This window comes from Nocardia sp. NPDC050799 (assembly GCF_040654015.1).
In the GTDB taxonomy this organism is placed as follows: domain Bacteria; phylum Actinomycetota; class Actinomycetes; order Mycobacteriales; family Mycobacteriaceae; genus Nocardia.
Map to the genome: position 1 here is coordinate 55,450 of NZ_JBFAHF010000027.1, position 54,689 is coordinate 110,138.

47 protein-coding genes and 4 tRNA genes (1 of these 51 running past the window's edge) are annotated in these 54,689 nt (G+C 68.4%); 23 read left to right on the plus strand and 28 right to left on the minus strand.

Features of this window, described 5'->3' with window-relative positions; genetic code table 11:
* Positions 1 to 278: the 3' portion of a transglycosylase family protein gene (locus AB0H42_RS25130; protein ID WP_357059954.1), read on the plus strand. Its footprint begins 376 nt before the window's first position; the window shows 278 of its 654 coding nt (coding positions 377-654); the start codon falls outside the window, past its left edge; it ends in the stop codon at positions 276 to 278.
* Between the two features lie 69 nt (positions 279 to 347).
* Here the strand turns inward: AB0H42_RS25130 and AB0H42_RS25135 are convergent, their stop codons facing one another.
* Positions 348 to 536: a hypothetical protein gene (locus tag AB0H42_RS25135; protein ID WP_039822140.1), complete on the minus strand. Its 189-nt coding sequence runs from the start codon at positions 534 to 536 to the stop codon at positions 348 to 350.
* A gap of 152 nt (positions 537 to 688) precedes the next feature.
* Between AB0H42_RS25135 and AB0H42_RS25140 the strand changes: the two genes are divergently transcribed.
* Positions 689 to 2,962 carry a helicase-associated domain-containing protein gene (locus AB0H42_RS25140; protein WP_357059957.1) on the plus strand — a complete coding sequence of 758 codons (2,274 nt, stop codon included), beginning with the start codon at positions 689 to 691 and terminating at the stop codon, positions 2,960 to 2,962.
* A 17-nt stretch (positions 2,963 to 2,979) separates the two neighbouring features.
* On the opposite strand, the gene AB0H42_RS25145 is transcribed toward AB0H42_RS25140, so the two are convergent.
* The 3 genes from AB0H42_RS25145 to AB0H42_RS25155 form a co-directional block, all read right to left on the minus strand.
* Positions 2,980 to 4,383, minus strand: a complete 1,404-nt coding sequence (locus AB0H42_RS25145) for a M1 family metallopeptidase (RefSeq protein WP_357059959.1) — start codon at positions 4,381 to 4,383, stop codon at positions 2,980 to 2,982.
* Between the two features lie 156 nt (positions 4,384 to 4,539).
* Complete coding sequence (locus AB0H42_RS25150) at positions 4,540 to 5,208, minus strand: DUF3239 domain-containing protein (RefSeq protein ID WP_357059962.1); 669 nt, start codon at positions 5,206 to 5,208, stop codon at positions 4,540 to 4,542.
* A 40-nt stretch (positions 5,209 to 5,248) separates the two neighbouring features.
* On the minus strand, positions 5,249 to 6,919 hold the full coding sequence (locus AB0H42_RS25155; RefSeq protein ID WP_357060075.1) for a DNA repair helicase XPB: 1,671 nt from the start codon (positions 6,917 to 6,919) through the stop codon (positions 5,249 to 5,251).
* Positions 6,920 to 7,286: 367 nt separating this feature from the next.
* Between AB0H42_RS25155 and AB0H42_RS25160 the strand changes: the two genes are divergently transcribed.
* Positions 7,287 to 7,931, plus strand: coding sequence for a LysE family translocator (locus AB0H42_RS25160; RefSeq protein ID WP_357059965.1), 645 nt, complete (start codon positions 7,287 to 7,289; stop codon positions 7,929 to 7,931).
* Between the two features lie 9 nt (positions 7,932 to 7,940).
* On the opposite strand, the gene sigJ is transcribed toward AB0H42_RS25160, so the two are convergent.
* A complete protein-coding gene (gene sigJ, locus AB0H42_RS25165) occupies positions 7,941 to 8,870 on the minus strand; it encodes an RNA polymerase sigma factor SigJ (RefSeq protein WP_357059968.1) in 930 nt (309 codons plus the stop codon).
* Positions 8,871 to 8,974: 104 nt separating this feature from the next.
* On the opposite strand from sigJ, the gene AB0H42_RS25170 reads away from it, so the two are divergent.
* Positions 8,975 to 9,550 carry a GNAT family N-acetyltransferase gene (locus AB0H42_RS25170; protein WP_357059971.1) on the plus strand — a complete coding sequence of 192 codons (576 nt, stop codon included), beginning with the start codon at positions 8,975 to 8,977 and terminating at the stop codon, positions 9,548 to 9,550.
* Positions 9,551 to 9,656: 106 nt separating this feature from the next.
* On the opposite strand, the gene AB0H42_RS25175 is transcribed toward AB0H42_RS25170, so the two are convergent.
* The 3 genes from AB0H42_RS25175 to AB0H42_RS25185 form a co-directional block, all read right to left on the minus strand.
* Complete coding sequence (locus tag AB0H42_RS25175; RefSeq protein WP_357059974.1) at positions 9,657 to 10,748, minus strand: 3-deoxy-7-phosphoheptulonate synthase; 1,092 nt, start codon at positions 10,746 to 10,748, stop codon at positions 9,657 to 9,659.
* 256 nt (positions 10,749 to 11,004) lie between these two features.
* Complete coding sequence (locus AB0H42_RS25180) at positions 11,005 to 11,472, minus strand: carboxymuconolactone decarboxylase family protein (RefSeq protein ID WP_357059977.1); 468 nt, start codon at positions 11,470 to 11,472, stop codon at positions 11,005 to 11,007.
* 97 nt (positions 11,473 to 11,569) lie between these two features.
* Positions 11,570 to 12,448, minus strand: a complete 879-nt coding sequence (locus tag AB0H42_RS25185) for an oxidoreductase (protein ID WP_357059980.1) — start codon at positions 12,446 to 12,448, stop codon at positions 11,570 to 11,572.
* Between the two features lie 204 nt (positions 12,449 to 12,652).
* Here AB0H42_RS25185 and AB0H42_RS25190 point away from each other — a divergent pair, with 204 nt between their 5' ends.
* Complete coding sequence (locus AB0H42_RS25190; RefSeq protein ID WP_357059983.1) at positions 12,653 to 14,263, plus strand: AMP-binding protein; 1,611 nt, start codon at positions 12,653 to 12,655, stop codon at positions 14,261 to 14,263.
* Between the two features lie 60 nt (positions 14,264 to 14,323).
* On the opposite strand, the gene AB0H42_RS25195 is transcribed toward AB0H42_RS25190, so the two are convergent.
* On the minus strand, positions 14,324 to 15,637 hold the full coding sequence (locus AB0H42_RS25195) for a salicylate synthase (RefSeq protein ID WP_357059985.1): 1,314 nt from the start codon (positions 15,635 to 15,637) through the stop codon (positions 14,324 to 14,326).
* A gap of 239 nt (positions 15,638 to 15,876) precedes the next feature.
* Between AB0H42_RS25195 and AB0H42_RS25200 the strand changes: the two genes are divergently transcribed.
* Together AB0H42_RS25200 and AB0H42_RS25205 are read left to right on the plus strand one after the other, a co-directional pair.
* Positions 15,877 to 18,366, plus strand: a complete 2,490-nt coding sequence (locus tag AB0H42_RS25200) for a glycerol-3-phosphate 1-O-acyltransferase (RefSeq protein WP_357059987.1) — start codon at positions 15,877 to 15,879, stop codon at positions 18,364 to 18,366.
* A complete protein-coding gene (locus AB0H42_RS25205; RefSeq protein WP_357059990.1) occupies positions 18,363 to 19,817 on the plus strand; it encodes a 1-acylglycerol-3-phosphate O-acyltransferase in 1,455 nt (484 codons plus the stop codon). The genes AB0H42_RS25200 and AB0H42_RS25205 overlap by 4 nt, the downstream gene beginning before the upstream one ends.
* Before the next feature lie 6 nt (positions 19,818 to 19,823).
* Here the strand turns inward: AB0H42_RS25205 and AB0H42_RS25210 are convergent, their stop codons facing one another.
* From AB0H42_RS25210 to AB0H42_RS25235, 6 genes are all read right to left on the minus strand, one after another.
* On the minus strand, positions 19,824 to 20,543 hold the full coding sequence (locus AB0H42_RS25210) for a polyprenol monophosphomannose synthase (RefSeq protein WP_357059993.1): 720 nt from the start codon (positions 20,541 to 20,543) through the stop codon (positions 19,824 to 19,826).
* Between the two features lie 161 nt (positions 20,544 to 20,704).
* The gene (locus tag AB0H42_RS25215; RefSeq protein WP_357059996.1) at positions 20,705 to 20,887 is read right to left on the minus strand and encodes a hypothetical protein; all 183 of its coding nucleotides are present in this window, start codon (positions 20,885 to 20,887) and stop codon (positions 20,705 to 20,707) included.
* Positions 20,888 to 20,961: 74 nt separating this feature from the next.
* Positions 20,962 to 21,035, minus strand: a tRNA-Phe gene (locus AB0H42_RS25220).
* A 55-nt stretch (positions 21,036 to 21,090) separates the two neighbouring features.
* Positions 21,091 to 21,167, minus strand: a tRNA-Asp gene (locus tag AB0H42_RS25225).
* Between the two features lie 27 nt (positions 21,168 to 21,194).
* Positions 21,195 to 21,270, minus strand: a tRNA-Glu gene (locus AB0H42_RS25230).
* Positions 21,271 to 21,365: 95 nt separating this feature from the next.
* Positions 21,366 to 22,028 (minus strand): TetR/AcrR family transcriptional regulator, encoded by a 663-nt coding sequence (locus tag AB0H42_RS25235; RefSeq protein WP_357059998.1) that lies wholly within the window; start codon positions 22,026 to 22,028, stop codon positions 21,366 to 21,368.
* Between the two features lie 874 nt (positions 22,029 to 22,902).
* Between AB0H42_RS25235 and AB0H42_RS25240 the strand changes: the two genes are divergently transcribed.
* Positions 22,903 to 22,975, plus strand: a tRNA-Lys gene (locus AB0H42_RS25240).
* Positions 22,976 to 23,430: 455 nt separating this feature from the next.
* On the plus strand, positions 23,431 to 24,399 hold the full coding sequence (locus tag AB0H42_RS25245) for an acyl-ACP desaturase (RefSeq protein ID WP_357060001.1): 969 nt from the start codon (positions 23,431 to 23,433) through the stop codon (positions 24,397 to 24,399).
* An 87-nt stretch (positions 24,400 to 24,486) separates the two neighbouring features.
* Here the strand turns inward: AB0H42_RS25245 and AB0H42_RS25250 are convergent, their stop codons facing one another.
* The gene (locus tag AB0H42_RS25250) at positions 24,487 to 25,116 is read right to left on the minus strand and encodes a hypothetical protein (protein ID WP_357060004.1); all 630 of its coding nucleotides are present in this window, start codon (positions 25,114 to 25,116) and stop codon (positions 24,487 to 24,489) included.
* A gap of 249 nt (positions 25,117 to 25,365) precedes the next feature.
* Between AB0H42_RS25250 and dusB the strand changes: the two genes are divergently transcribed.
* From dusB to phoU, 3 genes are all read left to right on the plus strand, one after another.
* Positions 25,366 to 26,514, plus strand: a complete 1,149-nt coding sequence (gene dusB / locus AB0H42_RS25255; protein WP_357060007.1) for a tRNA dihydrouridine synthase DusB — start codon at positions 25,366 to 25,368, stop codon at positions 26,512 to 26,514.
* A gap of 1,119 nt (positions 26,515 to 27,633) precedes the next feature.
* On the plus strand, positions 27,634 to 29,265 hold the full coding sequence (locus AB0H42_RS25260) for an LCP family protein (RefSeq protein ID WP_357060010.1): 1,632 nt from the start codon (positions 27,634 to 27,636) through the stop codon (positions 29,263 to 29,265).
* An 82-nt stretch (positions 29,266 to 29,347) separates the two neighbouring features.
* Positions 29,348 to 30,010, plus strand: coding sequence for a phosphate signaling complex protein PhoU (gene phoU, locus AB0H42_RS25265; RefSeq protein WP_357060013.1), 663 nt, complete (start codon positions 29,348 to 29,350; stop codon positions 30,008 to 30,010).
* A gap of 709 nt (positions 30,011 to 30,719) precedes the next feature.
* On the opposite strand, the gene pstB is transcribed toward phoU, so the two are convergent.
* The 6 genes from pstB to AB0H42_RS25295 form a co-directional block, all read right to left on the minus strand.
* Positions 30,720 to 31,496 carry a phosphate ABC transporter ATP-binding protein PstB gene (pstB, locus tag AB0H42_RS25270; protein WP_030522834.1) on the minus strand — a complete coding sequence of 259 codons (777 nt, stop codon included), beginning with the start codon at positions 31,494 to 31,496 and terminating at the stop codon, positions 30,720 to 30,722.
* A gap of 19 nt (positions 31,497 to 31,515) precedes the next feature.
* Positions 31,516 to 32,424 carry a phosphate ABC transporter permease PstA gene (pstA, locus tag AB0H42_RS25275; protein ID WP_357060016.1) on the minus strand — a complete coding sequence of 303 codons (909 nt, stop codon included), beginning with the start codon at positions 32,422 to 32,424 and terminating at the stop codon, positions 31,516 to 31,518.
* Positions 32,424 to 33,395, minus strand: a complete 972-nt coding sequence (pstC, locus tag AB0H42_RS25280) for a phosphate ABC transporter permease subunit PstC (protein WP_357060019.1) — start codon at positions 33,393 to 33,395, stop codon at positions 32,424 to 32,426. The genes pstA and pstC overlap by 1 nt, the downstream gene beginning before the upstream one ends.
* Positions 33,396 to 33,483: 88 nt before the next feature.
* Positions 33,484 to 34,593, minus strand: coding sequence for a phosphate ABC transporter substrate-binding protein PstS (gene pstS, locus AB0H42_RS25285; protein ID WP_357060021.1), 1,110 nt, complete (start codon positions 34,591 to 34,593; stop codon positions 33,484 to 33,486).
* Between the two features lie 299 nt (positions 34,594 to 34,892).
* Entirely contained in the window at positions 34,893 to 35,801 is a 909-nt protein-coding gene (gene mshD, locus AB0H42_RS25290) for a mycothiol synthase (protein ID WP_357060024.1), read from the minus strand.
* Positions 35,802 to 35,812: 11 nt separating this feature from the next.
* Entirely contained in the window at positions 35,813 to 36,580 is a 768-nt protein-coding gene (locus tag AB0H42_RS25295; RefSeq protein ID WP_357060027.1) for a response regulator transcription factor, read from the minus strand.
* A 192-nt stretch (positions 36,581 to 36,772) separates the two neighbouring features.
* Between AB0H42_RS25295 and AB0H42_RS25300 the strand changes: the two genes are divergently transcribed.
* The 6 genes from AB0H42_RS25300 to AB0H42_RS25325 all read left to right on the plus strand — a co-directional run bounded on the left by AB0H42_RS25300 (position 36,773) and on the right by AB0H42_RS25325 (position 41,162).
* Entirely contained in the window at positions 36,773 to 37,582 is an 810-nt protein-coding gene (locus tag AB0H42_RS25300; RefSeq protein ID WP_357060030.1) for an LmeA family phospholipid-binding protein, read from the plus strand.
* Complete coding sequence (locus tag AB0H42_RS25305) at positions 37,579 to 38,034, plus strand: thioredoxin family protein (RefSeq protein ID WP_357060033.1); 456 nt, start codon at positions 37,579 to 37,581, stop codon at positions 38,032 to 38,034. Before AB0H42_RS25300 ends, AB0H42_RS25305 begins: the two co-directional genes overlap by 4 nt.
* Before the next feature lie 316 nt (positions 38,035 to 38,350).
* Positions 38,351 to 38,830, plus strand: a complete 480-nt coding sequence (locus tag AB0H42_RS25310) for a DUF4395 domain-containing protein (protein ID WP_357060036.1) — start codon at positions 38,351 to 38,353, stop codon at positions 38,828 to 38,830.
* A gap of 34 nt (positions 38,831 to 38,864) precedes the next feature.
* Positions 38,865 to 39,698: a sulfurtransferase gene (locus AB0H42_RS25315; protein WP_357060039.1), complete on the plus strand. Its 834-nt coding sequence runs from the start codon at positions 38,865 to 38,867 to the stop codon at positions 39,696 to 39,698.
* Positions 39,699 to 39,703: 5 nt separating this feature from the next.
* Complete coding sequence (locus AB0H42_RS25320) at positions 39,704 to 40,009, plus strand: DUF1416 domain-containing protein (protein WP_030522845.1); 306 nt, start codon at positions 39,704 to 39,706, stop codon at positions 40,007 to 40,009.
* 409 nt (positions 40,010 to 40,418) lie between these two features.
* Complete coding sequence (locus AB0H42_RS25325) at positions 40,419 to 41,162, plus strand: FABP family protein (protein WP_357060042.1); 744 nt, start codon at positions 40,419 to 40,421, stop codon at positions 41,160 to 41,162.
* Positions 41,163 to 41,431: 269 nt separating this feature from the next.
* Here the strand turns inward: AB0H42_RS25325 and cydC are convergent, their stop codons facing one another.
* From cydC to AB0H42_RS25350, 5 genes are all read right to left on the minus strand, one after another.
* Complete coding sequence (cydC, locus tag AB0H42_RS25330) at positions 41,432 to 43,282, minus strand: thiol reductant ABC exporter subunit CydC (RefSeq protein ID WP_357060078.1); 1,851 nt, start codon at positions 43,280 to 43,282, stop codon at positions 41,432 to 41,434.
* Positions 43,283 to 43,347: 65 nt separating this feature from the next.
* On the minus strand, positions 43,348 to 45,369 hold the full coding sequence (locus tag AB0H42_RS25335) for an ATP-binding cassette domain-containing protein (protein WP_357060045.1): 2,022 nt from the start codon (positions 45,367 to 45,369) through the stop codon (positions 43,348 to 43,350).
* A gap of 4 nt (positions 45,370 to 45,373) precedes the next feature.
* Positions 45,374 to 46,408, minus strand: coding sequence for a cytochrome d ubiquinol oxidase subunit II (cydB, locus tag AB0H42_RS25340; protein WP_357060048.1), 1,035 nt, complete (start codon positions 46,406 to 46,408; stop codon positions 45,374 to 45,376).
* Between the two features lie 9 nt (positions 46,409 to 46,417).
* Positions 46,418 to 47,881, minus strand: coding sequence for a cytochrome ubiquinol oxidase subunit I (locus AB0H42_RS25345; RefSeq protein WP_357060051.1), 1,464 nt, complete (start codon positions 47,879 to 47,881; stop codon positions 46,418 to 46,420).
* Between the two features lie 161 nt (positions 47,882 to 48,042).
* On the minus strand, positions 48,043 to 48,966 hold the full coding sequence (locus AB0H42_RS25350; RefSeq protein ID WP_357060054.1) for an aminodeoxychorismate lyase: 924 nt from the start codon (positions 48,964 to 48,966) through the stop codon (positions 48,043 to 48,045).
* A gap of 151 nt (positions 48,967 to 49,117) precedes the next feature.
* Between AB0H42_RS25350 and AB0H42_RS25355 the strand changes: the two genes are divergently transcribed.
* The 5 genes from AB0H42_RS25355 (at position 49,118) to AB0H42_RS25375 (ending at position 52,754) form a co-directional block, all read left to right on the plus strand.
* On the plus strand, positions 49,118 to 49,516 hold the full coding sequence (locus AB0H42_RS25355; protein ID WP_357060057.1) for a sterol carrier family protein: 399 nt from the start codon (positions 49,118 to 49,120) through the stop codon (positions 49,514 to 49,516).
* A 70-nt stretch (positions 49,517 to 49,586) separates the two neighbouring features.
* Complete coding sequence (locus AB0H42_RS25360) at positions 49,587 to 50,702, plus strand: folate-binding protein (protein WP_357060060.1); 1,116 nt, start codon at positions 49,587 to 49,589, stop codon at positions 50,700 to 50,702.
* A gap of 34 nt (positions 50,703 to 50,736) precedes the next feature.
* On the plus strand, positions 50,737 to 51,420 hold the full coding sequence (locus AB0H42_RS25365; protein WP_357060063.1) for an MOSC domain-containing protein: 684 nt from the start codon (positions 50,737 to 50,739) through the stop codon (positions 51,418 to 51,420).
* Complete coding sequence (locus AB0H42_RS25370) at positions 51,417 to 52,382, plus strand: asparaginase (RefSeq protein WP_357060066.1); 966 nt, start codon at positions 51,417 to 51,419, stop codon at positions 52,380 to 52,382. Before AB0H42_RS25365 ends, AB0H42_RS25370 begins: the two co-directional genes overlap by 4 nt.
* 162 nt (positions 52,383 to 52,544) lie before the next feature.
* On the plus strand, positions 52,545 to 52,754 hold the full coding sequence (locus tag AB0H42_RS25375) for a DUF3073 domain-containing protein (protein ID WP_357060068.1): 210 nt from the start codon (positions 52,545 to 52,547) through the stop codon (positions 52,752 to 52,754).
* A gap of 383 nt (positions 52,755 to 53,137) precedes the next feature.
* Here AB0H42_RS25375 and purM read toward each other — a convergent pair whose 3' ends face one another.
* On the minus strand, positions 53,138 to 54,217 hold the full coding sequence (purM, locus tag AB0H42_RS25380) for a phosphoribosylformylglycinamidine cyclo-ligase (protein WP_357060070.1): 1,080 nt from the start codon (positions 54,215 to 54,217) through the stop codon (positions 53,138 to 53,140).
* Positions 54,218 to 54,689 lie beyond the last annotated feature (472 nt).

Genomic DNA, 54,689 nt, shown 5'->3' on the forward strand with positions numbered 1-54,689 from the left:
CGCGCGAAACCCCGGCCGACACTCCGGCCGTGCAGACCGAAACCCCGGGCACCCAGGCCGCGCCCGGCACCCAGACCCAGGCTCCGGCCCAGGCACCCACCCAGACCCAAGAGGTCTACACCGCCGTGGATCGCGCGCTCGCCGCCGTCCAGGCGCAGGGTGTGCAGGTCCCGCAGCCCGCACTGGATCTGTTCGAAGCCGTCAAGGCCGGCAACCCGCAGCTGGATCCGGGCCTGCTCAATGTCTTCGAGGCCAACAAAGGCCTGCTGCCCTCCTGAACGGGCAGCCCGACTACGAAAGAACCCCGCTCCACCATCAGGTGACGCGGGGTTTTTTCGTTCGTCCGCTCAGCGGTTGATCACTGTGTGCGGGTGCAGATACGGCAGCTGGTCGGCAGCCACCGGGAACTCGGTGTCCTCGCCGAAGGGCGAGAGATTACCGGAGCGGGACGACGACAGCTCGGTGACCGCATGCTCACCGTCGGCCACCTCGGGCCAGCCGTTGTCGATATAGGGTTTCTTCGATTTGTTCACCACATCCTCATTCTGGCATGTCCCTGCCGCGGGGCCGCATGTCAACCGCCTCGGTGACATACGCCGCACGCTCGGGACCGGCGGGCCGGACCGAGCCGCGGGGGTCACCGGGCCGCGCCCCACCGAACCCGCGGCGCCCGGCTAGTCTGGACCGGATGACCGGCCAAGACTCGTTCACCGCCTGGCTCGGCGCCCGATCCGACGCACAGCTGGTGGCATTGCTGGAACGTCGGCCCGATCTCGCGGTACCGCTGCCGTCCTCCATGGCAGTGCTCGCCGCCCGGGCCGAACAGCGCGCTTCGGTACTACGCGCGGCCGACGACCTCGGCACCGTGCCCTTCGCGATCGTGGAAGCGCTGGCCGTGCACAGCGCGGGCGGCGGCGAACCGATGACCCGTACCGAACTCAAACGCGCGCTGCGTGCCCGGGCCAAGGCCGCGACGGTGGACGCGGCCGTCACCGAACTGGCCGACCGGGCCCTGCTCTGGTTCGAAGGCGACCGCATCCGCCTCGTACCCGCCGTCGCCGAGGCGCTGCCGTGGCCGTTGGGCAGCGGAGCGGAGACTACTCCGGCGCTGTCCGAATCGGCGATAGCCGCCGCGCTCACCGACCTCCCGGAAGCCGAACGCACGCTCCTGGACAAACTCGCCGAGACCGGACCGCGCGGACGCACCCGCGATGCCGCCCCGGACGCGCCCGCCGACCGGCCCGTGCCCCGGCTGCTGGCGGCCCGACTGCTTCGCCGGATCGACGACGAGACAGTGGAGCTGCCGACCGCCGTGGGCCAGGTGCTGCGCGGCGAACCGGTCACCGACCCGTACCGGCTCGCCGAACCCGAGCCCCGGGCGATCCCGCACCCGCCTGGTGAAGTCGACGGCGTCGGGGCAGGTGAGGTCGGTGAACTGCTCCGGCACTGCACCGCGATCCTGGAAGTACTGGGTCAGCTGCCCGCTCCGGCACTGCGCGCGGGCGGTCTCGGCGTGCGGGAACTGCGCCGAATAGCCAAGGCAGCCGGTATCGACGAGACCCGGGCGGGTCTGCTGGTGGAACTGCTGGCGGCGGCGAAACTGATCGAGAAGGGTTTCCCCGACCCGCCGCCGGAGGCCGACGCCGACGATTTCTGGGCGCCGACCCCGGCCGCGGACTCCTGGTTGGAGGCGCCGTCGGCCCGCCGCTGGGTACCGCTGGCGCATGCCTGGCTGGAGCTGGACCGGTATCCGTGGATGATCGGACTGCGTGATGCCGCGGACAAGCCGCTGGCCGCGCTCGCCCACGAACTCCGGGTGCCGTACGCCGTGCGGGACCGGCGGATCGTGCTCGAGGCACTCGCCGAGCAACCATCCGGCATCGAACTCGAACCCGCCGCACTCGCCCAGCTGCTGGCCTGGCGCACCCCGCGGCGCCGGCGGCATTTCCGCCGGCAAGTGGTCGACAACACCCTGTACGAGGCCGCCGCGCTCGGTGTGGTGGGCCGGGGCGCGCTCACCGGCGCGGGCCGGACGCTACTCACCGGTACCCTCGCGGCCGCCGAAACCGCGCTGCAGGCCGCCCTCCCCGAGCCGGTGGACCATGTGCTGGTCCAGGCCGACCTGACGGTGGTGGCGCCCGGACCGCTGACCGCCGATCTGCAACGCCGGATCGAATTGGTCGCCGATGTGGAGTCGGCCGGTGCGGCCACCGTCTACCGGATCGGGGAGTCCACCCTGCGCCGCGCGCTCGACGCCGGCCTCACCGCCGCCGAGCTGCACACCCTCTTCGGCCGGCACTCCCGGACTCCGGTCCCGCAGACCCTCACCTACCTGATCGACGATGTGGCGCGACGGCACGGCCGGTTGCGGGCCGGAATGGCGCAGTCGTTCGTGCGCAGCGAAGACCCGGCACTACTGGCACAGGTCCTGGCCTCCCCGGTGGCCGAGACCCTGGCCCTGCGCGGTATCGCACCGACGGTGGCGATATCGCAGGCGCCGCTGGGCGAACTGTTCGAAGAACTACGCCGGGCGGGTTTCGCACCTGCGGGCGAGGACGCCTCCGGCGCGATCGTGGATCTGCGTCAACGCGGTGCGCGGATCGGTGTGCGGCCGTTGGCCCGGCAGCCGTATCGGCCGACCCCACCGACGACCGATCAACTGGAACTTCTGGTCACCGAGCTACGTGCCGGGGAGCGCGCCGCGACCGCCACCTCCGGGCAGATGGTACGCAGCGACGGCACCCGCACCAGCACGGCCGCCGCCCTGGCACTGCTGCAGCTGGCCGCGCGGGTGCGGCGGCAGGTGCACATCGGGTATGTCGACGCCAAGGGCACCGCGATCCAGCGGGTCGTCGAACCGGTGCGGGTCGGCAACGGTCAGCTGGACGCACTGGACCCGGTGACCGGCACGGTCCGGCAGTTCACCCTGCATCGGATCTCGTCGGTCGCGCTGCTCGAATAACCGTGCCGCCGCGGCGCTCAGCCGCGCAGTGATCCCGGGTAGAGGTACTGCTCGGGTGGCGGGGTGGTACCGCGCAGCCAGGCGTCGAAGAACCCGGTGAGATCGGTCGGCGATTTGGACTGGACGAAGGCGCGGAAGTCCCGCATCGAGGCATTGCCGTAGGCGTGGACGGTCACGAATTCGCGCAGGGCCGCGAAGAAGACCTCGTCCCCCAGCTGTTTGCGCAGAGCGTGCATGAACAGCGGCCCCCGGTAATACACCGAGGTGAACATCCTCTCCGGGCCGGGGTCCTCCAGTGGAACGGCCCAGAATTTCGGCTTCGCCAGCATCTCCCGGACCGTCCTGCGGTATTCGGCGTCCACATCGGCGCCTTCGGTCCGCTCGGGCCACAGATAGTCGGCGGTATAGCTGGCGATGCATTCGTTGAGGCAGATATCGGACCAGCTCTCCACCGAAACGGAATCGCCCCACCACTGGTGGGCGGTCTCGTGCACCACGGTGTTCAGATCCGCCCAGGCCGCATAGGTGGGCCGGGTCTGGGTTTCCAGCGAGAAGGGGATGTCGACGGACAGGAAGATACCGCCGCCGGCGTCGAACGGGTACGGACCATAGAGGCTCTCGGTGAAATCAAGCACCTGCGGTAGCTGCTCCTCGTATTGCCGCAAACCTTCGGCGCCCGGCGCGAACGCGCTGAGCAGCGGCGTGCCGTTCGCGCGGCGCTGCTCCAGATATTCGAATCGGTCGATGGCGACAGTGGTGAGATAGCCGATCACCGGATGCCGCTGCTCCCAGCTCACGGTGCGGAATCCGTCGCGCACCTCGTCGCGCACCCGCACACCGCCCGACACCACCTCCCATTCCTCGGGAACGGTCGTGTGCAACGTGAAGGTCGCCTTGTCCCGCGGGGAATCGTTGAGCGGATACCAGGTGGAGGCCGAATGCGGTTGTCCGGCGGCGAAAACACCACCGGTGGGTGCGTAGGTCCAGCCCGCGCCGCGGGTATCCGGGGCGGTACCCGCGTAGTCGACGGTGACGGTGAAGGGCAGGCCGGGCAGCAGCGGCAGGGCCGGGTGCACGACCAGCTCATGCGGTTTCTGCCATTCGAAGCCGGCCGGCGCGTTGTTCACCCGCACGGCGCGCACCGGAGGTCCGCTGTAATCGAGGTTGAACGCGGTCAGCGGCTGGATGGCGGCGGCGTCGATCCGGGTGGATCCGGTGAGCTGATGATCGGCCGGATCGTAGCCGAGGGTCACGTCGTAGTGGGCGACGTCGTAACCGCCGTTACCGTCCCGCGGAAAGTAGGGGTCGCCCAGGCCCTCCGAACCCGCCAGCGACGCGGGCGGCGCCTGTGCCGCGGCCGGAACCAGCGCCGGGCTCGCCAGCACCACCACCCCGGCGATCAGCCAGCGGCCGAGCCTCATGCGTCTCCACCTTCCGTGATCGAGTCGTGTTTCCGGGTCATCCCACCCGACGACGTTAGTCGCATCCGATCCCGGATTCCGGTACCACGGAAAACGTGGCGCGCGAGGGTTTCCCGGCGCGCGGGTCACCTGATGCCCGGCGGCACCGGTACCGGTTCAGGCGCCGAGCCCCTCCGGCAGCTGGCCCGGATCGAGCAGCAACCGCTTGGCCGCACTGCGCTGGACCTCGTCGGCGCGGACGAGATTATCGGTGAGCAGCCGCCATTCGTTCTCGGCGATGGCCGCGCACGCCCGCTCGATCACCGCGGTATCGGCGGTACCCCAGGCAATCGGCATCGTCTCGACCGGGAGCCAGCGCTCACCGATCGAGCGGGTGGTCCGGTCACCGCGCACCGCGACAGCCGGAACGCGCTCCCCTTCGGCGACCCGATGCCCCGGCAGACGACGCACCTTCTTGGTGACCAGCGCGTACCGCTGCTCGCCGGAATCGCGGCGCGCCAGATTGACCAGGGCGAGCAGTACCGCGCCGCGTGCCTGGACCCGCGAGACCACCGCCGGCACCAGTTCACCGTCGGCGTAGAGGCGGTCGATACCGGCCCGGCGCGGCGCCCACAACGCCACCCACAGCGCCGTCGCCGCCCCCAGTGCACAGGCCAGGGCCAGCGGGTAGGACCAGGGATGCCCCAGCCACACCAGATAGGCGGTGGCGGCGGTGGCGGCGACGGCGGCGAGCAGCGCGGACAGCCGCACCCGGCGGCGTCCGGCGACTACTTCATTGACCGCGTGGGCGTGCCTGCGGTCCACCGCGAATTCGAAGCGTCGCACGTCGCCATTCCTAACACAATCAGTGGAGTTCGGAATGCCCTTATTGTTCGCCGGGTCCGATGGCGGGGCCCAGCAGATCGTCGGCATCGGTTATGCGATAGGCATACCCCTGCTCGGCGAGGAAACGCTGCCGATGCGCAGCATAATCCGCGTCCAGAGTGTCGCGGGCCACCACCGAATAGAAATGGGCCTGACCGCCGTCCTGTTTGGGCCGCAACAGCCGGCCCAGCCGCTGGGCCTCTTCCTGGCGCGAACCGAAGGTTCCGGAAACCTGCACCGCCACCGACGCCTCCGGTAGGTCGATGGAGAAGTTCGCGACCTTGCTGACCACGAGAACCGGGATCTCGCCGCGGCGGAAGGCGTCGAACAGCGCCTCGCGCTCCTTGTTCTTCGTCGACCCCTGGATCACCGGTGCGTCCAGGGCAGCGCCCAGTTCTTCCAGCTGGTCCAGATACGCGCCGATGACGAGGGTGGGCGCACCGCGATGCCGGTCCAGGATGGATTTCACCACCGCGATCTTGGTGTGCGCGGTGGAACAGAGCTTGTAGCGCTCTTCGGGTTCGGCGGTCGCGTACGCCATCCGCTCGGCATCGGTCAGCGTGACCCGGACCTCGATACAGTCGGCCGGGGCGATCCAGCCCTGGGCCTCGATATCCTTCCACGGCGCGTCGTAGCGTTTGGGGCCGATCAGCGAGAAGACATCGCCCTCCCGGCCGTCCTCACGGACCAGGGTCGCGGTGAGACCGAGCCGGCGCCGCGATTGCAGATCGGCCGTCATCCGGAAAACGGGGGCGGGCAGCAGATGTACCTCGTCGTAGATCACCAGCCCCCAGTCCCGGCTGTCGAAGAGTTCCAGATGCTTGTACTCACCCTTCGATTTGCGGGTGATCACCTGGTAGGTGGCGATGGTGACCGGCCGGATCTCCTTGCGTTCCCCGGAGTACTCACCGATCTCCTCGTCGGTGAGCGAGGTACGCGCGAGCAGCTCCCGCCGCCACTGGCGGCCGGCGACGGTATTGGTCACCAGGATGAGAGTGGTGGCCTTGGCGCGCGCCATCGCGGCGGCACCCACCATCGTCTTGCCCGCCCCGCACGGCAGCACCACCACCCCGGACCCGCCGGCCCAGAAGGAATCGGCGGCCATTTCCTGATAGTCGCGCAACTGCCAGCTCGCGCCGTCGAAGTCCAGGTCGATCGGATGGGCCTCACCGTCGACGTAGCCGGCCAGGTCCTCGGCGGGCCAGCCGATCTTGAGCAGCTGCTGTTTGATGTGCCCGCGCTCGGACGGGTGCACCACCACAGTGTCCTCGTCGATACGTTCACCGAGCATGGGAGCGATCTTCTTGTGCCGCAGCACCTCGGCGAGTACCGCGCGGTCCAGGCTGACCAGGGTCAATCCGTGCGCCGGGTGTCTCACCAGCTGCAATCGCCCGTACCGGGCCATCGTCTCGACGATATCGACCAGCAGCGGCTGGGGCACCGGAAACCGGGAGTGCCCGACCAGCGCGTCCACCACCTGCTCCGCGTCGTGCCCCGCGGCCCGCGCGTTCCACAGGGCCAGCGGCGTCACCCGATAGGTGTGCACGTGTTCGGGCGCCCGCTCCAGCTCGGCGAACGGCGCGATCGCCTGGCGCGCCACATTCGCGAGTTCGTGATCGACTTCTAGCAACACTGTTTTATCGCTCTGCACGATCAGCGGCCCGTCTGCCACGGACACCTCCTCACCTCGGCTGCACCCATTGTCCCTGACGCAGTGTTTTTCGGCGCCGCCTGCGGCGCCGAGGCCCCCTCGGTCTCGTCGTTCAGCGCCCGAGACTCGCGCCGTCGGCGTATGCGCTTCGGGCGCTGAACGGCGAGACGGGCCGCAACCCTTCGACGTGTCTCGTAGAACTCGACTCATCGAGCTTGCGTCGGCACCGGGCATCTCGGGGACAACCACGCATAACAGCCGACGGCGAGCTTTTCTTCCGTTCCGGCGCGCAGCCACGGTAAGGCGGCCTTCACTAGGACACCGACACAACCAGTGGGTGCAAACTGGACCGAGACATCGGCTGGCCGGCAAAGCCAGTATTGGATCCATGATCGAACTCGCGGCGGCGGCCGGGGTGGCGGTGGCCGCGCTCGGCCTGGTGCTCACTCCCGGCCCGAACATGATGTACCTCGTCTCCCGCACGATATCGCAGGGCCGGCGCGCCGGAATGATCTCGCTGACCGGCGTCGCCGCCGGTTTCGGCGTTTACCTGACTGCCGCCGCCACCGGGATCACCGCGGTGTTCGCCCTGGTCCCGGCGCTGTACACAGCATTGAAGGCGGCGGGGGCCGCCTACCTGCTGTGGCTGGCCTGGCAGGCGATCAGGCCGGGCGCGGTCTCGGTTTTCACCCCCGAAACGCTTCCCCGGGACCCCGGCCGCAAGCTGTTCACCATGGGGCTGGTGACCAATCTGCTGAACCCGAAGATCGCCGTCATGTACCTGGCGCTGATTCCGCAGTTCGTCGCGCCCGGTGCGGGCCCGGTATGGGCCCAGAGCCTGTGCCTCGGGACCGTGCAGATCACCGTCGCGCTGGTGGTGAACGCGCTCATCGTGTGCACCGCCGGGACGGTCGCGGGGTTTTTGAGCGGACGGCCGCTGTGGTTGCGCGTCCAGCGGTTCCTGATGGGTTCGGTACTGGGGGCGATGGCGGCACTGCTGCTCACCGACCGGACCCGTCCGGTGCCGGCCTGAGCGGTCCGGTCAGCGCAACCGGACCCCCTGCAGTTTCGCCGGGTTGGCGTGGTCGTAGGCGCCCTGGATCACGCCGTCCACCACGGTGAATCCCATCACCCGCGACGGGAAACCGGGATGGTCACCGTCGCCGGGGCGGGCATGGAACAGCACGCCGAGCTGTCCGTTGACCCGGACGAACTCCATATCCCCGGCGCCGAAATCGACGCCCGGCCGGTCCAGGCCGTAGCGACGGATGAGGCCGAGGAACAGCCGGGCGCATTTGTCCGGTCCGTAGATGACATTGTGCGCGGTCTGCGTGGTGCCGCCGGCATCGCCGATCATCTTCGCGTCCGGATGCAGCACCGCCGCCACCGCGCGGGCATCGCCGGTCCCCAGCGCAACCAGCAGTTTCTGCACGGCCGCCTCGTGTTCGCCGTCGGCGGCGACCGGCGGCGTCTGTTCGCGTACGACCTTGCGCGCGCGGGCGGCCAACTGCCGGGCCGCTTCCGGAGTGATGGCCAGGATGCCGGCGATCTCCCCGTAGGGCACCTGCAGACCTTCATGCAGTACGAAGGCCACGCGTTGCGGTGGGGTGAGCTGATCGAGCACCACCAGGGCGGCCATCCGGAATTCCTGACGCTGCACCACGGCGGCGAGCGGGTCCGGACCGGGCATGCCGGTCAGCGGGGTCACCACCGGCTCCGGGAGCCATTGGCCGACATAGCTTTCCCGGCGCACCGCGGCACTGCGCAACCGGTCCAGGCAGAGCCGGGAGACCACGGTCGTCAACCAGGCGCGCAGGTCCTCGATCTCCGACTGCGCGGTGCCGGCCAGCCGTAACCAGCTTTCCTGCACCGCGTCCTCGGCATCGGCCACACTGCCGGTCAGCCGGTAGGCCACCGCCAGCAGATGCCCACGATGGGACTCGAAGAGATCGGCGAGAAGCGTGGCTACCACCGCCGGAATTCTACGGAGTCCCGCTGCCCGGCCGGACAGCGACCCGGCCCGGCGGCCCGGGAATTCGGATGCCGAACACCCTCTCGAACTGCCACCATCGACGGGTGGAGGAGCGCACACTGACCGACGGGACCGTCTGGCTGAGCCGGCCGGTGGAATCCGATATCGAGGCGATCGTCGAATGCTGCCAGGACCCGGCGATCGCCGAATGGGTGACGGTTCCGGTGCCCTACGGGCGCGCCGATGCCGAATATTTCGTCCGCACCAGGTCGGCCGAGGGCTGGGCTGCCGGCAGTCCGTGCTGGGCGATCCGGCTCGGCGAGCACGGCCGGCTCGTCGGCACCGTGGGGCTGGGCGTGCGGCCGCCGGACGAGGGCTCCGCCGAAATCGGTTACTGGCTCGCCGCCGAGCACCGCCGCCGGGGCCTGATGTCGCGGGCGATCGTGCTGGCGTGCGATTTCGGCTTCGACCCGGCGGGGATGGGCCTGACCCGAATCCATTGGCGGGCTTTCGTCGGTAATCACGCGTCCGCCGCCGCGATCCGCGCACAGGGTTTCCGCTACGAAGGTCTGGCCCGGCTGGGCAGCGTCTTGCGCGGAAACCGTCGCGACCATTGGATGGCCGCCCGCCTGAACACCGATCCACCGGGCCCGGCGAACGACTGGCCGGCCGGGGTCTGATCCGAGGCGTCCGTCGTATTCGGCGGTGGCGGCCGGATCCGCACGGCCGCCGGCCCGGCCGCCCGCGCCACGGACGCGTGGCCCGTACGGCGCAGTGACCGGATCGTCAGGGCCGGCGGCGCCGGGCGACAGCGTCGGCCAGCCGGTTCAGCTGGGCGGCGGTGGTGTCCCAGTCCATGCATGCGTCGGTGATGGACTGGCCGAAGGTGAGATCGGCGGACCGGCCCAGGGTGAGGTCCTGACGGCCCTCTACCAGGAAGCTCTCCAGCATCACGCCCACCACACCCGGTTCACCCGCGGCCAGCCGCTCGGCGATATCGGCGACGACGACGGGCTGCCGCCGGTGGTCCTTGTTGCTGTTGCCGTGGCTGGCGTCGACCACGATCCGCTGCGGCAGCTTCGACTTCTCCAGCCGCGCGCAGGCGTCGGCCACCGAGGCCGCGTCGTAGTTGGTGCCGCTGGATCCGCCGCGCAGGATCACGTGGCAGTCCTCGTTGCCCGCGGTCTGGATCAGCGCGGCCCGGCCGTCGAGGTCGGTACCGGGGAATACATGGCTGGCCGCGGCCGCCCGGACCCCGTCCACGGCGACCTGCACATCGCCGTCGGTCCCGTTCTTGATTCCGACCGGCATGGACAGGGCACTGCTCAGCTGCCGGTGCACCTGGCTGGCCGCGGTGCGCGCGCCGATCGCGCCGTAGGAGACCAGATCCGAGATGTACTGCGGGGTGATGGGGTCGAGGAACTCGCAGGCCACCGGCAGACCCAGCGCGGTGATGTCGAGCAGCAGCTGACGGCCGATACCCAGCCCGGTGTTGACATCGAAGCTGCCGTTGAGATGGGGATCGTTGATCAGCCCTTTCCAGCCCAGCGTGGTGCGCGGCTTCTCGAAGTAGACCCGCATGACCAGATGCAGCCGGTCGGAGAGTTCCGCCGACGCGGCGGCCAGCCGCCGTGCGTAGTCGAGCGCGGCGGCCGGATCGTGCACCGAGCACGGCCCGACGACCACCATCAGGCGGTCGTCGGCCCCGTTGAGCACCTCGACGGTGGACTTACGTCCGGCCCGCACGGTGGCGGCGTGATCGTCGGTGATGGCATGGACCCGGCGCACCTCGGCCGGGGAGCGCAACGGGCTCACGCTGAGGGTGCGCTGATCGTCCAGATCGGAATGGTGGGCGTCGATATCGACTGCGGTTGTCATCGTGGGTGGTGTCCTTCTCGTTCGGGCCGACCCACGGAAATATTCACCCGTCGAGCCGGTCGTCATCCGGCTCGGGGGAAACTGGTCAGCGCGCGTGGTAGCCGCAGACCGACCCGCCCCGGGCCGGCTTGCTAAACCAGAAATACACGCGCTGCACGATTGGTCACGGTACCAGGCGGTTGACCACGGAGGTGGAGGCGGGGCGGAATCGCATGGAGGAAAGTGATACTCGACACAATCCCGCCCCGGCGCCGTTTCAGAACTGACCGGGCTCGTAGTTCCCGGCCGGGGTGTGGGCGAGGGCGTTCAGCCGGTTCCACGCGTTGATGGTGGCGACGGCGACGAGCAGCCCACCGATCTGGTCCTCGTCGTAGTGCTTGCGCACCCGCTGCCAGGTCTCCTCGCTCACCCCGCCGCCGTCGGCCAGCCGGGTGCCCGCCTCGGTGAGTTCGAGCGCGGCGCGTTCGGCCTCGGTGAAGACGGTGGCCTCCCGCCAGGCGGCGACCAGGTTGATCCGCAGCGTGGATTCCCCGGCGTGCAGGGCGTCCTTGGTGTGCATATCCAGGCACATCGCGCAGCCGTTGATCTGGCTGGCCCGGATTTTCACCAGCTCGTAGGTGGCGGCGGGCAGACCCGAGCCCTCGGCCACCTTGCCGGCGGTGACCAACCGCTTGACGTAACTCGCGGTGACCTTGTTCTCGAAGAGATTCACACGGGGTTCCATGTCCGGATTCCTTTCGTTCCTGCCTTGTCACAGAGATGACGACGCACCGGACACAGGTGTGACATCCCGCGGTGGGCACCGCGGGCGGGCGGGGCGATCAGGCCGAGAAATCGAACTTCACGTCGGTCAGCCGCTCCGAGAGTTCCCACAGCGAACGTGCGGTGAGCTGGTCTTTCGCCCGCTTCGAGCAGCCCGAGCGTCCGGGGTGGCCGCGCATCCCGCCCAGGCCGGTCGGTCCGTAGTAGGCGCCCGGCTCGACCGGGGCGGTAGCGGCGAAGAGTTCCGGCAGCGCCCCCATCTCCGCACTCTGCGCGAACACCTTGTTACCGATGTTCATCACCGAGTCGAGCACGGTCTCGGTATGGGACTGCAGTTCGGTGGCGGCGTAGCCGGGGTGGGCCGCCACCGACAGCTTCGCCGAACCGGCCGCGGCGAGCCGGCGCTGCAGTTCGAAGGCGAAGAGCAGATTGGCCAGCTTCGACTGGCCGTAGGCCGACCAGCGCTTGTACGGGCGCCGCTCCCAGTTGAGATCCTCGAGGTCGATGGCACCGGCCGCGTGGGCACCGCTGGACAGGGTGACCACCCGCTCACCGATCTTGCCGAGCAGCAGGCCGGTGAGCGCGAAATGGCCGAGATGGTTGGTACCGATCTGCATCTCGAAACCGTCGGCGGTCCGCCGCAGCGGTACCGCCATCACGCCGGCATTGTTGATCAGGACATCCGCGCTCGCCACCCCGGCGGCGAACTCCCGGACCGAGGACAGATCGGCCAGGTCCAGCTGCCGGACCTGCGCCCGCTCACCGATCTCGTCGGCGACGGCCTGCCCCTTGCCCACATTCCGGCAGGCCAGGATCACCTGCGCCCCGGCTCCGGCCAGGGCTCGCGCGGCGACCGCGCCGAGCCCGCTGTTCGCCCCGGTGATGATGACGGTTCGACCCTGCTGATCGGGGATGTCCCCGACGCCCCAACCACTCATGGGGCGAGTCTAATGCGCGCCGGGGATGTGCACCGGGCGCGACGGACCGGGTATCCCGAATAGCATCCGGATCCCTCGCTCACCGCCAAGACCTGCACGGACGAGACACGCCCTTCTCAAACGATATAGGGTTGCCTAACCTATTAACGGACCGGAAACGCGCCGCACACGCCTTCGAGTCCCTGTTTACCTATGAGGCATATCGTGACTTCCACCGCCGCCGGCACCCACCGTGACGGTTATGTTCCCTTCCCCGAGGATCTGGCCGAGACCTACCGTGCCGCCGGCTACTGGACCGGCACCACCGTGGGGGATCTGCTCCGCGATACCGCGCGCCGCAGCCCGGAGCATCCGGCACTGCTCGGCGACCGGCCGCTGACCTACGCCGAACTGGACGCGGAAGCCGACCGGATGGCCTACGGGTTCCTGGCCCTCGGGATCGCGCCGGGCGACCGGGTGATCGTCCAACTGCTGAACACCCCCGTCTTCGCGATCGCGCTGTTCGGCTTGTTGCGTGCCGGCATCATCCCGGTACTCACGTTGCCCGCACACCGCCGGGCCGAGATCGAACACCTGGCCGGTCTCTCCGGCGCGGTCGCGTACCTGGTCGCCGACCGCCAGGGCGATTTCGACTACCGGCAACTGGCCGCCACCCTGCTGACCACCGTCGAGTCGTTGCGCCATGTCCTGGTCGCCGGTGCGGCCGGCGAATTCACCGAGCTGACGTCCATCGCCCGGGACACCGGTTCGCTGCCCACGGTCGACCCCGCCGATATCGCGCTCATGCTGGTCTCCGGCGGCACCACCGGTCTCCCCAAACTCATCGCCCGCACCCACGACGACTACGTCTACAACGCCACCGCGAGCGCGGCCGTCTGCGAACTCGGCGACCGGGACGTCTACCTGGCCACGCTGCCCGCCGCGCACAACTTCCCGCTGGCCTGTCCGGGCATCCTGGGCACGGTGGCGACCGGGGGCGCACTGGCCTTCGTCGCCGATCCGAGCCCGGAGAGCGCCTTCGCGGCGATCGAACGCCATCGCGTGACCGTCACCGCGGTGGTGCCGCCGCTGGCGCAATTGTGGTCGGCCGCGGTGGACTGGGAGGACGCCGATATCTCCTCCCTGCGGCTGCTACAGGTGGGCGGCGCGAAACTGGCCGAGGTGAACGCCCGGGAGGTGGCGCCCGCGCTACGGGTGGCACTGCAGCAGGTCTTCGGTATGGCCGAGGGGCTGCTCAATTTCACCAGGCTCGACGACGATCCGGATATCGTCTGCACCACCCAGGGCCGTCCGCTGTGCCCGGCCGACGAGATCAGAGTGGTCGACGAGGACGGCATGGATGTCGCACCGGGCGCGGAGGGCGAACTGCTCACTCGCGGCCCGTACACCCTGCGCGGTTATTACCGTGCCCCCGAACACAATGTCCGCGCCTTCACTCCCGACGGTTACTACCGCAGCGGCGATCTGGTGCGGCAGCTGCCCAGTGGCCACCTGGTGGTGTCGGGCCGGATCAAGGACGTGATCAACCGGGGCGGGGAGAACGTCTCCTGTGACGAACTCGAGGAGCATCTGCTCGCCCACCCCGCCGTCCGGCACGCGGCCGCTGTCGGCCTGCCCGATCCCGGACTCGGCGAAAAGGTCTGCGCGGTACTCGTCGTCACCGGCGATACGCCCACCCTTGCCGAGATCAAGGAATTCCTCACCGGGCGCGGTCTGGCGACCTACAAACTCCCGGACGTCCTGCGCCGCGCGGACACCCTGCCGCTGACCGCGGTGGGCAAGATCGACAAGAAGGCCCTGCGCGCCCAGGAGTAGGACGGGAGACGGTCCGGTCCACGGGCCCGCGACCGTTTCCGTACCGGCCGACCGGGTGCCCTACGCCCGCACCACGTAGGGCGCCACGCTGCCCAGCTTCTCGCAGGTCTCCTCGAACTCCCGTTCGGGTCGCGACTGCGCGACCACCCCGGCGCCCGCGCGCAACCACGCACCCGCACCGGTCTGGTACACCGCGCGCAGCACCAGCGCGGCTTCCAATGCGCCGGTCGGCGAAACCATCAGCACCGCACCGGAGTACAGACCACGTGGGCGGTCGTGCCGGAAGACCGAATCGACCCCCGGCCGCTTCGGAATACCCGATGCGGTCACCGAAGGGAAAATGGCGTCCAGCGCGTCCCAGGCTGTACGGCCGGCCGCCAGGCGCCCCCGGACGGTGGAGGCCAGGTGTTGCACACTGCCGCGTTCGCGCACCGCCATGAAATCCGAGACCGAGGTGGTGCCGGGTTCGGCGATCGCACCGATCTCGGCGAAACAGGTCTGTACCGAGAGGGCGTGTTCGACGATCTCCTTCGGATCGGAGATCAGCTCCGCGCGCGCGGCACTGTCCATCTCGGCTCCCAGCCCGAAGGCGCGGGTGCCGGCCAGCGGTTCGGTGCTGACCGTCCGGTCGTCGTCCACCGAGAGCACCAGTTCCGGACTGAACCCGGCCGCCTCCAGTCCGCCCAGATTCAGCAGGAAGGAGCGAGCGGGAGTGTTGTGCGCCCGGCCGAGCCGGTAGGTGGCCGGGATATTCACCGCGAAGGGCAACTCGACCTTCCGCGAAAGAACGACCTTCTGATACCGCCCGGACTCGATCTCCGCCACGGCCGCGGCGACGCGCTCGCGGTAGCCGGAGGTGTCGATCCGCACATCCACCGGATGGGGTTGCGGGAGCGCGGTATCCCGGGAACTCGCCACAGTATCGGCGAGAGTCGCGGCCTCGTCCGGATCGGCTCCGGTGATCCACACCGCCCCGGTGGGGTCGATCCGTACCTCCACGCGCGGGATCATCAGACGGACCAGGGCGGCGCCGGGACGCAGATACCCGGTTGCGCCCAGCGACCACGCGCAGAATTCGAACCCGATCCACCCGTAGGCATTGCGGCCGGTCATCGGCAGTTCGGCGAGCACATTGTTCATCACCGCGGCCGGGCTGCCGGACCAGCCGCGGGCCGTGGTCTCGCCCGCCCAGGTGATCCGCAGTTCGCCGGCGTCGAGTTCGACGGTGCCGATCGGGTCCGCGGCGAAGACCCATTCTCCGCCGCGCTCGTAGACCACATGGTCGCCGAAGTGGCCCTCGGCGGCCAGGCGGGCCATGGCTGCCGCGGGGTCGGTCACATACTCGGCGCGTAAACGTTCATCAGTGGTCGACAACGATCCTCCAAGGCTAACCGACCCAAGCTCGGAAGTAAGGTTAGCATTACCTCTTCTCATCGGAAGGTCTCGGAAACTACCGGAAACGAGCCAAACAACCCCAACGGCGCGAGAGCCGTCCATAGTGGTTTGCAAGGAGTATTTTCGAGCCGACGACCGATCTGGTCCCGCCGATCCGGTCACACGGCCCCGGCCCGGGCCGGGGCCGGCCGCCCCCATCCGAGCAGAGGATCCACACCATGATCGAGCACCGAAGTGGAGCTCCGGCAACCTCCGACCTGCCGCTGGAATCGGTGGTCGCGCTGGTGGATTCGGCTTCGGGTACCGAACGCGAACTGATCGGGCGCTGGATCGCCGACGGCGGCCTGGCCGCCGCACTGGGCGTACGCGCCCCGGTCACCCAGCTCGACCTGGACGCCGGTGCCATCGCCGACCGGCTCACCGGCCGCGCCGACGATCCACTGGTGGTCCCGGTGCGGGTGCTGTGGCTGCCGCCCGAACGCGACGGCGTCCGGCGGGTGACCTTCGGTGACCTCGCACAGCTCACCAATCCGCGCCGCCCGAACCGGCTCGCCCAGCGGCGGCTGATCGAACGGTCCCCCGACCGGCACCTGGTACTGACCGGCAGCCCGGCCCGGCTGAGCGAATTGCGGGCCAACAATCCCGAGGCCACCGCCCTGCACTACGCCGGCACCGCCGACCCGTTCGCCCGCGCGGTGGTGCGCGCCGCGGTGGTCGCGCTCGAACGCGCGGAACGCGGCGTGATCGGTGACCGGTACAAGGTGCCCCGCCTGGTCACCGAAGAGATACTGGACTCGCCGGAATTCCTGCGGCGGCTCGAATCGATCGCCGACGAGATCGGGGCCGATCCGCAGGAGGTGCACCGGCGCGCCGAGAAAGCGCTGAACGAACTGGTCGCGGCGCAGAGCCGTATGGTCTCGGATCTGTTCACCCAGGCCATGCGCCCGGTCCACGCGTCGACCTGGAAGGTGGACTGCGACGAATCCGGGCTCACCGCCCTGCGCGATCTCAACCGGCGCTACCCGCTGATCTTCCTGCCCTCCCATCGGTCCTATGTGGATGCCTTCGTCCTGGGCGATGTGCTGGCCCGCAACGATTTCCCGCCCAACCATGTGGTGGGCGGCGCGAACCTGCGGTTCTGGCCGATGGGCCCGATCGCCCGGCGCACCGGGACCATCTTCATCCGGCGCAGTTTCGGTGGCGACACGGTCTATCAGGCCGTGGTCGAGGAGTACTTCGGCTATCTGATGGCGCGGCGGTTCAACCTGGAGTGGTACTTCGAAGGCGGCCGCACCCGCACCGGAAAGCTACGCCCGCCCCGCTACGGACTGCTCAACTATCTGGCCGCGGCCGTGCGCCAGGAACGAATCGCCGACGCGCTGCTGGTCCCGGTCTCGATCACCTACGAGCGGCTCAACGAACTCGGCGCCATCGCCGACGAGCAGATGGGCGGTCGCAAGAAATCCGAAGGCCTGGCCTGGCTGGCCCGTTATGTCCGCAACCAGCAACATTCCGCCGGGCACGTCTACGTCCGCTTCGGGGCCCCGCTCTCGGCGCGCGAGCGTCTCGCCGCCCACGGCGATCCGCTGATCACGACTCCGGTCACCATCCCGCTGCGCCCGGCCGACGCCACCGGCCGGGCCCGGACCGACCCCGACGAGCCTCACGACGAAATCGGCGAGAAAGAACGCCTGGCGGTACAGCGGCTCGCGTTCGATGTCGCCGTGGGTATCAACTCGGTCACCCCGATTACCGTCAACGCCCTGGTCACGCTGGTCCTGCTGGGTGTCCACCAGCGGGCACTCACTCGGGCCGAGGTCTGCGAGGCACTCGCCCCGGTGCTGGACTACATCGAACAGCGGGATCTGCCGTGCGGCGAGATCGCGAAACTACGCGACGAGCAGAGCCTGGCCGTCGTCCTCGAGCAGTTGTCGCTCGCGAAGGTGGTCACCGTCTACCGCAGCGGGGTCGAGCCGGTGTACTCCATCGAGGCGGGCGCCCACCTCGAAGCCGCGTTCTACCGCAACAGCGCGGTGCACTGGTTCGTCGATCGCGCCATTGTCGAACTGGCGATCCTGGCCGCGGTCGACGCCGCGCCGGACGATCCGGCCCGTGACGCCGTCGGGCCGGACGCCGACGCCCTGGATATCGGCTGGGACGAGGCCTACCGGCTGCGGGACCTGCTGAAATTCGAGTTCTTCTTCCCGGACCGAACCGAGTTCGCCGAGCGGATCACCGCGGAGATGTTGCTGATCGACCCGCGCTGGCGGTCGCGGTCGCGCGACACACTCGGCAGTGAGATCCTGGCCGCACTCACCGGCACCGGCTTCATGATGGCCCATCGGGTACTGCGCTCGTTTTTCGATGCGCAGCTGGTGGTGGCCGAACGACTGGCCGCCCGGGACCCGGCCGCGCGGGTCGACCGCAAAGAGTTCGTCGACGAGTGCGTGTCGGTCGGCAGGCAGATGCTGTTGCAGCAGCGGCTGCACAGTACGGAGTCGGTTTCCACCGAACTCTTCGGCAGTGCGCTGAAACTGGCCGCCAATCGTGGGCTGCTCGAACCTGCGGACCCAAAGTCGGTGGAATCGGTGGCCGAACTCGCCGCCCGGCGTGCCGAGTTCGCCGAGCGCCTGCGCACCATCGGCTTCCGGATCTCCCGGGCCGCCACCCTCGACCCGTCCAATCTCCCGGCCGGACGGGTCCGATGAGCACGCGGGCAGCGGGCACCGAGCATATCGGCGAAGACCCCGCGCCGGCCGGGATCGACGCGGTGGTGGCCGCCATTCGTTCGGGCCCCCGCGGCCCCGGGGTCGGCGCGGTCTTCGACCTGACGGCGCTGGCCGAACTCGGGTCCGCGCCCGCGCCGCGGTGGCGCGGGCCGGACCGCGAGCTGCTGAAAACGCTGTTCGACCAGTTGCGGCACAGCGGTGCGAGTTCGGCGGGTGATGTGCTCGAGCGCGGCGTGCGGGCCGCGGCCGGCCGGACGCCGGAAGAACTGACCGCGCTGGGCGAACGCCTGTTCAAACGGGGCTGGTACGACCGGATACGTCCCGAGCTGCTGCGTTTGGTGCAGGAACATATCGCGGCCGGGCACACCGTGGTGTTGACGGGGGACGCGGCGGATTTCCAGTTACGTCCCGCGGCCGCCGCGCTCGGTATCCCGCAGGTGCTCGGCAGCCGACCGGCGGTGGCCGGGGGGCGGCTGACCGGGCTCCTCGAGGGCGAAGTGCGGTACGGCCCCGAAAAGGCCGAAGCGGTGTCGGAATTCGCGGCCGCCCACGGGGTCGACCTCGCGCGTTCCTATGTCTACAGCGGCAGCGCGGGCGATCTCCCGCTACTGTCCCGCGGCGGCACGCGGGTACCGATCGCACCCGACCCCGTGCTCGCGGCCACGGCGGCCGAGTACGGCTGGGCCCCACTCGCCGTGGGCCCGCGCACCGCGCCGCGCCCAGCCGACTATCTGCGGACCGCGCTGGGGCTCTTCGCTCTGCTCGGCGGAGCGCTGTACGGGGTACTGCGCAAGTCCTACACCCGAGACCGGCGGGCCATGGCCGACGCCCTCATGAAGTACGGCACCGCCTGGCCGCTGCGCCTGTGCGGGATCCAACTCCGCGTCACCGGCGCGGAGCATGCCCGTCACCCGCGGCCCGCGGTCTTCCTGTTCAACCATCAGAGCCAGTTCGACGTGCTCATCGTGCCCGCGGTGCTCGGCGGGCACGTCACCGGCGTCGGTAAGAAGGAACTCATCCGGCATCCCGTTTTCGGCCCGCTCATGCGGTTCGTCGGCGTCACCTTCATCGACCGTTCGAACACCGACCTCGCCAAGGCCTCGCTGGCCCCGGTGGTGGATACCCTGCGCGGCGGCCTATCCGTCGCGATCGCCCCGGAGGGCACCCGTTCCTACACCGCGCAGCCCGGCAGGTTCAAGAAGGGCGCCTTCCACATGGCCCGGCAAGCGGGGGTGCCGGTGATTCCGGTGGTGATCCGCAATGCCGCCGAGGTCGGCCGGCGGGATTCGATGATCGCGCGCCCCGGGGTGGTCGAGGTGGCGATCCTGCCGCCGATCGCGGTGGACACACAGGACCCGTCCGACCTGGACGCGAAAGTCGCCGAGGTCCGGCAGCGCTATCTCGACACGCTGCGCGACTGGCCGCGCTGAACGGTGTCAGAGGGCGCGGCCGAGAAGCAGCTTCCACGGCATCAGCGCCGATTCCAGCTGCACCTTCAGGCTCATCTTGGAAGCTCCGACGGTCCGCTCCTCGAAGCGGATGGGTACCTCGGCGATACCGATGCCCTGCTGCTTGGCCCGGTAGTTCATCTCCACCTGGAAGGAGTAGCCGTTGCTGCGGATCGCGCCGACCTCGATGGCGCGCAGCGTATCGGCCTCCCACGCCTTGAAACCGGCGGTGGCGTCCTTGATTCCGAGCCGCAGGATGGTATTGACGTAGAAATTGGCCCACGCCGAGAGCGCCTTGCGGTACCACTTCCATTCCGCCGCGGTGGAACCGCCGGGCACATAGCGGGACCCGAGCACGACTCCGATACCCGGCCGGTCCAGCTCCTCCAGCATGGCGGGAATCACCTCGGCGGGATGGGACAGATCGGCGTCCATCTGGATCACCACATCCGCGCCCTCCTCGAGGGCCCGGGTGATGCCGGCGATGTAGGCCCGGCCCAGCCCCTCCTTCTCCGTGCGGTGCAGTACCGACACGACGTTGGGCAGCTCCGCGGCCAGCTTCTCCGCCACCTCACCGGTGCCGTCCGGCGAATTGTCGTCGACTACCAGCACGTGCAGGCCGGGCACGGGTAGCGCGGTCAACCGCTCTACCGCTACCGGCAAATTGTCCCGCTCGTTGTAGGTCGGCACAACAACGGTAACCCTCAAGGGTCGCCCTCCCTGCTCACCTGGTCTCGCCCGGCGGCCGGGTACAGCAGGCCGCGAGCGTCGCTACGTTACCCGTGAACGGTAGCCCAACCGCCCACCCGGGAATGCAGCGCACCGGTGATAGCGTCGCCGAGCGGGGCCATCGGCACTTCTCGGGCGAATCAGTCGCCCTCGTGATACGCCCGATCCGCCGCGTCCTGCGTGGCATTGCGCTGCCGCACGATCTCGAGCGCACGTTCGGCCGTGGCCTGATCCGGATACGGCCCCATACGGTCCCGGAACCAGCACTGACGCCCACGTTCGGCGCGCTGATGCTTCAAGCAGTAATACCACCGTTCGGCCATGGTCACAGCATTCCACCCGGCCGGGATCCGAAACAGCAGAAACCCCCCGATCGTGGTGATCAGGGGGTTGATTGTGGCCAGGGCCGGGATCGAACCGGCGACCTTTCGCTTTTCAGGCGAACGCTCGTACCAACTGAGCTACCTGGCCGCAGGCACCCGGAACGAATGCCATCCGATGGAAGCCGGATCGCTCCGGCATCCATTGGCGACCCTGACGGGACTCGAACCCGCGACCTCCGCCGTGACAGGGCGGCGCGCTAACCAACTGCGCCACAGGGCCTTGCTGTGTGCCACCTACTCACATAGGTGGTACCCCCTACGGGATTCGAACCCGCGCTACCGCCTTGAAAGGGCGGCGTCCTAGGCCGCTAGACGAAGGGGGCTCGTCCCGGATTTCTCCGGACCGGCTTTTCAACGGCTGTCCGTTGGGAGCTCGCATAGCTTATGACAGGGTGCACACAATTCCCAAATCCGCTGGTCAAGCGGGGGAACCCAACTCTTCCAGACGTGCGCTCGCCCGCCACCCCGACCGGCCGAACTCCGCCACCCACGCCGGGGTACAGGTGGCCTGGACCAGGACCTCCAGCGACTCCTGGAACCGGGTGCGCAGATCCGGCTCGCCGCCGTGGGCGTCGGCCATATAGCGCTGACCGATCAGCGCGCCGGCGAGGGTTCGGGTGAAGCGGTCGGGATCGGTATCCGGGCGCAGCTGACCCTGTTCGATCGCCGCGACCGTCAGATCGCGGATGGCCGCGGCGAGCATCGGACAGCCGCCGCGGCCCTGCCGATGGAAGCCGGGGTCGATGACGAGCCGGAATTCGGCCTGCACGATTATGTCGTGCTCGAGTCGCAACGCGAGTTCGTCGAAGACGCCGTGCAGAACGTCGAGCGGGCCCAGGTCCGTGCGCACGAGCCAGCGATCGATGGTGCTGCCGTATCGCTCTATCGCCGAATCGAGAACGGCCCGCGCCAGATCTTCCTTCGAATCGAAATGGAAGTACATGGCGCCCTTGGTCGCTCGCGATCCTTCCAAAATGCGGTTGAGCGAAGCCGCGGCATAGCCGCTCTTCCCGAACTCAACGGCGGCGGACCGGATAATTGCTGCCCGTGTCCGACGGGCCCGCTCTTGCTGCCGTGCCATGCTCGAAACGCCTCCGAAGCCTTGTGCAATCCGCGGGATTTCCACCCGCGGAATGCTCGCGACCGTTCATCCGCCTTTGAGGAGCGGGCCGAGGCCGCGAACTTATCCTGTTGTATGCCGACCTGCGGTCGGTTTATTGACCTGTACCGAACCTTTGGTACGAAACCCAGCCCGCAGAGGAAACACACCGACTGGTACAATTCGATGGCCCGGGTGCGCCGCAGGGGGTGCGCATCCGGGCATTCCGTTGCGCCGTTCCTGGTCCCCCATACGCCTCCCGCAGCGCTGTCCCGAGTGACACCCCGAATTCGCTGATTGGTCACGGTACTCGGAATCTCGTACCGGCATGCGGTAAACCGGTACAGCGGGCTACCATTTCGCCATCCGGATTTCGCGAACCGGGCACCGACGGGGCCGAACGAATGGCCGAGCGAATCCTTCGGTAACGCAGGATCTTCGACCGCCCGGGCAGGTTCGGAGCCGGTACTCAGCCGGCCGCTCCGACCCCTGGATGGATACCGCCCCGCTCATGCGCCCCGCCCGGAGCGCAACACTCCGAAAATCCGGTTCCCGAACCCCACAGCTGCGAGAAATCTGCCTTCACCGATCCAAAGGCATTGGTATCCAACATATTTGGATCGTATCGTGCTACCCGTTGTATCAACAATGCCGCAGGTACCGTGATACCGAACTCATGGGTATGGTTTCCGGCTCACCAGGCCCGCCGAACGGGCCCGACCTCCCCTACGACCCCATCGGGCCGCCGCCGGCCCGGACCATGCCGGACCGGGCCGCGCGGCCCGAGTGACGGAAAGCACCAGCATAGCCACCCGATTACGAGAAACGCGGACTCGACCAGTACACTTGCGGCCGCGCCCCTATAGCTCAGTTGGTAGAGCTACGGACTTTTAATCCGCAGGTCCCAGGTTCGAGCCCTGGTGGGGGCACCCCGGGCGCCCGGCCCACCGACCGGGCGTCCACTTTTTCTTCCCGCCCCCGGCTGGTCCACCCTGTGAGTTGGACCAGCCTTGTCCCGGCCGCACTGTGACCGGAGCCGACACGCGCGGACTTCTTTCGGTCCAACGCCCGGGCGTCCCCATGACGACGATGAACACGCCTGATCAGCCCCGTAACTTCCAGCCGGACGCCGGCCGCGCACCCACCGATGTGCTATTTCCCACGGCCGCTAACGCAATCGGGACACCGGGCGATACGCCCATGACTGCGGATCCGGCCATACACTCGGGTGGGAACACCGGGCAGGGGCACCTGCGCCAACGTGCGCTCTTTCACGGTCGGATGCGTTTCGCATCACACCTACGGTGCCGTAAGGTATGGCCGCATCGGCAACGGTCTACATCAGGTGCCCCGCACCAACGCAACATATGAAGGGCTTGATTACATGGCAAGGGATCTGACTCAACTCGAGCTGCTCACAGAGTTGGAGCCGGTTGCCGAGCAGAACGTCAACCGGCACCTCTCCTTGGCAAAAGAGTGGCATCCGCACGACTACGTCCCGTGGGACGAAGGTCGCAACTTCGCCGCACTCGGCGGACAGGACTGGGACCCCGACCAATCCAAGCTCAACGAGGTCGCCAAGGCGGCCATGATCACCAACCTGCTCACCGAGGACAACCTGCCCTCCTACCACCGGGAAATCGCCGAGAACTTTTCCCAGGACGGCGCGTGGGGGACCTGGGTCGGCCGCTGGACCGCCGAGGAGAACCGGCACGGGATCGCCATGCGCGACTACCTGGTGGTGACCCGCGGCGTCGACCCGGTGGCGCTGGAGCAGGCCCGCATGGTTCATATGACCAACGGGTTCGCCTCCCCCGCCGAGGTCGACGCCGGCTTCCTGCATTCCGTCGCCTATGTGACCTTCCAGGAGCTGGCCACCCGCGTCTCGCACCGTAATACCGGCAAGGTGTGCGACGACGCCATCGCCGACCGCATGCTGCAGCGCATCGCGGCCGACGAGAACCTGCACATGATCTTCTACCGCAATATGTGCGGCGCGGCCCTCGACCTGTGCCCGGACCAGGCTCTGGAAGCCATCGCCCTGATCGTGGAGAATTTCCAGATGCCCGGCGCCGGTATGCCGAATTTCCGGCGCAACGGTGTACTGATGGCCAAGCACGGCATCTACGATCTGCGCCAGCACCTCGAAGAGGTCGTCCAGCCGGTTCTGAAGAAGTGGAACATTTTCGGCCGTACCGACTTCACCGCGCGTGGCGAGCAGACGCGGGAGCGACTCTCCGGTTTCCTGGACAAGCTCTCCCAGGATGTCGTGAAGTTCGAAGAACAGCGCGACCGGATGCTCGCCCGCGAGGCCGCCAAACGCGAGAAGGCCTTCGCCACGGTGAACGGCTGAGCGTCCAGCAACAAGGAACACCCCGACCGAGACCGCCGGTACCACCGGCGGTCTCGTCGCATTCACGAACGACCCCCGCGACACCTCTTATTTCATCGGCAGGGCACCGTCCACGCCGCCCACATCGGTGATCTGCCGGCCGGAGTTCTCGTCGACCGTCACCGTGTAGGTGACCGTGGTCTGCGTACCGTCCGGATTCTGGGCGTTGGTCGAGGTCACATTCACGAAGACGTTCACCTTGTAGACCCCGTCCTGTTCGGACATGACCTTCGCGGTGATGGGGGCGGCGGTCGAGGTCCACTGCAGCGGCACCAGGATCTGTTCCAGTTTCGGCGCGGTGTCGTCGAACTTGCCCGCCAGCCGGGGGCTGGTGTTCTTCTTCAGGGCGGCGATCCAGGCGTCGAGATCCTTGAAGTTCACGGTGGCCGCGCCCACCGCGTACTCGGTGGCCAGCTGCTCGGCATGGCTGTCCGCCGCGGCGCGCTCGTCGCGATCGGCCAATTCGCCTCGTGCGGTGAGATACAGCACGGCGAAGACGATCGCCGCCACGGCGAGCACCGCGACGACCGCGCCGCGGATCAGGCTGGAAACCTGGATGGACACCGTGCCCGGGCGGGCTTCGGCCGGGGCCGGTTTCGCGGGCGCGGCGACGGGTTCGCCCGCGCCACCGGCGGTCTCCTCCGGCTCGCGACCGGCGTCATCGGTGTTCTCGGCCATGGATGTCGTCCTCTTTCGATTGCTCCCGATCGGGGCAGCGGCCCCGGCGGTGTATCCAGCGGAAATCGGGCGGCCGGCGGGTCCGGCGTTCACGAGGCTAACGCCCGGCCGGACCGGACCGGCAGCTACCCCGCGGGGCTTGCCGCAACGGTCACCGCCGCAGCCGGAAGACCTCCCGGCGGCGTGCTGTCGCGCGGTGAGGCACCCGACAGTGACCGGGCCCGGACGCTCGAGGGAAAATAGAACACTGTGCGAACACAGTTGGAGCAGGAGACACCTCTGCGAATCGGCCCCTACCCGGTCGATCCGCCGGTCGTCCTCGCGCCGATGGCCGGTATCACCAACCTGGCCTTCCGCAAGCTCTGCCGGGAGTTCGGCAGTCCGACCGCGATCTACGTCTGCGAGATGATCACCGCCCGCGCGGTGGTGGAACGCAACGAGAAAACGCTGCACATGATGGCGTTCGACGAGGGCGAATCGCCGCGGTCGATGCAGCTCTACGGTGTGGACCCGGCCACCCTCGGTGAAGCCGTCCGGATCATCGTCGGCGAGGGCTGGGCCGATCACATCGATATGAACCTCGGCTGCCCGGTACCCAAGGTGACCCGGCTCGGGGGCGGCGCCGCCCTGCCCTACAAGCGCAATCTGTTCGCCCGGATCGTCCGGGAGATGGTCCGGGCCGCCGAACCGGCCGGGGTGCCGGTGACCATGAAATTCCGTATCGGAATCGACGACGAGCATCAGACCTGCCTCGATACCGGTCGCATCGCCGAGAGCGAAGGCGCGGCGGCGGTCGCCCTGCACGCGCGGACCGCGGCGCAGCGCTACTCCGGGACCGCCGACTGGTCGGCCATCGCACGCCTGAAAGAGGCGGTCACCACGATCCCGGTGCTCGGCAACGGCGATATCTTCAGTGCCGCCGACGCGGTGACGATGATGGCGCAGACCGGCTGCGACGGGGTCGTGGTGGGGCGCGGCTGCCTCGGCCGGCCCTGGCTGTTCGCCGAACTCGGAGCCGCCCTGCGGGGCGAGCCCGCGCCGGTGCCGCCCACCCTCGGAGAGGTCGGCGCGATCCTGACACGCCATGCCGGGCTGCTCGCCGAACACCACGGCGAGGACAAAGGCATGCGTGACCTGCGCAAACATATGGCCTGGTATTTCATGGGCTTCCCGCTGGGCGCCGAGTTGCGGCGCAGTTTCGCGACGGTCTCCTCGCTGACCGAACTCGAAACGCTCATCGAGCAGCTCGATCCCTCCGTCCCGTTCCCGGCGGATGCCGGCGGCCCCCGGGGCCGGCAGGGTTCGCCGGGCAAGGTCGCGCTTCCGCACGGTTGGCTGGACGACCCCGAGGACGGGACCGTCCCGGCCGCGGCCGATGTCATGCACAGCGGCGGCTGAATTACCTGCAGCGGGCCACCGACCGATTCGACACGCCGATTCGACACGCCGCGGAATCGTCACGTGCGCGTGCAAACATAACTGCGGGCAACTTCCCAGCATTTACCGCTTTTGCTGCCCTCTCGTAATGTCCGAGTGGCTCCCGATGGCGAAATCGTTATCATTGCGGAATCCCGCGCAGCCTTTCGATCACGGTTGCGTCGGCAGTGAGTTGCGGAAAAGCGAGGTTCATTAGTGGGTGACGATCGGCACGGGCGATCATCAGGGCCCGGAGGTCGCGCACCGTGGGAGCGGTATCCCGCGGGAGAGTCCCCCGACATGGACGAGGCGCGAGGGTCTCGTCGGCCACGGCAGCCGGAGCCGCCCGCCAACCCCGGGCCGCTGACGGTCCAGGATTTGGTCGACCGGGTGGACAGTGAGCGGACGGTCCGGCGGCGCGAGGGCGACGCCCCCCGACACGGAGCACCGGATGGCCCGCCCCCGGGGCGCGCGCCGCGCCCGCCGGGTCCGGGACCGCGGCCTGGCGCCGACCAACGCCCCCGGCCGGAGCAGGGCGGTCCCGACGGTCCACCCGCAGCGCGGCCGAACCGGCCGGCGGCTCCTCCACAGCGTCCCGCTACACCCGCGCCGGGCCGGCCCTCCACCGGCTCGACTCCCGCCGCGCAACCAGGTCCGGCGGAGGGTAGGCCCGCGGGACCGCCACCCCGTCGTCCCGACCGGCCGCAACCCCCCACGGCCCGCAACCAGCCGCCCGCCCCCCCGCAGCGGCCCGGCCCGGAGCAGCCCGGGCGCTCACCCGGCCGCCGGCCCGGCGGCGAGATGCCGCCCGGCCCGAACGCGTCCCGTCCGCCGACCGGCAACCGGGCGGCGGTGCCGCCGCCCCCCAAGCCCACCCCGGATCCGTCGCAACGTCCGCCGACCGGACAGCATCCCGCCGCGCCGCCGCCGGTCGAGCCCGGCGATCCGACCACCGTGGTTCCCCAGCAACCCGACCCCGCCCGAGGCGGCCCGCGACCGGGTAGCGAAGCGGCACCGAAACGGTCCCGGCAATCATCCGGCACACCTCGGCGTGGCAAGAACGCGAAAGCCGCGGCCGTGGTAGCCGCGGACCCCCCCGAAATGGTCACCGATATTCTCGACCCGCTCGACGAGACCGATTCCCGGATCAGCGGCCGGACCGATACCGCCGGCTGGCCGACCTCGGGACCGGCCGCCCCGGAAACCATCGGTAAGCCGAAACGACGGCAGGCCCCCGAGAGCAAGCGCAACAGGCGGCTCCGAATCGCCGGCCGCGCCGGGGTGGCCTTCTTCTCCGTCCTGGCGCTGCTGATCACCGGTGGCGGCTGGAGCTATCTGCGCGCCACCGGTAACAGCTTCACTCAGGTGTCCGCCCTCGCCGAGAACGAGGACGACGTCATCGATGCCCATGCCCAGCTCGGTGACGAGAACTATCTGATCGTCGGCACCGATACCCGGGCCGGGGCCAACGGCGATATCGGTGCGGGCACCGTGGAGGACGCCGAGGGCGCCCGGGCGGACACCACGATGCTGGTACACATCCCCAAGGACCGGTCGCGAGTGGTCGTCATGTCCTTCCCGCGCGACCTCGATGTCACCCGGCCCGACTGCTACGGCTTCGACGAGGAGAAGTGGGATTACACCGAAGAGCTCTTCGATTCGGCCATGAACAGCAAGCTCAATGCCGTCTACGCGCTGGGTGGCCCCCGCTGCCTGCTGTCCACCATCCAGCGACTGACCGGCAGCACCATCAACCATTTCATCGGGATCGATTTCGCCGGGTTCGAACAGATGGTGAACAAGGTCGACGGTGTCGAGGTGTGTGTATCCAAGCCGCTCGAAGACGGGGTGCTCGGCACCATCATTCCGGAGGCCGGCCGCCACCGCATCGACGGCGCCACGGCCCTGAATTACGTACGCGCACGCCATGTCTACGGCGAAGAGCGCAGTGACTACGATCGGATCAACCGGCAACAGAAATTCCTGGCCTCGCTGTTACGCGGTGCGCTGTCCGGAAAAGTCCTGTTGGATCCCGGAAAGATGAACGGCTTCATCAAGGCATTCACCGAGGCCACCTTCGTCGACGGGGTCCAACCCAACGACCTGCTGATGCTCGGCCGATCGTTGCAGGACCTGGAGTCGGGAGCGGTGACCTTCCTGACCGTTCCCACCGCGGGCACCACCTCCTACGGCAACGAGATCCCGCGCACCTCCGATATCCAGGCGATCTTCCAGGCGATCCGCGACGATCAGCCACTGCCGGGAGAGAAGACCGCACCCGCACCACCGCCGACCTCCGAAGCACCGGTGCCGCCGTCACTCACCGCGGTCGATCCGAGCACCCTGTCGCTGCTGGTCTCCAACGGCTCGGGAATCGCCGGCCTGGCGAGTTCCACCGCCAGCCAGATGGCCAATGTCGGTTTCAACATCTACAACTACGACAACTACACGGAGGGAAACGCGACCGAGACGAAGGTCCGCTACTCCGCCGGCCACGAGGCCGAGGCGGCCACGGTCGCGAGCGCGATTCCCGGCGCGACCATGCAGCTCGACGAGTCGCTGGGCAGCATTGTCGAACTCGTCCTCGGCGAGGATTACCAGCAAGTGGTGAACGAGCCCACCCCGGTCGGCAGCCCTATCACCGATGTGCCGCCCACCAGCACATCGCCGGTCGAATTGCCCACCGACCTGGAGCACGTGAACGCCGGAGACGATCTCTGCGCCACCCAGTGACTCAGCCGGGAACAAGCCGTCTACCTGGTTATTCACCCTGTGTTGGTGACGCGGACAGTAGTGCCAACTAGTCTTCTGGTTCATGCGTGTCATCTACAACGAGCAAATGGCCGATCTCGCCCACCTGCTGGGCGAGATGGCCGGGTTTGCCGGTTCGGCCATGGATCGCGCCACGCAGGCTCTGCTCCAGGCCGACCTGCCGCTGGCCGAGCAGGTCATCAGCGAAGGCGATCGGATCGCCGAGATGATCGCCGACGCGGAGGAGAAGTCGTTCGCGCTGCTCGCCCTGCAGGCCCCGGTAGCCGGCGATCTCCGGCAGGTCGTCAGTGCGATCCAGATCGTCAACGACGTCAACCGGATGGGTACGCTCGCCCTGCACGTGGCCAAGGTGGCCCGCCGCCGGCACCCCAATCACGCCCTCCCCGAGGCGGTCAACGGCTACTTCGCCGAGATGGGCCGGATCGCGGTCAGCATGGGCCAGGGCGCCAAGGAGGTGCTGGGTTCCCGCGATCCCGAACGCGCGGCGCAGCTGAATCAGGACGATGAGGCGATGGACGATCTGCATCGCCACCTGTTCACCCTCCTGATGGACCGGGAATGGAAGTACGGGGTGGCGGCCGCGGTCGATATCACCCTGCTGGGTCGCTACTACGAGCGCTTCGCCGACCACGCCGTGGAGATCGGCCGCCGGGTGATTTTCCTGGTCACCGGTGTACTTCCGCCCGACGAAGACGCCGAGGTATAGCTCCGGGCCCAGGTTCGGGCGCCGAATTCCGCGACGGCCGGATCGGCCCTCCGTCGGCCGGGATGGACCGTTCCCGGTCAGGTAGAGACGGGAGTCGTAGCCGCCCGGTACAGAAACCACGATCTCCGCAACCCCAGAATTTCTGGGCGTTGCGGAGATCGCTGAAACCCGCGTGGTATCGGGCGGGGCCGATCATTGGAATTGGGTTACGTGCCGACCGATTGCCAATTGCCGACAGCGTAGATTTCGACCGGAGCCGATATCGCTATTTGACCACGATCCATTCGTACCGGCCCTGGCCATGTGAGTAGCACAGCCACTTCGTTGTGCCCTCATGGCGAATATCGCCAACGGTAGACTCATTGCACGGGTCTGCCGGCACAGCCGCAGCCTGCGGGGCCAGCAACGTCGTGGCCAAGATCGTGGCCACACCCAGCAATCCACTGGTGAGTAATCGTACTGCCATCACGAATCCTCTTGCACTCGAACAAATTGCGCAGAGGTCGTGCCATTTTCTCCCCCCTGCCTCCCACAGAATATCGAATCATGTTGCAAGAAACAACAACTCGTCTCGATTTACGTGAGGCGGCAGTGCAGCGGCAGCTGCGGGTTCGGTGGCGACCCGAGGAATTCCGTCCTGTACGACGCAGACAGAGAAGCCCGCGGGAATTGTTCCCGCGGGCTTCTCGTCGTCGGTGCCGCCGGTGGCTCAGCCGAAACGGCCGGAGATGTAGTCCTCGGTGGCCTTCTCACCCGGGTTGGAGAAGATCTTCTCGGTGTCGTCGATCTCCACCAGCCGGCCCGGTTTGCCCTGGGCCTCGAGGTTGAAGAAACCGGTCTTATCGCTCACCCGCGCCGCCTGCTGCATATTGTGGGTGACGATGACGATCGTGTATTCCTTCTTCAGCTCGGTGATCAGGTCCTCGATCGCCAATGTGGAGATCGGGTCCAAGGCCGAGCAGGGCTCGTCCATCAGCAGCACATCCGGGGACACCGCGATGGCGCGCGCGATGCACAGACGCTGCTGCTGACCGCCGGAGAGGCCGCCACCGGGCTTGTCCAGGCGATCCTTCACCTCGTTCCACAGGTTGGCGCCGCGCAGCGAGCGCTCGGCGACCTCGTCGAGTTCGCCCTTGTTGCGCACACCCTGCAATTTGAGGCCCGCCACCACATTGTCGCGAATGGACATGGTGGGGAACGGGTTCGGTCGCTGGAACACCATGCCGATGGTGCGGCGCACGCCGACCGGGTCCACCTGCGAGGCGTAGATGTCCTCGCCGTCGAGCATGACCGAGCCCGAAACGCTGGCGTTCGGGGTCACCTCGTGCATCCGGTTCAGCGACCGCAGCACAGTGGACTTACCGCAACCCGACGGACCGATGAAGGCGGTCACACTGCGCGGCAAGACGTTGAGCGCCACATCGGCGACGGCGTGGAACTTGCCGTAGAAGATGTTCAGGTCTTTGATGTCGATCCGCTTGGCCATCTGTTTTCCGTTTCCGCCCTTATCGGTTCCGCGTGAGGAGCTTGTTGACAGCCGCGGCCGCCAGGTAGAGCACCGCGATCATGAGGATCAGCGTCAGCGCGGCACCCCACACCCGCTGCCGGCCCGCGTCCTCGGCGCTCTTCAATTCCTGGAAGATGAGCAGCGGCAGCGAAGCCATATTGCCGTCGAAGATGTTCATATTGATCGCCTTGCTGTAGCCGACCAGCACCAGCACGGGCGCCGTCTCGCCCATCACACGCGCCAGGGCGAGCAGAATCCCGGAGATCATGCCGGGCAGGGCGGTCGGGATGACGATCCGCACAATCGTCTTCCACTTCGGGATGCCGAGGGCGTAGGAGGCTTCACGCAGTTCGTCCGGGACGAGTTTGAGCATTTCCTCGGTATTGCGGACGACCACCGGCAGCATCAGCAGCACCAGGGCCAGCGCCACGGCGAACGAGCTCTGTGGGAAACCCAGGGTCGCGATCCAGAGCGCGAAGATGAACAGCGCCGCGACGATGGAGGGGACACCGGCGAGGATATCGACCATGAAGGTGGTCACCTTGGCGAACCGGCCGGTGCCGTACTCGATCAGATAAACCGCCGCCATGATGCCGAGTGGTACGGCGATGACCGCCGCCACCGCCGACTGCACGATGGTGCCGTAGATGGCGTGGTACACACCGCCGCCGGTCTGATCGGGCAGCACGCCCTTCTGCGAGTTCTGCCACCACTCGAGCGACATGACGACGCCGATACCGTTGCTGACCACCATCCACAGCACCCAGGCCAGCGGGATGAGGGCGACGAGGAAGCACAGCGCGAACACCGCGGTCGCGATGTTGTTCTTGATCTTGCGGGCCGTGCTCACATCCCGGAAGGTCGGCGCCTTGATCGGCTTTTCGAGGCTGGTCGTGGTGGTGGTCATCAGCCGTTCACCTTTCCGCCTGCCGCGAGCCGGGCCAGCGCGTTCACGACGAAGGTCAGCGCGAAGAGCACGAAGCCCGCCGCGATATAGGCGCCGGTCGGCAGCGGCGCGCTGAATTCGGCCGCGGCCGAGGCGATCTTGGAGGCGAAGGTGAAGCCGCCGTCGAACAGCGACCAGGTGCCCGGGGTCGACGAGATCTTCAGGATGAGCAGGACCGCGATGGTCTCACCGAGCGCGCGGCCCAGACCGAGCATGGAACCGGCGATCACACCGCTGCGGCCATAGGGCAGGACGGTCATCCGCACGACCTCCCATTTGGTCGCACCGAGTGCCTGGGCCGCCTCGATATGCGCCATCGGGGTCAGCGCGAAGACCTCACGCGAGACCGAGGTGATGATCGGCAGGATCATCACCGCCAGCACCACACCGGCGGTGAAGATGGTGCCACCGCCGCCGATCGAGACATTGCCGTCGGAGAACAGGAAGAACCAGCCGAGGTTGCCGTTGAGGAACTCCTGGACCGGTTTCAGATACTCCGCCAGCACCAGCAGGCCCCACAGGCCGTACACGATCGAGGGCACCGCGGCCAGCAGATCGGTCAGCATGGAGAACGGGCGGGCGAGCCGCTTCGGCGCGTAGCGGGTGAGGAACAGCGCGATGCCGACACCGATCGGCACCGCGATGACCAGCGCGAACGCGGAGCTCAACACCGTCACCATGAACAGGTCACGGATACCGAAGCGAAGATTGTCCGCGTCACCGGTGTTGAACTCCGCGCTGGTGAAGAAGTTCACCTCGTCAGCCCGGAGCGAAGGCACCGCACGAATCAGCAGGAACAGTGCGATCAGCGCGATGGAGGCCACGATGATCGCCGCGGCGGTGGTCGCCAGCGATTTGAACACCAACTCGGCCCGCCTGCCATGACCGCGACTTTCACCGCCTAGCGGCGGCTTGCTCGGATGGCTCGTCATTGATGCGGGGACTCCTGCCTTCGGCAGGCCCGTCGCGCTGGACGAGCCTGCCGAGGCTACCTCTGGGTTGACTGTCATATTCGCGCTATCAGGAGATGGCGTTGATCGCCGCGGTCAGCTTGGTCTTGAACTCCTCCGGGATCGGCACGTAACCGTTGTCCGCCAAACCGTCCTGGCCGTTGGTGACGGCGGAGGTCAGGAATGCCTTGACAGCGGTCGCGGTCGCCCCGTCGGCGTACTTCGAGCACACGATCTCATAGGTCGGCAGGATGATCGGGTAGGAGCCGGCCTCGGTGGGCTTGTAGAACGACGAGGTATCGAGCACCAGGTCGTTGCCCTCGCCCTTGATCTTCACGCCGTTGATCGCCTTACCGGCGGTCTCGGAGGTCAGCTCGACCGGCTCGGGACCGGCGGAGGTGATGATCCGGGCCACGGACAGGTTCTGCGACTTGGCGAACGACCACTCGTTGTAGGAGATCGAGTTCTTGGTGTTCTTCACCGCGGCCGAGGTGCCCTCGTTGCCCTGGGTACCCTCGCCGACGCCGCCGTTGAAGACCTTGCCGGCGCCCTTGCCCCACGCGCCCTCGGACGCGGCATCCAAGTAGAGCTGCAGGTTGTCGGTGGTGCCGGACTCGTCGGACCGGTACACGACCTTGATCGGCTCGGCGGGCAGCTGCTTGCCCTCGTTGAGCGCCTGGATCTCCGGGGCGTTCCAGGTCTTGACGGTGCCGTTGAAGATCTTGGCCACGGTCGGGCCGTCGAGCGCGAGATCGGTGACGCCATCGATGTTGTAGGTGATGGCGATCGGGCCGAACACGGTCGGCAGGTTCCACGCGGGGGAAGCGCAGCGCTCGGCGGCCGCGGCGGGCTCGCCCTTCTTCTCGCTGAGCGGCGAGTCGCTACCGGCGAAATCGGTCTGGCCGCCGAGGAATTCCTTGACGCCCGCGCCGGAACCACTCGAGGTGTAGTTGAGGGTCTGGCCGTCGCAATTGGTCTCGAAGGCGGCGGTGAAACGCTCGACGGCGTTCTTCTGCGCCGAGGAGCCGCTGGCCTTGAGGGCCTCCTTGCCACCACAGGTGACGTCGGCGTTGGCCTCGACTCCGGTCGAGGACACATTGTCGTCGCTACCGCAGGCGGCCAGCGGCAGGGTCACGGCCGCGATCACACCGACGAGGGCGCTGCTGCGCTTGAACTTCACTCCAGTCCTCCGGATACGTCCTACTCGCCCGGTCCCTCACCGGCCCGGGCGCGTGTCGTGGTGCGGCCGTTCGCGGGGAACTTGCACACCGGCGGCCCACTGCCGCCCAGAATCAAACTAGGGCGCGTCGGTAGACAGCTGGACCAGGGCAAGTGAACGGAAGGTGAACAGGGCGGCGCGAACACGTCCGATATGTGTGATGTTTGCCGCGCTGTTACTCCGCGCATACCGAAATGCGGCATTCCAGCGCCCGGACGTAAGAGTCGCACCCCGGATGGTAACCATCCGGTTCCGCGGTCTCAGGCCGGTATCGAGTAGGCGATATCGATATGCGCCGGCGCGAAATCCAGCCCGCGATAGGTGCGGACCGCGGCCGTGTTGTCCGCCTCGGTGTACAGCAGAACCTCGCCCAGCCCAGCATCGCGGAGATGGTGCAGGCCGATCAGGGTGAGCAGCCGACCGAGTCCACGACCCTGGGCAGCCGGATCGATCCCGACCACGTATACCTCACCGGCCGGAGGATCCTCTTCACGATGAACCTTGGTCCAGTGGAATCCGAGCAACCGCCGCGGCTCCTGCGCATCGAAGGCCAGGAAGAGTCCGGCCGGATCGAACCACGATTCGGCGCGGCGCTCTTCCAGTTCGCGGGCCGACCAGACGCCCTGTTCAGGATGCCAATCGAAAGCCGCGTTGTTGACCCGCAGGAGCTCGGCGTCGTCGGCCGGGCCGCGATAGGTGCGGACCACGAGCCCGTCGGGCACCTCGACAGCCGGTAGCTCGGTAGTTGCCAACGGGCGCCGCATCTGCCAGAGCTCCCGTGCGGCCGACAGTCCCAGCCGCCGCGCCACCGCCTCCGCGGCGGGCAGCTTCCCGTGCGCCCAGATCCGGGCATCCCGCCCACCGGCGGCCAGTGCGGCCGCCACCAGATCACCACCGATCCCGCGCCCCCGCCATCCCGGGGCCACCGCCGCCTCGGCCATGGCGGGGTGCTCGTCGTGTGCCGGAGTCAGACTCGCGTACCCGGCCACCTCGTCTCCCGCCACGGCCAGCAGGTGGCGGGCCGGCGATTCCCGGCGCAGACCCAGCAGGACCTGTTCGGAAACCGGCGCGACGCCGTCAGCGGTCGCCGCGGCGTCGAGCAGCGCGCTCACCTGGCCGGCACGGGCGGCGGAGGGAAGCTCGTGCCACTGCAGTTCGTACTCACCCATATCGGCCGGGCTCACTGGACCGTGCCGTTGGCCGGTGTCATCGAATCCTCTTCGGTTCCGTCCTTGTCGCCGCCCGCGGACCGGGCATCGGAGTCGTTCTTGTTGTTCGACCGGGCGGGACGCACCGCCTTGTACCCGACATTGCGCACGGTACCGATCAACGACTCGTATTCACTGCCCAGCTTCGCCCGCAACCGCCGGACGTGCACATCGACGGTCCGGGTACCGCCGAAGAAGTCGTAACCCCATACCTCCTGCAGCAGCTGGGCGCGGGTGAAGACCCGGCCGGCGTGCTGGGCGAGGTACTTCAGCAGTTCGAATTCTTTGTAGGTCAGGTCGAGCGGGCGCCCGCGCAGCCGCGCGGTATAGGTGCCCTCGTCGATCACCAGCTCACCGAGGGTGATCTTCCCGGAGTTCTCCGGGCTGGCCGAACCGCCCGTCCGGCCGACGAGCAGGCGGAGCCGGGCATCCAGTTCCGCGGGCCCGGTACTGGGCAGGAGAATATCGTCGAGACCCCAGTCGGCATTCACCGCGACCAGCCCGCCCTCGGTGAGCACGGCGACCACGGGGACCGACGAGCCCGTGCTGCCGAGCAGGCGGCACAGCCCGCGAGCGGCCGCCAGATCCGAGCGCGCGTCCACCAGCGCGATATCGGCGGTACCCGCCTCCAGTAGCGACGCCACCTCGGTGGGCGCGGGCCGCACATTGTGCGCGAGCAGCGACAGCGAGGGCAGTACCGATTCGTGGTCGGGGTCGGAAGTCAGCAGGAGCAGCTCCACAAGCACTCCTCCCATCTCGTAGCTACGCGAAAGCCAGCTTCGTCGCCGTTGCCACGTTGCTCATCCATATGTAATCGCTGCAAGATTAGCGCGTCGAACCCGATGACCTCGTATTCCGGGTCGACTCGGACAGGGCCGCACCCGCCCACCGGCGCGAAGCCCGTCCCGGGCGCGTCCACTAGGGTGCATGCCATGCGGAAGCTGATCATCGGACTGCTGTGCCTGGCGGGACTGGCAGTGGTCGTCGATTTCGGTGCGGCCGCATATTCGGAGTACCGCGTATCGCGGTCGCTGAAGGTCGGCGCCGATCTCAGCGCCGACCCCGAGGTCACTTTCCACGGTTTTCCGTTCCTGCGGCAGGCGCTCGACGGCCGCTACGACAATATCGAGATCAAAGCCGACAGCGTCCGGCCCGATATCCCCGGCGAGATCGGCCTGGAGGCCACGCTGCGGGGGATGAACCTCCCGCTCGGCGATCTGGTCGACGGACGGGTGCGCAACGTGCCGGTGGAGCAGGTCGACGTCCGGATGCGGGTCGCGCCCACCGAGCTGGGCCGCCTGTTCGGTATCCCGGACCTGGAGGTTCATTCCCGGCCGGCGGACAAATCCGACGGCACCGGCGGCTCGGGTGGGTCGGGAATGACCACGGCGGGCGCGCTGGTGCTGACCGGAACGCTGCCGTCCGCGCCGAGCGGACAGCAGGGCGCGAGTTTCGCCGGGGAACGGGTGAGCGTCGCGGCCGATCTGCTGCTCGACGGCGATCAGGTGCGGATCGTGGCCACCGGTCTGTACTCGGAGGAGATCTCGCCGGTCCCCTCCGAGCCGGTCGTCGACGACGCCGACATCCCGGCGGTGCTGTCGATGTTCACCCGTACCATCGATACGAAGGAACTGCCCTTCGGTATCCGACCCACCGAGGTGACCGCCCTGGGTGGCCATATCGTGGTCGAGGGCCGGGGTAGAGATGTGACGATCGATTTGAACAGATTGCGGCGCCCATGATCGAGATCACCATTCTGGCGGTAATGCTGCTGGCCGGGCTGGCCGTCGGCCTGTACCTGCGCCGGCGCGAGGGCGCGGTGCACTCCGCCCCGGTCACCCTGGACCGCGACACCGGCGCGCGCGACGATCTGCTCGTCGCCGCCGGCGTGACCGGGTCGGGGCCCGCGGTACTGCATTTCTCCGCCGACTGGTGCGGCCCCTGCGCGGCGGTACGCCGGGTCGTCGCCGACGCCACCGGTGATCTGGCCGATTCCCCGCAGCCGCCGCGTGATATCGAAATCGATATCGACGCCGATCCGGCGCTCGCCAGAGCCCTGAACGTGCTGTCGCTACCGACCACCTTCGTATTCGACGCCGAGGGCCGGGAGCGGTTCCGGATCTCCGGTGTCCCCAAGACCAGCGACCTGCGCAGCGCGCTCGGCCCGCTCACCGCCGGTTCGGCCGCCGGCTGAGTTGTATCTGTTCGCCGGCCGCCGCCCTCCGGATGACCGACACCATCCGGTCAGGCCGTTGACCAGGAGTGCACCCCTCCCCGTTGGCATGACGCCGTTATTGGGTAGACTGCCGGTGTGCAAAACCACCGCGAGCTGATGCTCACCCGTCGCCGCACAGTCGACCTGTGCCGCCTCGGTGGTTGTTGCTGCCTGTGCCGCTGAGCGGTCGGGTCTTCTTTCCTGACGCCGACCACGGTTCGTCCGCGCGAGCGATTTCATCCCCCGGCGAACCGGCCGAATTCCGCCGAAAAGTGCGAGCGCAGGAGCTTTGTTCATGTCCACTACCACCACCGTCGCGAACCGAGTCGATATCCGCGGTCCCCGTTTCGTCGCCTGGGTCACCACCGGCGTCCTGGTCCTGATCCTGCTGCTAGCCGCGTTCGCCCCGATCGCCGCCGCCGTGCTGGTCGCCATCCAGGCGCTGGTGTTCGCGCTCGGCGCCCGGCTCGGGCCGCGTCGGCACCCGTACGGCCTGATCTACGCGCGCTTCGTCGCGCCGCGCCTAGGCCCGGTCACCGAGACCGAACCGACCGCCCCGTTACGATTCGCTCAGTTGCTCGGCTTCGTGTTCGCCGCGGTGAGCCTGCTGGGCTTCCTTCTCGGCAGCACCGCAGTGGGCGCGCTGTTCGCCGGGTTCGCCCTGTTCGCGGCGTTCCTCAACGCCGCGTTCGGCATCTGCCTCGGCTGCAAGCTGTATCCGCTGGTCACCCGGCTACGCCCGAACACCCCGTCCGAATCCCCCGCATCGAACTGAACACCGATCCGCTGTCACCACTGAAAGGGAAAACATGGCTCGCTCCGATGTCCTGGTCTCCGTCGACTGGGCCGAAGAGAACCTCAAGACCCCCGGCGTCGTCTTCGTCGAGGTCGACGAGGACACCACCGCCTACGAAGGCGGACACATCGAGGGCGCCGTGCGGCTCGACTGGAAGAAGGACCTGCAGGATCCGGTCCGTCGTGATTTCGTGAACCAGGAGCAGTTCTCCGCACTGCTCTCGGAGCGCGGTATCGCCAACGACGACGAGGTGGTCCTGTACGGCGGCAACAACAACTGGTTCGCCGCCTACGCCTACTGGTACTTCAAGCTGTACGGCCACAACAACGTCAAGCTGATCGACGGCGGCCGCAAGAAGTGGGAGCTCGACGGGCGCCCGCTGTCCAGCGACGCGGTGAGCCGCCCGGCCACCCAGTACAAGGCCGCGCAGCCGGACAACACCATCCGCGCCTTCCGCGACGAGGTCATCGCGGCCATCGGCACCAAGAACCTGGTCGATGTGCGCTCCCCCGACGAGTTCTCGGGCAAGATCCTGGCCCCCGCGCACCTGCCGCAGGAACAGAGCCAGCGCCCCGGCCACATCCCCGGTGCGATCAACGTACCGTGGAGCAAGGCCGCCAACGAGGACGGCACCTTCCGTTCCGACACCGAACTCGCCGAACTCTACAATTCGGCCGGCCTGGACGGCAGCAAAGAGACCATCGCCTACTGCCGTATCGGCGAGCGTTCCTCGCACACCTGGTTCGTGCTGCAGGAGCTGCTCGGGCACCAGAACGTCAAGAACTACGATGGCAGCTGGACCGAATACGGCTCGCTCATCGGCGCCCCTATCGAGTTGGGAGAATAACCAGCATGTGTGCAGCACCTACCCAGGGCCAGGCCATTCCGGCCGGGGTCGATGTGGAGAAGGAAACGGTCATCACCGGCCGGGTTCTCGCCACGGACGGTGAGCCGGTGGCGGGCGCCTTCGTGCGACTGCTGGACGGCAACGGGGATTTCACCGCCGAGGTCGTCGCCTCGGGCACCGGTGACTTCCGTTTCTTCGCGGCGCCGGGCACCTGGACGCTGCGCGCGCTCTCCTCGGCGGGCAACGGCACGGCCGAACTCCGCCCCGACGGCCCGGGCATCCACAACCTGGACGTCGCCGTCTCGAAGTAGGACGGGACCACACGGCCCGGGATACGCCCTCTCGCAGGGCGTATCCCGGGCCTTTCCATTTCCGCACCGGACGCGCCGCTGCCGCGCGATACCGACGATCGGCGTGCCAGATCGGTGCCCGCCCGGGCCCGGACCGCGTGCAGCAGTCCATTCCCGGAAGTGGCGACCCGCGAGTATCGAGTGCTGTGCGCCCATCCGGACCGGTTACGGCGCACGACCACACGAACCCCTCGTCTACTGCGAATGATCGGCATTCGTGGCCGGAGTCACGAGGGCCCCGTCCCGCCCCGCCGGAGGCGGGGCAATAGAATCGGCCTGTGGTCCTCTTCTTCGAGATTCTGCTGATCGCCGTATCGATCCTCATCGGGTGGTTCGGCCTGTACGTCTTCTACCGGCTGTTCACCGAATCATGAGCGGTCTCGCGAGCGAAGGTTCCGATCCGGCCGAGCGAGCGAGCGACAACAGCAACGGAAGGCTTCCGGCCGATACCCACGGCCAGAACGGTAACGGCCGTCCGGCCGATGCTCCGTCGTCGCTGAGCGGCGACCGGGCGGTGGCCGACGCGGTCGAGCGCGCCAAGGCGACCGGCGGTCGTAACATCCCGGTGCTCCCGGACCTCCCGCTTCCCGACGATACGGCGAATCTGCGCCTCGGCCCGGACCTGAATCCGGCCATGCTGGCGCTGCTGCCGATGGTCGGCGTCTGGCGCGGTGAGGGTGAGGGTAACAACCCCGAGCGCGGGGACTATCGCTTCGGGCAGCAGATCGTGGTCTCCCACGACGGCGGCGATTATCTGAGCTGGGATTCGCGGTCCTGGTTCGTCGAATCCGACGGCAGCTACGGCGGGCCGGACCTGCGTGAGACCGGATTCTGGCGGGTCGGGGTCGACGGCAGCGACGAGGTGCTGGAACTGCTGCTCACCCACAGCACCGGAATCGTCGAACTCTTCTACGGCACCGCACTCACCCAGGCCTCCTGGGAACTGGCCACCGATGTGGTGATCCGCAGCCAGACCGGCGCGGTGGTGGGCGGCGCCAAACGTCTGTACGGGATTGTCGAGGGCGGCGATCTGGCCTATGTGGAGGAGCGTGTGGTGGCCGACGGCCCGCTGCAGCCGCGCCTGTCCGCACGGCTGCAGCGCTATATCGGCTGACCCCGGCGCCGCGGGGGCCCCGGTTACACAGAACGACCCCCGAGCCGTATCGGCGCGGGCCCATGGTGTGAACACCGGTGGGTCTCGCGGCCGATCCCGATCGGACGGATCGGGGACTCGGGGGCCGGGTGACTGCCGTGGATTCGCTCAGCTCTGCAGCGATCGGAATCCGATAGGACAGCCGGCTACAGCGCTCAGCTGGCAGCCACCTCACGCGTCCTGAGAATTTCCATTCTTGGGATCACCTCCTTCCTTGTGTAACTCCGAACTTAGCCACCACCGGTGGTAGTCGGCAACGGAATTTCGTCGAGGGCGTAACGGGTCGCTTTCCCGTCCGCGAAAGCGGCCCGGACCTGGCCCGATTCATCGACGGTGATCACCAGGCCGGCGCGGTGCCCGGCCGGTGGCTGATGTGTGACCACCACCACATCGCGGTCGGCCGCGACCAAGCCGCTGTCGATATCGAGCAGATCCCGCAACAGCTGTGCGCCGGCCACGGCATCGAGGTGTTCGGTGGGCTCGTCCAACAGGAGCGCGCGGGCGGGCGACACCAGGGCCCGGGCGAGCAGGATACGGCGGCGCTGGCCGCCCGAGACCGCGGCGGCGCCCCCCGGCAGGTCGGTGTGCACGCCGTCGGGCAGCCCGTCCAGCCAGTCCCCCAGGCCGACCGTCCGCAGCGCCCGCTCGGCGGTCGCGGCGTCGAGATCGCCGCGGGCCACCCGCAGGTTCTCCAGCACGCTGGTACCGAACAGATGGGCGTCCTCGGCAAAGAACCGCACCTGGTCGTCCGGATCGTCGAAAAGACCGGCCCAGGCCATCAGCAGGGTGGTTTTCCCGGCGCCACTGGGCCCGACCACCACGACCCGGGATGCCTGCGGACGTTCCGGGATCTGCCACTGCCCGTCGCCCACCCAGCCGATGACGACTCCGTCGGCGCGGCTGTCGGCGTAGGGGAACGGATGCGGGTAGCCGCCGGTGCCGAACCGTTTGCGGGTGCCGGCGGCCCGCGGCACTCCGCCGGCGGGGCCCGCGGCGGGTTCGTCGTCCCGTTCGAGGGGCTCCGGGCGGTGGTCGGGCGATACCGCCCGCAATCGGTGCAGGGCGGCGCGCGCGACGGTGAGGGTCTGCGCGGCGGCCGGCAGCGGGCCGGTCGCCTCGAAGGCGGACAGCGGGAGCAGCACCAGTACGGCCAGCGCCATCGGGGTCATCGCGCCCGGCGTGCCCCCGCCGGGACCGTAGACGATGATGCCGATCAGCAGGGCGGCGAGCACGGTCACGCCGGTGGCCAGCGGTATCGCTGCCGCCGCCCAGGCATTGCGGCCCGCGGCCCGGTCCTCGGCGGCCAGCGCCCGGCGGTTCGCCGCCCCCGCGGTGTCCAGTGCGGACTCCAGCCTCCCGGCGACCCGCAGTTCCGCGGCATGGTCGAGCACGGTAAGGGCGTGCGCGGCGAATTCGGCGCGGTCCGCGCGCGCCGACCGTTCGGCGGCGGCCGCGGCGCGAGCCGACAGCCAGGGCGCGACGATTCCGGAGAAGGCCAGTGCCGCCGCCAGCACCCCGGCGGCCGGTAGCGAAATGCAGGCCAGCAACCCCACCGCCGCCACTGCCAGCACCAGCGCCACCGCGATCGGGACGAAAGTCCGGACCACCACCGCCCCGAGATCGTCGATATCGGTGCCGACCCGCACCAGCACGTCCCCGCGCCGTAGCCGGCCGGGCACCCCGGGGCCGCCCGGCGCGGTCGGGGCGGTGGGCCCACCCGCCGCGATTCCGGGAATATCGGCGCGGCGGGTCAGCCACAGGGGCGCGCGGGCCAGGGCGCGGTACACCGAGGTGCGGGCAGCGGTCATCGAGCGCAGGGCGACATCGTGGGTGGCGAGCCGCTCCAGATACCGGCAGACACCGCGCGAGATACCCAGGGCCCGCACCGCGACCACCGCGACGGTGAGGTCCAGCACCGGCGGCATCTGCCACGCCCGGGCGATCAGCCAGGCAGCGAGCGCGGCGAGACCCAGCGCACTGCCCAGGGCCAGCACGCCCCATCCGGTCGCGAACGCGAGCCGTCGGCGGGACACCTCCAGCAGATCCCACATCTGGTGGGTATCGCGCAGCAGCAGCCGCATCCGGGCCCGGCGGCGGCCCGCGCGGAACCGGCGGTGCGGAGGACGAGTGGTTTCGGTTCGAGAGCTCATCGCAACATTCGGGGGCAGGTCGTCGGTACCGCGACGATCTCGTCGGCTGCGGACAGTAGGGCCGGTCGGTGGGCGACCACGACCACGGTCGCGCCGGTACGCGCCAGTGTGGTGAGGGCCGCCGCCACCGCGACTTCGCTGTCGGCGTCCAGATGGGCGGTCGGTTCGTCCAACAACAGGATCGGGCGATCCGCGGCCAGTACCCGGGTCAGCGCGAGCCGCTGCCGTTGGCCGAGGGACAGTCCGATCCCCCCGGACCCGACCACGGTATCCCATCCGGCGGGCAGCGCCTCGAGCACGGCGTCGAAACCGGTTACGGCACAGGCGGCGTCCAGTTCGCTGAGCACCCGGGCCGGGCCGCGGCGCGCCGGTCCGGCCACGGTGGCACCGAGCAGTTCGAGATTCTCCCGGAGGGTTCCCGGGACCAGTACCGGCCGCTGCGGGAGCCAGGCCAGCCGCGCCCACCACTGTTCGGCCGGGATCTCCCGGATATCGACGCCGGCGGCGAGCACCGCCCCGCGGGTGGGTTCGATCAACCCCAGGATCGCCTGCAGCGCGGTCGATTTCCCGGAGCCGTTGGGCCCGGTCAGCGCGGTGACGGCGCCGGGGCGGAATACGGCGTGCAGACCGTCCGGGGCGGCGCCGTCCCTGGAATCGACTGTCAGATCACACAGTTCGATGATGCCCTCGCCCAGGGAGCCGTTCCGGTGGTGCCGTGTTCCGTCGACGGTCACCGCACCGCCGGAAAGCGGGGTCGCCACAGTGCCGGAAGCCGAGGTCACGCCGGATGCCGGGGGTATCACCGTGCCGGTCACCGTGGTACCGGAGGCCCGGCTCGTCGCCGTGTCCGGATCCCGGCTCGCCGCTGTCCCGGAGCCCGAGGTCACCACCGTGCCGGAAAGCGGGGTCGCCACGGCGCCGGAGGCCGGGGGCACCGCCGTATCGGAGGCCGCGTTCACCCCGGTCCGGAAGCGTGTTATTTCGCCCTGTGCGGCCGGCGCGGAGATCGTATCCGCGGTGTCTCCGGCCGCGGTGTCCAGAACAGCGAAAGCTCGGTCGGCCGCCGCCATTCCGTCCTGTGCGGCATGGAAGCGCTCCCCCACGGTCCGCAGCGGTAGATAGACCTCCGGGGCGAGGACGAGGGCGACGATTCCGGCGTAGAGGCTCATATCGCCGTGCACCAGGCGCATGCCGATCGCCACCGCCACCAGCGCGACCGACAGGGTGGCCAGCAGTTCGAGCACCATCGAGGACAGGAACGCGATCCGCAGTGCGGCCATGGTGCGGCGGTGCAGCGTTTCGCCGAGTTCCCGGACGCGGCCGCTCATCGTGCGTCCGGGGCTAGCGGTCGCCTCACCCGTCTCCCGGCCGAGGGCGCGCAGGGTGGGCATACCGGCGAACAGGTCCAGGAGTTGATCCGAGAGCCGCGTGGTGGCCGCGAGTGTCTCCCGGGCCCGGCCCTCGGTGAGCAGGCCGATGAGGACCATGAATATCGGGATCAGCGGCAGGGTGATCACCACGATCACCGCCGAGGTGAGGTCGTGGACGGCGATCACCGTCAGTATCACCGGGGGTACGAGGACCGCGAGCAGCAGTGCGGGCACATAGCCGGTCAGGTAGGCCCGCAAACCGTTGAGGCCGCTGCCCACCACGACCGCGAGTTCGGTCCGCCGCCTTTCGAGTTCCCGGGGCGGGAGTCCGGCGCCCGCGACGAGGACCGCCTGTTCGAGTTCGGTGACGACCCGGGCGCCGGCCCGGTGCGCGATCCGCGACTGCCACCACGCCGCCAGTACCCGCCCGCCGAGCGCGAGCGCGAGCAGCACCAGTTCCGCGGTCCACGAGCCGAGGGAGCGGCGGCCCGGGTCGGTGATCACCCCGGCCAGCACCCGACCCAGCAGCACGGCCGCGCAGGCGATGCTGACCGTGGTCACCAGCGACAGGCCGACGCTCAGTGCGAGATAGCGCCGCGCCGAACGCGCGTACCGCCACAGGCGAGGGTTCACGGGCGGGCGGGCCATTGGCTCACTCCTCGGTGACAACGCGGGGTGGAAGTCCGATTCCGGGTGGGATGTGTTCGACACTAATGCGTTTCCGGAACACCCAGTAGGTCCAGGCCTGATAACCCAGCACCACCGGGGTCACGATCACCGCGGCCCAGCTCATCACCTTCAGCGTGTACGGGGTCGAGGAGGCGTTGTCCACGGTCAGGTTGAACGCCGGGTCGATCGTGGAGGGCAGCACATCCGGGAACAGCGCGCCGAACAGCAGCGCGGTGGCGGCGAGCACCGTGAGCGCGGTCCCGGTGAAGGACCAGCCGTCGCGCCCGGCCAGCAGCGCGGCGGCGCCGCCGAGCAACCCGAACACCGCCAGCGCCAGCGGGATCCAGGTCCAGCCGGATCCGTAGGCGAATTGGGTCCACAGGCCGAAGCCGGCCACAACCGGGGCCGTGGGCACCAGCAACAGCCGGGCGGCGCGGTGCGCGTCGTCGCGGACCTCGCCGGCGGTCTTCAGCGCCAGGAACACCGCCCCGTGCAATGCGAACAGCAGCCCGGTGGTGAGCGCGCCCAGGAGCGCGTACGGGCCGAACAGTTCGCCGAAGGCACCGGTGAACTGTTTGTCGGCGTCCAGCGGCACGCCGCGCACGATATTGGCGAAGACCCAGCCCCAGGCCAGCGCGGGCACCCAGGAACCGATTCCGATACCGAGGTCGCAGCGCGCCCGCCAGCGCGGATCGTCGATCTTGCCGCGGTATTCGATCGCGCAGATGCGCAGGATCAATGCCACCAGGAGCAGCAGTAGCGCGAGGTAGAAGCCGGAGAACATGCTCGCGTACCACTCCGGGAACGCGGCGAACAGCGCACCGCCGGCGGTGATCAGCCAGACCTCGTTACCGTCCCACACCGGGCCGATGGTGTTCAGTACGACCCGCCGGCGGGTATCGGAGCCCCGGCCGAGGATCGGCATGAGCATGCCGACTCCGAAATCGAAACCCTCGAGCACGAAGTACCCGGTGAAGAGCACCCCGATCAGTACGAACCAGAATTCCTGCAGTCCCATACCCGGCTCCTAGTAGGCGAACGAAAGCTGTTCGGCGACGAGTTTCTCCGCGGGCTCGGCCGCAGTTTCGCCCGCCGGCCGTTCCGGCCCCTCGCGCACATAGCGCCGCATGAGGTAGAACCACACGACGGCCAGCAGCCCGTAGAGCACCGTGAAGGTGATGAGCGAGACCCATACCGTCGCGGCCGCGTGATCGGAGACGCCCTGCTGCACCATCAACCGCAGATCCTGGTCACCGGTCGGGTTGGGCACCACAACCCAGGGCTGGCGGCCCATCTCGGTGAACACCCAACCGGCCGCGTTGGCCAGGAACGGGGTCGGGATGGCGAGCAGGCTCAGCCACGAGAACCAGCGCTGATGCGGAACCCGGCCGCGCCTGGTCATCCAGAGTCCGGCGAAGACCAGCAGGGCGGAACCGGCGGCGAGGCCGATCATGGCGCGGAACGACCAGTAGGTGACGAAGAGGTTGGGACGGTAGTCGCCGGGCCCGAACTTATCGTTGTAGGCCCGCTGCAGGTCGACGACGCCCTCCAGCTCCACCCCGGTGAACTTGCCCTCCGCGAGCCAGGGCAGCACGAACGGCACCTCGAGCACATGGGTGACGCTGTCGCAGTTGTTGTGCGTACCGACCGTGAGGATCGAGAAGGCCGGGTCGGTCGCGGTGTGGCACAGCGATTCCGCCGAGGCCATCTTCATGGGCTGCTGCTCGAACATCAGCTTGCCCTGGACGTCGCCGGTGTAGACCAGCGCGAGGCCGGCGACCACCACCACCAGCAGCGAGACCCGGGCCGCCGGGCGCCACACGGTGCGCGCCTCGGCGAGTTCACCGGTATCGCCGCTGCGCGCCTTGCGGACCATCCACCAGCCCGCGATCCCGGCGACGAAGGTGCCCGCGGTGAGGAACGATCCCGCGACAACGTGGGGGAAGGCGGCCAGCGCGGTGTTGTTGGTGAGCAGTTCGGTGATGCTGGACAGTTCGGCCCGCCCGGTCTCCGGGTTGTACCGGGCGCCCACCGGGTGCTGCATGAAGGAATTGGCCGCGATGATGAAGTACGCGGAGGCGTTGACGCCGATCGCCACCATCCAGATGGTGCCGAGATGGACGAGTTTGGGCAGCCGCGACCAGCCGAATATCCAGAGTCCGATGAAAGTGGACTCCATGAAGAAGGCCACGAGGCCTTCCAGCGCCAGCGGCGCACCGAATACGTCGCCGACGAATCGGGAGTATTCGCTCCAGTTCATTCCGAACTGGAATTCCTGCACGATTCCGGTGGCGACGCCCAACGCGAAATTGATGAGGAATAGTTTCCCGAAGAATTTGGTGAGCCGGTACCAGTGCTCCTTGCCGGTGACGACCCAGGCCGTCTGCATTCCCGCGACGAGCGGCGCGAGGCCGATTGTCAGGGGTACGAACAAGAAGTGGTAGACGGTCGTGATGCCGAATTGCCATCGCGAGACATCCAGAGCGTCCACACCGAGCCTCCTGTTACTACGACGTGTCGTAGACCCAGACTACGCGTCGCCCCGGCCCGATCAATGTGTCGGCGGACACGACCTACTCGGCGATACGCGCAGGATCCGGCAACGGTTCCGGTCACACCGGGAACGGTCCGGTCCCAGAGCGGCGCCCGTGATCACCAATCGGCGATGGTCCCGGCCCGTTCGATCCCCCGATCGACCATCTCGATGATCTCCGAAACCGACTCCGGCGCCGACATCCGTACGCCGTCAAGGGAATTGACCCGTGCGGCGAGCGTCACACTGCTGAGCATCCAGATGCTGTCGCAGTCGAACAGGTCGGCGGTGAACAGCGGTTCGTAACAGCAGTCGTAACCGCGGCGTTCGGCCTCGGTGTACAGCGCCCGCTGGGTGATCCCCGGCAGCACACCGTTCTTCGCCGGCGGCGTGATCAGCTGTTTGCCCCGGGCGATCACCACCGTGGAACGCGGGCCTTCCAGTACACGGTGTTCGGTACTTGTGAAGATGACGTCGTCGGCGCCCATTCGAGCGGCGAACCGCAGCGCGGCCATATTGGTCGCGTAGGAGAGCGTTTTCGCGCCGAGCAATTGCCAGGGCGCCGCCTGGGCGAGGTCGATCGAGATACCCCGGGTCAAGGTGACCACCGCGACGCCCTCGGTTCTCGCCGCTGCCACCCGGTCGGCCAGCTCTGTCACCATGACGAAGGTCGTCGGGACCGGAACCGCCTCGGACAACTCGCCGCCGGAGCGCAACCCCGCCTTGGGGCTGCCGAGCGCGCTCTCCCGGCCTCGGGTCAGCACCAGGCGCATGACCCCTTCCTCTTCGCTGCCCCATTCCTTGGCCGCGGTTTCGATCGCACTGCGCCACCGGGCCAGGTCGGGCTCGGGTAGATCGAGCGCCTGGGCGGAGCGGCGCAGCCGGGCCAGATGAAAATCGAGCGCGCGGACCGTGCCACCGCGGACCAGAGCCGTTTCGAAGATTCCGTCGCCACGCAGGACGCCGATATCGTCGGCATACAACAACGGCTGGTCCGCATCGCGGACCTCGCCGTCGAGTGTTACAAGAACTCGATCCACCATGGCACGAGCGTAGGCCAACACCGCGCACGATGACGGACAGAAATCCGTGCCGCTCGGACAATGTCGGCCGATTCCCCGGCCGCCGATACCGCAGCATCCGCCCAGGGTCCACCATTTCGATCATGCGGGTGGCGCTGGCTAAGGTCGGGCAATGGCGCGACGGACGGAAATCGACCCCGGCGTGGTGCGAGCCGCGGTGACCGCGGTCCGGGAATGGCTGCTCGACGAGAACCGTCCGGCCCCGCCCCGGGCCGATCTCGCGGCGGCGGTTCGCGGGACCGCGCGAGCCCTGGCCGCGGCCGCTCCGGGACATTCGGTGGAGGTACGGGTCCCGCCCTTTGTCGCGGTGCAGTGTGTCGAAGGTCCCCGGCACACCCGCGGCACTCCGCCCAACGTGGTGGAGACCGATGCGCGGACGTGGCTGCTGCTGGCGACCGGCCTCCAGGAATTCGCGGCGGCCGTCGCTACGGGTGCGGTGGATGCCTCCGGCAGCCGGGCCGCCGAGATCGGTCGCTGGTTGCCGCTGGTCCCGGTACGTACCGGGGACTGACTCGCGGCGAATCGCCTGGTCAACCCCCCGCTGATGCACGACAGGGTGATCTGCTCCTAGAGTGGAAGCTGTGTCCGTGCTCGCCGCACCCAGCCCTGTCCTCGCAGTACCGGGAGCCGTCGCGGCCCCGCCCGGCTCGCCGGACGAGTCCGTTCCCTGGCATTACGGCGATCCGCTCGGCGAACAACGCGCCGCGATCGAACGCGTGGCCATCGTGGACCGTTCCCACCGTTTCGTACTCACCGTCACCGGCGCCGAACGGCTGAGCTGGCTGCACACCATCACCAGCCAGCACATCGCCGACCTGGGCGAGGGCCGCTCCGCGGAGAATCTGGACCTCGACCTCAACGGCCGGGTACTCAACCATTTCGTGCTCACCGAACTGGACGCGACGGTGTGGATCGACACCGAGGGCGACCGGGGTCCCGGCCTGCTGGATTTCCTCACCAAGATGGTGTTCTGGGCCGACGCGCAGCCGCGGGAAGCGGCCGATCACGCCGTCGTGAGCCTGCTCGGTCCAGGTGTCGCGACCCTGACCGGCGTACTCGGCCTCGATCGGCTGCCCGATACCTACGAGGCGGTCGCGGTCCCGGGCGGCGGTTTTCTGCGCCGGATGCCCTGGCCGACCGCGGACTCCTTCGACCTCGTACTGCCCCGCGAACAGCTCATGTCACGGTGGAGTGAACTCACCGCCGCCGGGGCCGAACCGGCCGGCTCCTGGGCCTACGAGGCGCTGCGGGTGGCCGCCGTGCGACCCCGGATCGGCCTCGACACCGACGACCGCACCATCCCGCACGAGGTGAACTGGATCGGCGGGCCCGACGAATACGGGGCCGTCCACCTGGACAAGGGCTGCTATCGCGGCCAGGAAACCGTGGCCCGGGTCCACAATCTCGGCAAACCGCCGCGCCGGCTGGTCCTGCTGCATCTGGACGGCTCCGCCGACGAGCGGCCCGCGCCCGGCGAACCGGTCGATGCCGGCAACCGTGCGGTGGGCGTCCTCGGCACCACGATCGACCACTACGAACTGGGCCCTGTCGCGCTCGCCCTGATCAAGCGATCCGTCCCCACCGACACCAAGCTGACCGTCGGCGGTATCGCCGCGGCCATCGACCCCGATTCGGTGATCACCGACGATGCCCCGCAGGCCGGACGTCGCGCCGTCGAACGGCTCCGTGGCCGCTGAGCGGCGCCGGACGACGAGCCGAGAGGAGACAGCTGTGCACGTCGGTGCCATCGGCCGGGTGCTGGCCGCATGTGTCGTCCATGCCGATCTGGAGGTACCGGGCCGGGTAGGGCGCAGCGCGATCGACAAGCGCCCGGTTCCCGGCCGGGTGCGCGCCGGGCGGCTCGGGCTCGACGGCGATCACGTGTGCAACACCCGCGACCACGGGGGCGTCCACCAGGCGGTCTACGGCTACGCCGAGGAGGACGCCCGGACCTGGTCGGCCGAACTCGGCCGCACTCTCGAACCCGGCTGGTTCGGGGAGAACCTGCGTATCTCCGGGCTGCCGCTCAGCGACGCCGTGCTCGGCGCGCGCTGCCGCGTCGGCGACGCACTGCTGGAGGTCAGCGCGCCCCGGGTGCCGTGCGCCACCTTCGGGCACTGGTCCGGGGAACGGCAGTGGGTGCGCCGCTTCGCCCTGCGGGCGAACACCGGATGCTATTTCCGGGTCCTCACCGAGGGCAAGGTGGGCGCCGGCGACCCGGTCGAATTCGTGCACGTGCCCGAGCACGGCATCACCGTCCGCGACGTCTTCACCGGTACCGACCCCGCACGGCTCGAACGGTTGCTCACCGCCGAGCCCACCATCTCCGATGAGATCCGCGCACAGATCGCCCGGCACACACGACGTCGCACCGCGACGGCCGCGCCGGCCCCGGAACAGGAGGCGATCGGATGAGCGTGGACCTGGTCGAGGTGGTGCGGTCCGGCTTCCGGGAATGTGTGCACCGGGGCTCGGTGGTGATCATCGGCCCCGACGGTGAACCGACCTTCGCGGCCGGTTCGGTGCACGTGCCGGTCTATCCGCGCTCCACCAACAAACCGCTGCAGGCGCTCACCCTGCTCAAACAAGGTTTCATCCCGCTCGACGACGCGGAACTGGCCATCGCGACCGCCTCGCACACCGGTGAGCCCGAGCACATCGAATTGGTCGAGCGGTTGCTGCGCCGTTTCGGATTCGGCGAGGACGATCTGGCCTGTCCCCCGGACCTGCCCGGCGACGAGCGGACCCGGGCCGGGGTGCTGTACCGCGGCGAGAAGCCCGCCAAGCGGTATATGAACTGTTCGGGCAAACATGCGGCCATGCTGGCGACCTGCGCGGTGAACGGCTGGCCGGTCACCGGGTACACCGAGGTCGGCCACCCGCTGCAGCAGGCGGTGCTGGCCCAGATCATCGAGACGACCGGTGAGCCGGAAACCGATCTCGGCATCGACGGCTGCGGCCTGCCCATCGTCCCCGTCTCGCTGACGAATCTGGCGCGTGCCTTCGCGACCCTGGCCACCGCCCCCGACGGCACACCCGAACGCCGGATCGCCACGGCGCTCCGCGCGCATCCCCGGGTGATTTCGGGCACCAACGGCCCCGATCTGCTGACGATGAACGCTGTCCCCGAACTCATCTGCAAGATCGGCGCCGACGGCGTGCACGCCGGAGCGTTACCCGACGGCAGCGCCTTCGCCTACAAGATCGATGACGGCGCCGACCGCGCCAGAATCCCGCTGACCATGGCAGTCCTGCAGCGTATGGGCGTCGAGTGGTCCGATGAATTGGCGGCGCTCGCCGCCCCGCCGGTGCTGGGCGGCGGAACCCGGGTCGGTGTGATCCGGGTCATACCGGGCGCGGTTCCGCCTGGGGACTGAGCGGCGAAACATCGGCAAACCGGTCGGTTGATCCAGCGGATAGCCGACTCGTGGAAGCGCGACGGCCGGACACGCGCTAAAGTGTCTGTCAGGAAGATATTAATTCGAACGGGGCCGCCACCAATCCCCAGGCCGCCCCGCTGTGACGCGAGGGGGTCAGCCATGGGCCGCGGCCGGGCTAAGGCAAAGCAGACCAAGGTTGCGCGCGAGCTGAAGTACAGCTCGCCGTCGACCGACTTCGCGAGCCTTCAGCGCGAGCTTTCCGGTAGCGACAACACCCCACGCGGTGGCGTCCTGTCGGATGAGCACGACGTGGACAATTCCTTGTCCAAGTGGGACGACGACGACGACTACGACAGCTGGCGCCGCTGATCAGGGTGCATACGCTCGGGGGAGGCCGTAGGCCTCCCTTTCGATCGTTTACGCCGGTTCGCGCCGTTTCCCGCCGGTTTGCCCGGCGGTGGGCGACGTGAACCGGCGGTACGACCCGAGCAGCACCTGAATCATCGCGTCGGTTCCGACCAGCCGGTGGGCGATCTGTCACCCACCGGGCGGATGTCGAGCCCGAGAAGTCCGGTCACCGCGCTTGGGCTCGCGCTCCGAGTACACGACTCGGGAATGCCGATAGCTGCGCGTTGACCCGCAGACTGTCCAACCGCGCTGTCGCGATCTCAGGACGCGCGAATAATAGATCCGCGGAATAACAATGGAACTCGGAAGATCCGGCCGCCGGATCACGACGGCCGGACCGCGGATCAGAAACGCGGATGGTCACCGAGCAGAACCGCGCGCTGCGCATCCACATCCTTGGCCTTCTTCACGCTGCCCAGCGTCCAGCACTCGATATGGCGCGCGGTGAGCACCGCCAGCGCGCGATCGACATCCTCGGGCGCGACCACGGCCACCATCCCGACGCCCATATTGAACGTCTTCTCCATCTCCACGCGCTCCACCCGGCCACGCTGCGCGATCATCTTGAACACCGGCGCCGGATTCCAGGTCCCCCGGTCGAGCTCTGCCACCAACCCCGCGGGTAGCACCCGGGCCAGGTTCGCGGCCAGACCACCACCGGTGATATGCGCGAACGTCCGCACATCGGTCTCGGCGATCAACGCCAGGCAATCCTTGGCATAGATCCGGGTCGGCTCCAGCAACTCCTCACCGAGCGTGCGGCCGAACTCCTCCACATGCCCGGTCAACGCCATCCGGTCGATCTCCAGCAGCACCTTGCGCGCCAAGCTGTAACCGTTGGAATGCAGGCCCGACGAACCCATCGCGATCACGACATCACCCGGGCGCACCCGGTCGGGCCCCAGCAGATCATCGGCCTCGACCACACCGACGCCGGTCGCCGACAGATCGTAGTCCTGGGCGCCCATCATCCCCGGATGCTCGGCCGTCTCACCACCCAGCAACGCACAACCGGCCCGCACACACCCCTCGGCGATACCCGCCACCAGTTCGGCCACCCGCTCCGGCACCACCTTGCCGACCGCGATGTAATCCTGCAGGAACAGCGGCTCGGCCCCGCACACAACCAGATCGTCGACGACCATGGCCACCAGGTCCAGACCCACCGTGTCGTGCTTGTCCAGCGCCTGGGCCACCGCGATCTTCGTACCGACCCCATCGGTCGACGAAGCCAGCAGCGGCTCCCGATAGCTCTTCTTCAGCGCGAACAATCCGGCGAAACCACCGATCCCGCCCTGCACCTCGGGCCGGCTCGCCTTACGCGCCAGCGGGGCGAACAACTCGACAGCCCTGTCACCGGCCTCGATATCCACTCCAGCTGCGGCATAGGACGCACCGGCACCGGTGGGGTTCTGCTCAGTCATTGTCGGGGAAAGCTCCAAACCGAATTCGCGGATAATTGCCTGCTCAGAGTTTATGGCGTCGCCCCGGAGCGCGGGGGGCCGGGCTGTGTTTAATTGCGGCGCCTCCGGCGCCGCGGGGTCGAGGCCCCCTCGGTCCCGCCGTTCAGGCCTCGAGACTCGCGCCTGCGGCGCATGCAACGTGCGGTGGCCCGTCCATAGAGTGTGACCATTGAGCACCTTCGGCCAAGGGCGGGACGGGCCTCGACCCTTTCCGGGCCTCGTAAGACTCGGCACCGAGCGGGTGCCGCTATTCGTGCAAGCGATCAGACGCCAGGCCGCCCGGGCGGTCGAGTCGGCATCCGACCCGAACGTCGAATGCCGACGCAACCCGCATGCGTCGAGTTCTACGAGACACCTCAAAGGGTTGAGGCCCGTCTCGCCGTTTCGGCCTCGAAAGCGCATGAGCCGAAGGCTCGAGTCTCGAGGCCGAAAC

What these genes read in the sequence shown, in the direction of transcription:
- AB0H42_RS25140 (WP_357059957.1), top strand. Translation starts at nt 689, where the DNA reads ATGACCGGCCAAGACTCGTTCACCGCCTGGCTCGGCGCCCGATCCGAC.
- AB0H42_RS25145 (WP_357059959.1), bottom strand. Translation starts at nt 4,383, where the DNA reads ATGAGGCTCGGCCGCTGGCTGATCGCCGGGGTGGTGGTGCTGGCGAGC.
- AB0H42_RS25160 (WP_357059965.1), top strand. Translation starts at nt 7,287, where the DNA reads ATGATCGAACTCGCGGCGGCGGCCGGGGTGGCGGTGGCCGCGCTCGGC.
- AB0H42_RS25175 (WP_357059974.1), bottom strand. Translation starts at nt 10,748, where the DNA reads ATGACAACCGCAGTCGATATCGACGCCCACCATTCCGATCTGGACGAT.
- AB0H42_RS25180 (WP_357059977.1), bottom strand. Translation starts at nt 11,472, where the DNA reads ATGGAACCCCGTGTGAATCTCTTCGAGAACAAGGTCACCGCGAGTTAC.
- AB0H42_RS25185 (WP_357059980.1), bottom strand. Translation starts at nt 12,448, where the DNA reads ATGAGTGGTTGGGGCGTCGGGGACATCCCCGATCAGCAGGGTCGAACC.
- AB0H42_RS25200 (WP_357059987.1), top strand. Translation starts at nt 15,877, where the DNA reads ATGATCGAGCACCGAAGTGGAGCTCCGGCAACCTCCGACCTGCCGCTG.
- AB0H42_RS25205 (WP_357059990.1), top strand. Translation starts at nt 18,363, where the DNA reads ATGAGCACGCGGGCAGCGGGCACCGAGCATATCGGCGAAGACCCCGCG.
- AB0H42_RS25215 (WP_357059996.1), bottom strand. Translation starts at nt 20,887, where the DNA reads ATGGCCGAACGGTGGTATTACTGCTTGAAGCATCAGCGCGCCGAACGT.
- AB0H42_RS25235 (WP_357059998.1), bottom strand. Translation starts at nt 22,028, where the DNA reads ATGGCACGGCAGCAAGAGCGGGCCCGTCGGACACGGGCAGCAATTATC.
- AB0H42_RS25245 (WP_357060001.1), top strand. Translation starts at nt 23,431, where the DNA reads ATGGCAAGGGATCTGACTCAACTCGAGCTGCTCACAGAGTTGGAGCCG.
- AB0H42_RS25250 (WP_357060004.1), bottom strand. Translation starts at nt 25,116, where the DNA reads ATGGCCGAGAACACCGATGACGCCGGTCGCGAGCCGGAGGAGACCGCC.
- AB0H42_RS25260 (WP_357060010.1), top strand. Translation starts at nt 27,634, where the DNA reads ATGGTCACCGATATTCTCGACCCGCTCGACGAGACCGATTCCCGGATC.
- phoU (WP_357060013.1), top strand. Translation starts at nt 29,348, where the DNA reads ATGCGTGTCATCTACAACGAGCAAATGGCCGATCTCGCCCACCTGCTG.
- pstB (WP_030522834.1), bottom strand. Translation starts at nt 31,496, where the DNA reads ATGGCCAAGCGGATCGACATCAAAGACCTGAACATCTTCTACGGCAAG.
- pstA (WP_357060016.1), bottom strand. Translation starts at nt 32,424, where the DNA reads ATGACCACCACCACGACCAGCCTCGAAAAGCCGATCAAGGCGCCGACC.
- pstC (WP_357060019.1), bottom strand. Translation starts at nt 33,395, where the DNA reads ATGACGAGCCATCCGAGCAAGCCGCCGCTAGGCGGTGAAAGTCGCGGT.
- mshD (WP_357060024.1), bottom strand. Translation starts at nt 35,801, where the DNA reads ATGGGTGAGTACGAACTGCAGTGGCACGAGCTTCCCTCCGCCGCCCGT.
- AB0H42_RS25300 (WP_357060030.1), top strand. Translation starts at nt 36,773, where the DNA reads ATGCGGAAGCTGATCATCGGACTGCTGTGCCTGGCGGGACTGGCAGTG.
- AB0H42_RS25305 (WP_357060033.1), top strand. Translation starts at nt 37,579, where the DNA reads ATGATCGAGATCACCATTCTGGCGGTAATGCTGCTGGCCGGGCTGGCC.
- AB0H42_RS25310 (WP_357060036.1), top strand. Translation starts at nt 38,351, where the DNA reads ATGTCCACTACCACCACCGTCGCGAACCGAGTCGATATCCGCGGTCCC.
- AB0H42_RS25315 (WP_357060039.1), top strand. Translation starts at nt 38,865, where the DNA reads ATGGCTCGCTCCGATGTCCTGGTCTCCGTCGACTGGGCCGAAGAGAAC.
- AB0H42_RS25320 (WP_030522845.1), top strand. Translation starts at nt 39,704, where the DNA reads ATGTGTGCAGCACCTACCCAGGGCCAGGCCATTCCGGCCGGGGTCGAT.
- AB0H42_RS25325 (WP_357060042.1), top strand. Translation starts at nt 40,419, where the DNA reads ATGAGCGGTCTCGCGAGCGAAGGTTCCGATCCGGCCGAGCGAGCGAGC.
- cydC (WP_357060078.1), bottom strand. Translation starts at nt 43,282, where the DNA reads ATGCGGCTGCTGCTGCGCGATACCCACCAGATGTGGGATCTGCTGGAG.
- AB0H42_RS25335 (WP_357060045.1), bottom strand. Translation starts at nt 45,369, where the DNA reads ATGGCCCGCCCGCCCGTGAACCCTCGCCTGTGGCGGTACGCGCGTTCG.
- cydB (WP_357060048.1), bottom strand. Translation starts at nt 46,408, where the DNA reads ATGGGACTGCAGGAATTCTGGTTCGTACTGATCGGGGTGCTCTTCACC.
- AB0H42_RS25350 (WP_357060054.1), bottom strand. Translation starts at nt 48,966, where the DNA reads ATGGTGGATCGAGTTCTTGTAACACTCGACGGCGAGGTCCGCGATGCG.
- AB0H42_RS25355 (WP_357060057.1), top strand. Translation starts at nt 49,118, where the DNA reads ATGGCGCGACGGACGGAAATCGACCCCGGCGTGGTGCGAGCCGCGGTG.
- AB0H42_RS25370 (WP_357060066.1), top strand. Translation starts at nt 51,417, where the DNA reads ATGAGCGTGGACCTGGTCGAGGTGGTGCGGTCCGGCTTCCGGGAATGT.
- AB0H42_RS25375 (WP_357060068.1), top strand. Translation starts at nt 52,545, where the DNA reads ATGGGCCGCGGCCGGGCTAAGGCAAAGCAGACCAAGGTTGCGCGCGAG.
- purM (WP_357060070.1), bottom strand. Translation starts at nt 54,217, where the DNA reads ATGACTGAGCAGAACCCCACCGGTGCCGGTGCGTCCTATGCCGCAGCT.